The 55,827-nt window shown below is 61.6% G+C and carries 54 protein-coding genes and 1 tRNA gene (1 of these 55 only partly in view); 25 read left to right on the top strand and 30 right to left on the bottom strand.

The genetic code is table 11. The annotated features are described in order from the left end of the window. Positions 1–370, top strand: partial view of an NAD(P)H-binding protein gene (locus tag FSY59_RS12445; protein ID WP_148729047.1) — the 3' portion only. 302 nt of this gene lie to the left of the window's left edge; 370 of the gene's 672 nt are visible here — the last part of the coding sequence; the start codon falls outside the window, past its left edge; its stop codon occupies positions 368–370. Between the two features lie 636 nt (positions 371–1,006). Continuing rightward, on the top strand, positions 1,007–1,510 hold the full coding sequence (locus FSY59_RS12440) for a macro domain-containing protein (RefSeq protein ID WP_003051602.1): 504 nt from the start codon (positions 1,007–1,009) through the stop codon (positions 1,508–1,510). Positions 1,511–2,075: 565 nt separating this feature from the next. Here the strand turns inward: FSY59_RS12440 and FSY59_RS12435 are convergent. From FSY59_RS12435 to dmeF, 3 genes are all read right to left on the bottom strand, one after another. Continuing rightward, complete coding sequence (locus FSY59_RS12435; protein WP_148729046.1) at positions 2,076–2,915, bottom strand: AlpA family phage regulatory protein; 840 nt, start codon at positions 2,913–2,915, stop codon at positions 2,076–2,078. A gap of 573 nt (positions 2,916–3,488) precedes the next feature. Beyond that, positions 3,489–3,563 (bottom strand) — tRNA-Arg (locus FSY59_RS12430). 51 nt (positions 3,564–3,614) lie between these two features. Further along, the gene (gene dmeF, locus FSY59_RS12425; protein WP_148729045.1) at positions 3,615–4,574 is read right to left on the bottom strand and encodes a CDF family Co(II)/Ni(II) efflux transporter DmeF; all 960 of its coding nucleotides are present in this window, start codon (positions 4,572–4,574) and stop codon (positions 3,615–3,617) included. Positions 4,575–4,645: 71 nt separating this feature from the next. On the opposite strand from dmeF, the gene FSY59_RS12420 reads away from it, so the two are divergent. Then, on the top strand, positions 4,646–4,921 hold the full coding sequence (locus FSY59_RS12420) for a metal/formaldehyde-sensitive transcriptional repressor (RefSeq protein WP_148729044.1): 276 nt from the start codon (positions 4,646–4,648) through the stop codon (positions 4,919–4,921). 45 nt (positions 4,922–4,966) lie between these two features. Here the strand turns inward: FSY59_RS12420 and FSY59_RS12415 are convergent, their stop codons facing one another. From FSY59_RS12415 to FSY59_RS12385, 7 genes are all read right to left on the bottom strand, one after another. Next, a complete protein-coding gene (locus FSY59_RS12415; RefSeq protein WP_019044201.1) occupies positions 4,967–5,242 on the bottom strand; it encodes a hypothetical protein in 276 nt (91 codons plus the stop codon). A gap of 57 nt (positions 5,243–5,299) precedes the next feature. Continuing rightward, entirely contained in the window at positions 5,300–9,535 is a 4,236-nt protein-coding gene (locus FSY59_RS12410) for a translocation/assembly module TamB domain-containing protein (protein WP_148729043.1), read from the bottom strand. Between the two features lie 2 nt (positions 9,536–9,537). Next, positions 9,538–11,328: an autotransporter assembly complex family protein gene (locus FSY59_RS12405; RefSeq protein WP_029158809.1), complete on the bottom strand. Its 1,791-nt coding sequence runs from the start codon at positions 11,326–11,328 to the stop codon at positions 9,538–9,540. A gap of 121 nt (positions 11,329–11,449) precedes the next feature. Continuing rightward, complete coding sequence (locus FSY59_RS12400) at positions 11,450–12,637, bottom strand: VWA domain-containing protein (protein ID WP_003051754.1); 1,188 nt, start codon at positions 12,635–12,637, stop codon at positions 11,450–11,452. Between the two features lie 18 nt (positions 12,638–12,655). After that, positions 12,656–13,258: a GNAT family N-acetyltransferase gene (locus FSY59_RS12395; RefSeq protein WP_003051756.1), complete on the bottom strand. Its 603-nt coding sequence runs from the start codon at positions 13,256–13,258 to the stop codon at positions 12,656–12,658. 11 nt (positions 13,259–13,269) lie between these two features. Next, positions 13,270–13,491, bottom strand: a complete 222-nt coding sequence (locus tag FSY59_RS12390) for a hypothetical protein (RefSeq protein ID WP_003051758.1) — start codon at positions 13,489–13,491, stop codon at positions 13,270–13,272. Between the two features lie 31 nt (positions 13,492–13,522). After that, a complete protein-coding gene (locus FSY59_RS12385; RefSeq protein WP_003051760.1) occupies positions 13,523–14,365 on the bottom strand; it encodes a MoxR family ATPase in 843 nt (280 codons plus the stop codon). 116 nt (positions 14,366–14,481) lie between these two features. Between FSY59_RS12385 and FSY59_RS12380 the strand changes: the two genes are divergently transcribed. After that, on the top strand, positions 14,482–15,144 hold the full coding sequence (locus FSY59_RS12380; protein ID WP_003051762.1) for a cytochrome c: 663 nt from the start codon (positions 14,482–14,484) through the stop codon (positions 15,142–15,144). A 59-nt stretch (positions 15,145–15,203) separates the two neighbouring features. On the opposite strand, the gene FSY59_RS12375 is transcribed toward FSY59_RS12380, so the two are convergent. Together FSY59_RS12375 and kefC are read right to left on the bottom strand one after the other, a co-directional pair. After that, positions 15,204–15,656: a DUF1841 family protein gene (locus FSY59_RS12375; protein WP_029158808.1), complete on the bottom strand. Its 453-nt coding sequence runs from the start codon at positions 15,654–15,656 to the stop codon at positions 15,204–15,206. Positions 15,657–15,672: 16 nt separating this feature from the next. Continuing rightward, positions 15,673–17,565 (bottom strand): glutathione-regulated potassium-efflux system protein KefC, encoded by a 1,893-nt coding sequence (kefC, locus tag FSY59_RS12370; RefSeq protein WP_148729042.1) that lies wholly within the window; start codon positions 17,563–17,565, stop codon positions 15,673–15,675. Positions 17,566–17,769: 204 nt separating this feature from the next. Here kefC and FSY59_RS12365 point away from each other — a divergent pair, with 204 nt between their 5' ends. Continuing rightward, positions 17,770–18,402 (top strand): LysE family transporter, encoded by a 633-nt coding sequence (locus tag FSY59_RS12365; protein WP_003051771.1) that lies wholly within the window; start codon positions 17,770–17,772, stop codon positions 18,400–18,402. 132 nt (positions 18,403–18,534) lie between these two features. Next, positions 18,535–18,999, top strand: coding sequence for a MaoC family dehydratase (locus tag FSY59_RS12360; RefSeq protein ID WP_034366233.1), 465 nt, complete (start codon positions 18,535–18,537; stop codon positions 18,997–18,999). A 103-nt stretch (positions 19,000–19,102) separates the two neighbouring features. Here the strand turns inward: FSY59_RS12360 and FSY59_RS12355 are convergent, their stop codons facing one another. From FSY59_RS12355 to FSY59_RS12345, 3 genes are all read right to left on the bottom strand, one after another. After that, the gene (locus FSY59_RS12355; protein ID WP_148729041.1) at positions 19,103–19,411 is read right to left on the bottom strand and encodes a DUF4148 domain-containing protein; all 309 of its coding nucleotides are present in this window, start codon (positions 19,409–19,411) and stop codon (positions 19,103–19,105) included. Positions 19,412–19,563: 152 nt separating this feature from the next. Beyond that, entirely contained in the window at positions 19,564–20,058 is a 495-nt protein-coding gene (gene trmL, locus FSY59_RS12350; protein WP_148729040.1) for a tRNA (uridine(34)/cytosine(34)/5-carboxymethylaminomethyluridine(34)-2'-O)-methyltransferase TrmL, read from the bottom strand. 70 nt (positions 20,059–20,128) lie between these two features. Then, complete coding sequence (locus FSY59_RS12345) at positions 20,129–20,869, bottom strand: ComF family protein (protein WP_034400239.1); 741 nt, start codon at positions 20,867–20,869, stop codon at positions 20,129–20,131. 144 nt (positions 20,870–21,013) lie between these two features. Between FSY59_RS12345 and FSY59_RS12340 the strand changes: the two genes are divergently transcribed. The 7 genes from FSY59_RS12340 to FSY59_RS12315 all read left to right on the top strand — a co-directional run bounded on the left by FSY59_RS12340 (position 21,014) and on the right by FSY59_RS12315 (position 27,637). After that, on the top strand, positions 21,014–21,868 hold the full coding sequence (locus FSY59_RS12340; protein ID WP_255439376.1) for a class I SAM-dependent methyltransferase: 855 nt from the start codon (positions 21,014–21,016) through the stop codon (positions 21,866–21,868). A 580-nt stretch (positions 21,869–22,448) separates the two neighbouring features. Further along, a complete protein-coding gene (coxB, locus tag FSY59_RS12335; protein WP_003051783.1) occupies positions 22,449–24,023 on the top strand; it encodes a cytochrome c oxidase subunit II in 1,575 nt (524 codons plus the stop codon). A 33-nt stretch (positions 24,024–24,056) separates the two neighbouring features. Further along, positions 24,057–25,700, top strand: coding sequence for a cytochrome c oxidase subunit I (ctaD, locus tag FSY59_RS12330; RefSeq protein WP_003051784.1), 1,644 nt, complete (start codon positions 24,057–24,059; stop codon positions 25,698–25,700). Between the two features lie 10 nt (positions 25,701–25,710). Then, on the top strand, positions 25,711–25,821 hold the full coding sequence (locus FSY59_RS27530) for a cytochrome oxidase small assembly protein (protein WP_003051786.1): 111 nt from the start codon (positions 25,711–25,713) through the stop codon (positions 25,819–25,821). Between the two features lie 35 nt (positions 25,822–25,856). Beyond that, entirely contained in the window at positions 25,857–26,471 is a 615-nt protein-coding gene (locus FSY59_RS12325) for a cytochrome c oxidase assembly protein (RefSeq protein WP_003051788.1), read from the top strand. After that, the gene (locus tag FSY59_RS12320; RefSeq protein ID WP_003051791.1) at positions 26,468–26,665 is read left to right on the top strand and encodes a DUF2970 domain-containing protein; all 198 of its coding nucleotides are present in this window, start codon (positions 26,468–26,470) and stop codon (positions 26,663–26,665) included. Before FSY59_RS12325 ends, FSY59_RS12320 begins: the two co-directional genes overlap by 4 nt. A 90-nt stretch (positions 26,666–26,755) precedes the next feature. Then, complete coding sequence (locus tag FSY59_RS12315; RefSeq protein ID WP_003051795.1) at positions 26,756–27,637, top strand: cytochrome c oxidase subunit 3; 882 nt, start codon at positions 26,756–26,758, stop codon at positions 27,635–27,637. Positions 27,638–27,768: 131 nt separating this feature from the next. On the opposite strand, the gene FSY59_RS12310 is transcribed toward FSY59_RS12315, so the two are convergent. Beyond that, positions 27,769–28,011: a twin transmembrane helix small protein gene (locus FSY59_RS12310; RefSeq protein ID WP_003051797.1), complete on the bottom strand. Its 243-nt coding sequence runs from the start codon at positions 28,009–28,011 to the stop codon at positions 27,769–27,771. A 14-nt stretch (positions 28,012–28,025) separates the two neighbouring features. On the opposite strand from FSY59_RS12310, the gene FSY59_RS12305 reads away from it, so the two are divergent. From FSY59_RS12305 to FSY59_RS12285, 5 genes are all read left to right on the top strand, one after another. Beyond that, positions 28,026–28,838, top strand: coding sequence for an SURF1 family protein (locus FSY59_RS12305; protein ID WP_043374949.1), 813 nt, complete (start codon positions 28,026–28,028; stop codon positions 28,836–28,838). Then, entirely contained in the window at positions 28,774–29,520 is a 747-nt protein-coding gene (locus FSY59_RS12300; protein WP_148729038.1) for a hypothetical protein, read from the top strand. Before FSY59_RS12305 ends, FSY59_RS12300 begins: the two co-directional genes overlap by 65 nt. A 75-nt stretch (positions 29,521–29,595) precedes the next feature. Further along, positions 29,596–30,519: a heme o synthase gene (gene cyoE, locus FSY59_RS12295; protein WP_187427913.1), complete on the top strand. Its 924-nt coding sequence runs from the start codon at positions 29,596–29,598 to the stop codon at positions 30,517–30,519. Positions 30,520–30,525: 6 nt separating this feature from the next. Beyond that, positions 30,526–31,131, top strand: a complete 606-nt coding sequence (locus tag FSY59_RS12290) for an SCO family protein (protein ID WP_019044193.1) — start codon at positions 30,526–30,528, stop codon at positions 31,129–31,131. A gap of 236 nt (positions 31,132–31,367) precedes the next feature. After that, positions 31,368–33,140: a bifunctional diguanylate cyclase/phosphodiesterase gene (locus FSY59_RS12285; RefSeq protein ID WP_029158805.1), complete on the top strand. Its 1,773-nt coding sequence runs from the start codon at positions 31,368–31,370 to the stop codon at positions 33,138–33,140. 14 nt (positions 33,141–33,154) lie between these two features. Here the strand turns inward: FSY59_RS12285 and FSY59_RS12280 are convergent, their stop codons facing one another. The 11 genes from FSY59_RS12280 to FSY59_RS12225 all read right to left on the bottom strand — a co-directional run bounded on the left by FSY59_RS12280 (position 33,155) and on the right by FSY59_RS12225 (position 44,654). Then, the gene (locus FSY59_RS12280; RefSeq protein ID WP_019044191.1) at positions 33,155–34,309 is read right to left on the bottom strand and encodes a hypothetical protein; all 1,155 of its coding nucleotides are present in this window, start codon (positions 34,307–34,309) and stop codon (positions 33,155–33,157) included. Positions 34,310–34,338: 29 nt separating this feature from the next. Beyond that, complete coding sequence (locus FSY59_RS12275) at positions 34,339–34,929, bottom strand: immunity 22 family protein (RefSeq protein WP_003051812.1); 591 nt, start codon at positions 34,927–34,929, stop codon at positions 34,339–34,341. Next, entirely contained in the window at positions 34,926–35,567 is a 642-nt protein-coding gene (locus FSY59_RS12270) for a DUF4375 domain-containing protein (RefSeq protein ID WP_050872350.1), read from the bottom strand. Before FSY59_RS12270 ends, FSY59_RS12275 begins: the two co-directional genes overlap by 4 nt. 3 nt (positions 35,568–35,570) lie before the next feature. Beyond that, the gene (locus FSY59_RS12265) at positions 35,571–36,509 is read right to left on the bottom strand and encodes a hypothetical protein (protein ID WP_003051817.1); all 939 of its coding nucleotides are present in this window, start codon (positions 36,507–36,509) and stop codon (positions 35,571–35,573) included. Positions 36,510–36,540: 31 nt separating this feature from the next. Then, positions 36,541–38,475 (bottom strand): iron-containing redox enzyme family protein, encoded by a 1,935-nt coding sequence (locus FSY59_RS12260; RefSeq protein ID WP_148729037.1) that lies wholly within the window; start codon positions 38,473–38,475, stop codon positions 36,541–36,543. Between the two features lie 17 nt (positions 38,476–38,492). After that, positions 38,493–39,413 (bottom strand): fatty acid desaturase, encoded by a 921-nt coding sequence (locus tag FSY59_RS12255; RefSeq protein ID WP_019044187.1) that lies wholly within the window; start codon positions 39,411–39,413, stop codon positions 38,493–38,495. Beyond that, positions 39,414–40,157, bottom strand: a complete 744-nt coding sequence (locus FSY59_RS12250) for a sterol desaturase family protein (RefSeq protein WP_003051822.1) — start codon at positions 40,155–40,157, stop codon at positions 39,414–39,416. Positions 40,158–40,406: 249 nt separating this feature from the next. Beyond that, positions 40,407–41,405 (bottom strand): tripartite tricarboxylate transporter substrate binding protein, encoded by a 999-nt coding sequence (locus FSY59_RS12240; protein ID WP_019044186.1) that lies wholly within the window; start codon positions 41,403–41,405, stop codon positions 40,407–40,409. Between the two features lie 142 nt (positions 41,406–41,547). Further along, positions 41,548–42,492 (bottom strand): RNA polymerase sigma factor RpoH, encoded by a 945-nt coding sequence (rpoH, locus tag FSY59_RS12235; RefSeq protein ID WP_029158804.1) that lies wholly within the window; start codon positions 42,490–42,492, stop codon positions 41,548–41,550. Positions 42,493–42,669: 177 nt separating this feature from the next. Continuing rightward, on the bottom strand, positions 42,670–43,590 hold the full coding sequence (locus FSY59_RS12230) for a LysR family transcriptional regulator (protein WP_148729036.1): 921 nt from the start codon (positions 43,588–43,590) through the stop codon (positions 42,670–42,672). A gap of 50 nt (positions 43,591–43,640) precedes the next feature. Then, positions 43,641–44,654, bottom strand: a complete 1,014-nt coding sequence (locus FSY59_RS12225) for a tripartite tricarboxylate transporter substrate binding protein (RefSeq protein WP_003051830.1) — start codon at positions 44,652–44,654, stop codon at positions 43,641–43,643. Positions 44,655–44,764: 110 nt separating this feature from the next. Between FSY59_RS12225 and FSY59_RS12220 the strand changes: the two genes are divergently transcribed. Continuing rightward, the gene (locus tag FSY59_RS12220) at positions 44,765–46,522 is read left to right on the top strand and encodes an IlvD/Edd family dehydratase (protein WP_019044185.1); all 1,758 of its coding nucleotides are present in this window, start codon (positions 44,765–44,767) and stop codon (positions 46,520–46,522) included. A gap of 60 nt (positions 46,523–46,582) precedes the next feature. After that, positions 46,583–47,215: a GntR family transcriptional regulator gene (locus tag FSY59_RS12215; protein WP_255439372.1), complete on the top strand. Its 633-nt coding sequence runs from the start codon at positions 46,583–46,585 to the stop codon at positions 47,213–47,215. An 8-nt stretch (positions 47,216–47,223) separates the two neighbouring features. Here FSY59_RS12215 and FSY59_RS12210 read toward each other — a convergent pair whose 3' ends face one another. From FSY59_RS12210 to FSY59_RS12200, 3 genes are all read right to left on the bottom strand, one after another. Then, on the bottom strand, positions 47,224–48,039 hold the full coding sequence (locus FSY59_RS12210) for a 3-keto-5-aminohexanoate cleavage protein (RefSeq protein ID WP_148729249.1): 816 nt from the start codon (positions 48,037–48,039) through the stop codon (positions 47,224–47,226). Continuing rightward, positions 48,039–48,956, bottom strand: coding sequence for a 3-hydroxyacyl-CoA dehydrogenase family protein (locus tag FSY59_RS12205; RefSeq protein WP_255439488.1), 918 nt, complete (start codon positions 48,954–48,956; stop codon positions 48,039–48,041). The genes FSY59_RS12210 and FSY59_RS12205 overlap by 1 nt, the downstream gene beginning before the upstream one ends. A gap of 649 nt (positions 48,957–49,605) precedes the next feature. Further along, positions 49,606–50,550, bottom strand: a complete 945-nt coding sequence (locus FSY59_RS12200) for a LysR family transcriptional regulator (RefSeq protein WP_148729034.1) — start codon at positions 50,548–50,550, stop codon at positions 49,606–49,608. 115 nt (positions 50,551–50,665) lie between these two features. Between FSY59_RS12200 and FSY59_RS12195 the strand changes: the two genes are divergently transcribed. The 5 genes from FSY59_RS12195 to FSY59_RS12175 form a co-directional block, all read left to right on the top strand. Further along, complete coding sequence (locus tag FSY59_RS12195; RefSeq protein WP_043374928.1) at positions 50,666–51,643, top strand: tripartite tricarboxylate transporter substrate binding protein; 978 nt, start codon at positions 50,666–50,668, stop codon at positions 51,641–51,643. Between the two features lie 2 nt (positions 51,644–51,645). Next, on the top strand, positions 51,646–52,695 hold the full coding sequence (locus tag FSY59_RS12190; protein WP_148729033.1) for a 4-hydroxythreonine-4-phosphate dehydrogenase PdxA: 1,050 nt from the start codon (positions 51,646–51,648) through the stop codon (positions 52,693–52,695). 60 nt (positions 52,696–52,755) lie between these two features. After that, a complete protein-coding gene (locus FSY59_RS12185; RefSeq protein ID WP_003051848.1) occupies positions 52,756–53,928 on the top strand; it encodes an L-rhamnonate dehydratase in 1,173 nt (390 codons plus the stop codon). Between the two features lie 11 nt (positions 53,929–53,939). Beyond that, the gene (locus FSY59_RS12180) at positions 53,940–54,869 is read left to right on the top strand and encodes a dihydrodipicolinate synthase family protein (protein WP_148729032.1); all 930 of its coding nucleotides are present in this window, start codon (positions 53,940–53,942) and stop codon (positions 54,867–54,869) included. A 114-nt stretch (positions 54,870–54,983) separates the two neighbouring features. Continuing rightward, positions 54,984–55,827, top strand: an 844-nt coding sequence (locus tag FSY59_RS12175) for an aldehyde dehydrogenase family protein (protein ID WP_148729031.1), incomplete at its 3' end; no start/stop codon positions are given.

The following is a 55,827-nucleotide window of genomic DNA, read 5'->3' as shown; positions in this document are numbered from 1 at the left end:
CGCGGTGGCTGCGGGAGCCCGGCGAGTGGGTCTGGTCAGTGCCGTGGGTGCCAGCGCACGCTCTTCGACGTTCTACAACCGCGTCAAGGGCGAGTTGGAGGATGCGTTGAAGACGCTGGATCTCCTGGTGCTGGTGATCGCCCAACCATCGCTGCTTCTCGATAAACGTGATGGGCTGCAGCAGCCGCCGCGCCTTGGCGAGCGGTTTGCAATTCCAATCGCCAGGCTGTTGGCTCCGCTGCTCCCCGGCAAGTACCGACCAGTCCATGCGCGGGCAGTCGCTTTGGCGCTGTTGCATACCGTACCGGTGGCACTGGGGCTGGTCGTTCTGGCTTCGGACGAGATGGCTCGCCTGGAGGCCGGCCGCTGAAGTCGACGGCATGATGGAAATAGAACTCTGACTGCTGATCCTTCGGTTCGGTAAAAAAGAGAACACGGCCAGGTTTTTTTCATGAATCGCAATGAAAGCCTTGGACGCATGTCCGCATTCGTCATTGTTGAAGCGATGAATGAAAGTGGCGTCAACACCCTAGCTTCAAAGCTGGTTCGCTATTTTCAGTCCTGATTGAATACCCGGCGATATTATTCGGCTGCATCTTCATCGGTATTTATGGGAGAGCAAGCTGCTCGGCAGTTTTATTTTCAGCATCAGCTTCTGGTGTGCAGCATGAACTGGCCGGCTCGGTTTCTGTTGCTCAGGTTTGCAGTGCCCATCTGCTGCGAGGCATCTGCAGTTGCAGCGTCACGTCTTGCGGCGCGAGCGGCAGACTGGATGAGCATTTGAGAAAGAGCTTTGTATTCGTATTTTCTTTGAGCTGATGCTGATTTAAATCAATGAAATCAAGTTAAGAGTTGTTTCCACTGGGAATGGTTAACTTTATTCTACAGTCGTTCATGACTATTTCATCGAATTGCCTGCAGTCCGTTTGTCATTTGGAGATTTCCATTTAAATATATTCAATAGTGAATGCAGATAAGTATTATTTCACCGATAAAGGAGTAATTGATGATCAAGGAAGTTAGCGGCGATATTCTCTTGAGCAATGCAGATTTGCTGGGACACGGTATCTCGGCGTTCGATCCCTTTGACAGCGGCCTGGCTCTGGCCTTGCGTGAGCGCTGGCCCTCTCTGGTGAAGGATTACCGTCACGACACGCGCAACAAGTCCATTGTTCCCGGCGATGTCTGGGGCTGGACGGGCGTGCAGGAAGGTGGTGGTGTGCGCAAGATCATCAATCTAGTCACACAGAACACGATGGGGCAGGGGCCTGGCGCCAAGCCCGGCAAAGCGAACGTGGAAAACGTGCGCCGCGCACTGCAGAACCTGTCGAGATATATCAAGGAAGAGAAGATCCGAAGCGTTGCATTGCCCCGTCTTGCAACCGGTGTGGGTGGCTTGGAATGGGAGGATGTGAAACCTCTGATTTCTCAGTACCTTGGTGAGGCAGGCATCCCGGTGATCATTTATTCGACTTATCGCAAGGGAGAGAAGGCCGACGAGGGTCTTTGATCGGCAATATCGACCTCGCAGTGCAAGGCAGCTTTTAAGCTGCCTTTTTGTGCCCGGCATTGCGCTGCTATTGCACGCCTGTGTCGCTTGCGCTGTCTGCGCCTTCTCTAGGCTAGGCGGGGGACGGAACGATTCGGCGAGCATACCGGCACACAATTTCTCAAGCCCTGGACCAGTCAGCCACCGACTGCTGTGGGGCATGAGGGTCGATGGAATGCATTGGAGTGGCTGATCATTGTCTTGGCGTATCGCCATGCCTTGAGCGGCAAACCGGACGGCTCAAGCGGATGTCCGTCTGCGAGCTTGCGGCACAAAACGAGATCAGTGCCCTCACTCCTGGCAATAGCCGGTAAGAGCAATCTGTTGTCGCGCATCGCTGCGGCAACGCCTGCCAGGCATTGGCGATGTCGGTCACGTTCTATGGGAGCGAAACCCTGCCGTTGCAGGAACGTTTGAGACCTTCAAGAACTCTGGCAGAGCATGAAGCATGCGAGGTTTCAAGCTCATCGGGCGGCCTATGCGGCACAGCTTTTTGTCTCTTGAAGATCGCTGGAAGAACAGGCGCTCAGGGGGCGTGGGCTATGGTGTTCGGATACCACTCCGAAATGGTCATTGCTGCATGTGCATGGGCCAATCGCCAGTGATCCTTTGGAGTGCTGTCGGGCCGATCGGGTAATTCAATATGCCGGTCGGCCGCCCTGATCGCAAACCAGAGCCCGCTGCCCCAGCCGTTGTTGAGCGGTGGCTTATGAAGTGCTGGTGAAGTAATCACAATCACCCTCTTGTTTGTCGCACGTGCGTAGCCGATCTCGACCATGGTGCCATAGGCTTCGAGGTCTTCGAGATAGGCCACAACGACATCGGCCCGTGAGATGCCTTGCAGAGCTCCACGGTATGCGGCATTCTGAGCTCTATCGGGCGAGGATGAGCTGACGCCATTCAGGTATCCGTGGTCGATGCCCTGGGCTTTCCACGGACCTGAATACATGAACCTCGTACGCGTTCCGTGAAAGACCATTTCTTGCGGCGGAGCAATCAGCACGTCGGTTTCCGAGCTTTCAGTTCCCAGATTTCCGCGAGCACTGGATCTGGAAACGTCGAAGATTCGCCAGCAAGAGAAATGGCTGTCTGGCTTTTGATTGTCTTCAGGCCCTCCCATTTTGCCTGCCATGTAGATGACGGGAAGCGCGAGGTTCGCTTGACGATTTGCTTTGCTGCCTTGCAGCCAGTTTTCGACATCAACCTCGAACCAGCCAATGCTTCTGTTGCTCATCGGCGTGGGATGAGGAAACTTGTCCTGCCGCAAAAGCTTGTAGAGCGTTGACTTGGAAAGCGCTGTCCGTGCCAGAACCTCATCCATGGGAATGACATGCTTGGTGGAACGTAACGTGCTTTTCCTTGGCATATGGTCTCTCTAGCTCGGACGTCGGGTGAATGAAGCGCAGTTGATCGATGCAATAAGTATTGATTTTCGATAGTCGTGTTCAATGTAGGTGAGACTCTAACATTGCTGTGAAATACGAACGATTTTTATTTCAAGAGTTTCGCTTGACCACCTCTCGTCCTTGACGTCCTTGCCACACCTGACGCTTCGTGCAGTACCAATTTCGACCCCATCGGTCGAGCTCGGGTTCCTCCGGCATGGACTGGAAGAGCACACCAGCCGAGTTGTCGGATTGTTTGGCGAGCTGCATGAGAGGGAGCCAAGTCAAATGTGCTTCCACCGAACAGCAGGGAGGGCGCTGGGTAGCGAGAGCCGGCGCAGGCAAACGCCAAAGATCGGGCGAATCTGGGCATGCGCGCCTATCGGCCCGTGATGACTGGAATGCATGGGCAAATGAAATATGCCCCGAGATGTGCCCTAGGAAGTCCTCGGATTGAGGTACTGTTCTACGGGCTTCGGCGTACTTTCAATTGAAGTCTGCGGAGGGAAAAAAGAAAAAGGCCGGAAGGTTATGCACCTTCGCGGCCTTGAATTTGGTCCCCCCGACAGGAATCGAACCTGTATCTGTCGCTTAGGAGGCGACCGTTCTATCCATTGAACTACGGGGAGGGACGCTGGATTCTACCTGCGTTACCAGCTTGCTGATTTCAACCGACGTATTTATGCCGGCTCTGTGCGGTTGACTTCGACAGAGACGTGGGTGAGTTCTTCGTGTACCGACAGCAGCTGGCGAATGTAGTCGGGGGTGACGGTGGCAGCGCCCTCGACTGCGATGATGCAGGCATAGTGATTCTTGCCCACGCGCCAGACATGAAGGTCAGTGATGTTGACGGGCTGCGGGCCTTGCGCGATGGCATCACGTACCTCTTGCACGACGGGGGCATCCATTTCGGCATCGAGCAGTACGCGGCTGCTATCGCGCAGCAGACTGAAGGCCCACGCAGCGACCATCACGGAGCCGACCAGGCCCATGACCGAATCCAGCCAGGCCAGCCCCAGCATCATGCCGCCCAGCAGGGCTGCGATAGCCATGACTGATGTGGCCGCGTCGGCAATCACATGCAGATAGGCCGAGCGCAGGTTCAGGTCGCCATGCGCATGGTCGTGTTCATGGTGATGATCGTGGTGGGACTCATGGCTGTGGCCGTGGTGATGGTGATGGCCATCCTTGAGCAGCCAGGCACAAGCCAGATTGACCAGCAGGCCAAGAGTTGCCACGCCTATGGCCTGCTGGTATTGAATGGCGGCCGGAGACAGCAGGCGCTGTATGGATTCAAAAGCCATCAGGGCGGCAACCAGCAGCAGGCAGATGGCGCTGGTGTATCCCGCCAGGATTTCTATCTTCCAGGTGCCGAAACTGAAGCTCCTGTCATTGGCCAGCTTGCGCGCCGCGGCATAGGCGCTGACGGACAGGCCTAGTGCCAGAGCGTGTGAACTCATATGCCAGCCATCGGCCAGCAGGGCCATGGAGTTGAGGTAATAGCCGGCGGTGATTTCCAGCACCATCATGGCCAGCGTCAGCAGCATCGCCAGCTTGGCATTTTTTTCGCCCAGCGGATTGCCCTGGTCAAAGCTGTGGGAGTGTTGCCGGGATAAGGGGGAGTCGGTGCATGAGGTCATGATTGGCTTGTTTTCATATACTCTACCCCAGTATATTTTCCATGCCGGCATGAGAACTACAATTCCTGCATATGTCGCATACCGTTTCGAATCAAAAACCGTTGCTCGCGCGCATCCGCCGCATCAAGGGGCAGACGCAGGCTCTGGAGCGGGCTCTGGAAGAGGGGCAGGACTGTGCCGTGGTGCTGCAGCAGTTGGCAGCCGTGCGCGGGGCCGTCAACGGCTTGATGCTGGAGTTGCTCGAAGGCCATGTGCGCGAGCATCTGGGCGCCGAGGCCGCGATGCCCGAGCAGCGTGAACAGGACCTGGAACTGGTCGTGAAGGTGCTGCGTTCCTACGTCAAATAGGGCCGGGCTGCAGGCGTGGGCGGCCTGCATGGATGAAGCGGTGGATCAGGATTGCACCAGCGCCGCCAGATCATTGACGAATGGCTGCACGCCAGGATGGCCGTGCAGCCATTGCCTGCCCAGAAATTCTTCAATCGACTGCTGCTGCAGCCCGAGGCCGGGCCGGCGGGCCGATGCGGCCTGCAGCAGGTCATGAGCACGGTTCATGACCTGCTCGCTGTCTGCGGCCGCGGGCTCGCCCAGTTCCTGCATCCATTCCTGCTGGATGCGAAGTATGAGCTTGCCAGCGGCTTGCTCCAGCGCGGTGCGGCTGCTTGGCACTTCAGAATTGATAGCTTCTATCGCTTACCAGTAAAGAGTTGGAGGCATATTTCACGCTTAATCCTTGCGAACGGTATAGACGATGTCCATGGCGCTGGTCATGCCGGTCTGAGCGCGCAAGGTGACGCTGCGAGACAGGTCGTAGAAGATGTAGATGATGCCCATGGCTCCCGACAGGCTTTGCTCATAGGTCAGATAGAGCTTGTCCGAGATGCGCTTGCCCATGGTCAGCGCAGCGCCCGCTGCATCAGTGCCATCCCCGCCGCCTTTGAAGCCGACTTCATCGAGCCCCAGGCTGCCCGCAATCTTGCCGCTGGAGCTGTTGCCGCCAGCCAGCAAGGCCATGGCGGCCTGCTGAAGCAGGGCGCTGCTGGCCCCGCCGGAGGCAGGGTCACGGCCCATGACTACCCAGGAGAGTTTTTCCGCGTCGGGCAGGGCCGGGTCCGAGTACAGCAGCACGCGTGGCGCGCTGGCTGTGCCCAGCACCTGCACACCGGCCTTGACGGCAATATTCGGGCGCAGCGCCAGTATGTCCAGCGAGGGGTTGTTGTAGGGGCCGTTGAAGCGGATCAGCCCGGTTTCCACATTCAGCGACTGTCCCCAGGCGCGGTAGCGGCCTTCCTCGGTACGGATTTCTCCGGTCACGCTGGGCGGGCCGCCGATGTAGCTGGCACCTCGCACTTCAAGCTGGCCCAGCAGTCGCGTGGTGATGCCAAAGCCCTGCAGTGCAAAGTCACGTCCCATGTCGAGCTTGACGAGAATGTCTGGCACCTTGCGCGGCGTGGCGCGGGCCTGCTCCTTGCGGGCCTGTTGTTCGCTACGCCGGCGATCCTCCTCTTCGGCCTTGCGCGATGCCGCCGAGCGCACCACCACATCCTTGTCCAGCGATGGCGCGGATTCTTCGGGCAGGATGATGGAGGCTCTGTCGACCGTCAGGTCGCCACGCAGCGTGAACTGGCCTTGCTCCAGCCGGGCCTGCAGATCGCCGGAGACGCTGACCTGACGGTCGGCGCGCACCAGGACTTGCAGCTTGCTGGCCTTGGCCTGCAGATTCATGCTCAGGCCCGATTCGGCCCCCGTACCCGGTGGTGTGAACTGGACATAGCCCGAGCCGTTCAGCTGGCCGCCGTCTTCGGGAGCTCGGGTCAGATTGCCGCTATAGCCCAAAATGCGCGCCTGGCTGCCCTTGCCGCCCTTGAGGCGCAGTTCGGTGATGTCCAGTCTGGTGCCTTGCAGCTTGGCGCGCAGAATGCCGTCGCGCAGGTCCACGCCATCGAGCAAGGACACGATGTTGAGCCCATCGGCCTTGATATCGCCCTGCCACTTGGGGTCCTGCAAGGTGCCGCTGATGCTGGCATCCGCAGCCAAGCTGCCCTGAATGCGCCAGCCTGGTGGCGCAAACAAGGACCACAGCCCCATGTCGGGCATGTTGGCGTGCAGCTGACCGGACAGAGGCGCTGTGGCGGGTAGCGTCCAGCCGTCTTGCTGGTAGCTGAGCTGGGTGCGCAGGTCGGCACTGAGCTTGCCTGCGCGCTCGCTGTCCCAAAGCAGTTTGGCGTTGACCTGGCTGCCCTGGGCCTGCACGTTGAGGCGCATGTCCTTGATGCGCGAGCGCATGCCTGCGCCGCCGATCTGGCGCGTGCGCGTGCCGCCGGCGCGTGTGGCAGTGGGGCCGGTGGTCTGGATGACGGTGGTGCTGGAGCCATCGTCCACCGCCAGCCGCAGATCGCCTGTGGCGCGCTCGACCGTGAGATCGGCCTTGAGATCCTTGCCCAGGGTGTCCAGGTTCCAGCGCGCGTTGAAGCTCAGGTCGCCGGAAATCCCAGCGGCTTCCAGTGGCGGATCGTCATCGCCCAGGCTGAAGGCATCGACCCAGGCCAGTGGAATTCCAAGTGCCTGCCCTGCGCTGCGCACACCCCATTGGCCGCTGCCGCTACGGGTGACGGAGCTCGCCTCCCATGTCAGCTGGGCGGGAGGCAGTGGCTCGCTGCTGGTACGCCTGAGGTCCAGTTTCGGAGGCGTGATCTGCAGCTTGCCGGCGCTGAGTTGGTAGACGGTGCTGAGTACCGTGCTGCCGCTGGTGCGCTGCTGGATCTGGACGGGGGCACCGGGCTGAAGCTGCACGACCCAGGGGCCGGGCTTGCTCTTGTCGGGGGTGAGCTGGGCCTGCAGCTTTTCCAGGCTGGCCTGCCAGTCCAGCGGGGCCATGCCCTTGCCGCTGGCCAGGCCGGCCTGCAAAGCGGTGTCGAGCTGAATGCTCTTGCCGGCTTGCTGGGCCTGCGCGGTCAGGCCGACCTTGGCATTTTCGGGGCTGCCGTCAATGCTCAGTGCCAGCGCAGGCAGGACGGTGCTCTGCTCGGCTGCGGTGCCGACGGGCAGATAGCGGATTTTCTCGGCGCGCAGCTTGGCCTGAATCTGCAAGTCGCTGGCGGGAGTGGCCGCACCATGGGCGGCGCTCAGGCGCTTGAGCAGATTTTCCCAACCGCCCTTCAGGGCCAGTTGCAAATCTGCGCTGCCATCAAGCTGCGCACCGCCCAGCGGGTCCTTGACGCCCGGCAGCTTGCGCAGCCATTGCGTGAGCGTGCTCATGGAGCCGAGCTGCAGCTGGCTTTGGACAGCGCCGCTGGCCGGGCCCATCTGCCCTTCGATGCTCAGTTGCGCACCGGGAGCGACGACCTTGAGCCTGGCCTTGGCCTGCTGGGTTTCGGTATTGAACTCCACGGACCTGGCATCGACGCTGGCCTGCAGGGCTTGCAGCTGCAGCTTTTCCAGCTGCAACTGCGGGGCCTGCCACTGGCCGCTGGCAGCCAGGGTCTGAATGCGCAGCGCCCGGCTGTCGCGCTTGCTGCCTGCCGCCTGCAGGTTGGCGTCAAACACTATCTTGCTGGCTGCTGGATCGCTGCTGTCGACATCGGCCTGCACGGCCCTGGCACTGATCCGGCCCTGCAAGGGCGAGGCTTCCAGAGTGCTGTAGAGATCGGCCGGGTTGAGCTGTTCCACCGTGGCCAGGCCTTCGAACAACCGGGTGCTCGGAGTGAACTGACCGCCGAGTGCGATATGGCCCTTGCCAATCTGGATACGGGAGTCGCCAACCTGCCATTGCTGACCATCGAAATCGATTCGGGCTGTCAGCTCGGTCACGGGCAGGCGCTGCCTGTCCCAGGGGCCGGGCAGTGCGTTGCTGAAACGGGTGTTGAGCAGCCAGGGCTGCGCTTCCAGGTTCGCAGCTGTGGGAACGGTCTCGTCTGGGCCAGCCTGCAACTGGCCGGTCAACAGGGTGCGTGGCCCTTGAGGCCAGAAAGCCGAGACATCTAGATTCTGGAGCCGGACCTTGGCTGCCAGTAGCGGCTGGCTGCGCCAGGGCATGATGCTGGCCTCCACATCGGCCTGCATGGGGCTTGCCGCTGCCGTTGCTGCTTCGGGCGCCCCCCCGCTCCTGTCTTGCTTCGGCTTGGTTGCCTGCGGGTCTTGAGCTCCCGGGTCGGGGGCCGATGCTTCAGCGCTGGCATTGGCCTTGATCGCTAGTCTGGCCGCGTCGGTGGCCAGCGTGCCTTCGACCATCACCTTGGCCTGCACGGCAATGGTGCTGAGAGCGTCAGCGCTTTTGTCCAGCGGATTGGGCACTTGCACATCGCCTGTTGCTTCGGCCTGCAAGGCCATGGGGGCCGCCCCTTGCAGCTTCAGCTGGGCCTGGTAGGCGCCCTGGGCAAAACGCAGGCTGCTGACCTTGAGTTCATGGTCTGTGCCCGTGTATTCATAGCGACCGCGGAGGTCCTGAACCACGGCTTCAGGCGGGCCTTGCCAGATGATCTGATCGATCCTGAAGGGCAGCTCTATCTTCACCGGCAGGGTCAGCGACTGCAGTGGTTCGCTGGCGGGTTTGTCGGGGTCGGGGGTGCTGGCAATGCGCAACTCGGCGATATGGACTTCGCCCAGCTTGAGCGTACGGGACAGCAGCAAAGGTCTGAACTGCCAGCCGATCTGTGCTTCATTGACCTCGACCTGCATGGTCGGGCTTTGCCATTTCAGCCAGCCGATACGGCCGCCGTTCTTGACGCTGCCCGTGACCTCCTTGGCCACCAGGCTCTGGTCGGCGGGCAGCCAGCCCGCCACGCGCTGCAGCGTCTGGTTGAGGGAGTCATCCCTGCCAATCCACCACAGCAGGCTGCCAAGTGCCAGTGCCAGCGTGAGCAGGACAGCCGCAACCGCCCAGCCCAGTGCTCGCAACCAGCGGCGCCGTCTGGGGGTTGGGGAGGAGGTCTTGCCACTGGGGGTTGTGTCTTGTTCTGCCATGCTTAAAACGTGAAGCCCAGGCGCAGGTGCAGGCGCAGTTGCTGCTCCTGAGCGCCCCAGGCGAGATCTGCTTGAATCGGACCGACCGGGCTTTTCCAGCGGATGCCGGTGCCAAAGCCGACGCGGGTGTAGAGCCGGTTGATATCGTCGCCGACCGTACCTGCATCGATAAAGACGGCGTGCTCGAAGTCCTGCGTATTGCCCTTGATGGTGATGGGCCGCTGCCACTCCACACTGCCCATGGCCAGATAGCGGCCGGCAATCACGCGGCCGTTGTCGGTGCGTGCGCCAATCGATTGATAGCCATAGCCGCGCACCGTGTTGTCGCCACCAGTGAGGAACATGATGGTGGTGGGCAGATCCACATCTTTCTTGGCCATGACGGCGCCCACTCCGGCCTTGATCTGCAGACGGCTGCGGCGCCTGGTTTCCTCGTCTCGCTCGCCCAGCGGTATCAGGCTGAGCCAGCGGCCCGTGAGGCGCCCGAACGGCGAGCGCTGCGGCGTCAGCGTGGTGCCTGCACCGGCTTCCAGGGCCAGACCAAAGCCCGAGGTCGGCAGCAGATTGTTGTCGAAATAGCGGGCCGTCCAGCCATAGTTGGCCAGCAACGAGGAGGCACCGGGCGGAGCGCCTGCACCCTGGGTCTTGGCATAGTCGTACTGCAGGTACATATTGCGTTCTATGCGGTCTTCGGCCTTGGAGCGGCCAAAGCGCATCTGCGCACTGTTGGTGTAGAAGTCGCCCGCAGGTGCGCGCTCGAGCTTGCCGCTGGCAAACCAGCGCCAGAGATCCTCGCCGGGAAGGCCGACCAGCTGGGTGGAGATCAGCGGGTTCTTCCTGTCCAGCTGCAGCTTGCTGACGGCACGCCAGTTCAGACCGGGCACCTTGTTGTAAGTGTGGTCGATGGACAGGCGCGGTCCGGTATCCGTGCTCAGGCCCACACCGAACACCCATTTCTGCAGCTTGGCTTCGCGCACCTTGGCAATCACGGGCGAGGTGATGGCTGCGCCCTGGCTCTTGCGCTGCTCGTCACGTTCAGCCTCGGTGGTGGCCTGTTGCGGGGAGTCGGCCAGAGAAAGAAATACCGAATCGTAATAGCCGCTGCTGACCAGGCGCTGCTGGGCATCGAGCATGCTTTGCAGATCGTATTCCTGGCCCTCGGGCAGGCGCGCGATGCGGGCCGTGCGCACCGGGTCGTAGCGCTCGGCGCCATCAATCTGCAGCGGACCGAAGGTATAGGCAGGGCCGGGGGCATAACTCACGCTGACCTGTGCCTTGTTGGTGTCGGCATCCACATCGGCCAGACTGGTATCTATGCGTGCCAGCGGGTAGCGGCGCTTTTGCAGCTCCTTGAGACCACCGCTCTTGGCGCTGCTCCAGGCCGATTGCGAGAATTGCTCGCCAGCCTGCAGCGGCCAGGTTTCCTCGATCTGCAGGCGCTGCGAGGTTCCCAGCTCGTCGCTGGCATTGACGCCGGTAAAACGCACCTCGGATTTTTCAATGATGGTGGGCGGGCCTGGGTCGACCTTGACCACCACTTTGCGTGGTGCCTCTTCCTCGGGGGTATCGGTCAGCTCGACAGTCACTGTGGGGCTGAAATAGCCCAGGGTGCCGATCAGCTCGCGCACATTGGCATCGGTTGCACCCAGCAAGCGTGTCAGCTCGCGGCGCTGCAGATCGGGCTGGTGGCGAAAACGCTTGAGTTCCAGATGCTGCTCCAGCAGCGTGCGGATCTGCTTGGGGGCATCGACTTCCAGTGTGAAGGCCGGCGGGCCGCTGGTATCGATACCCATGGCTTCGGCTTCTTTGTCTTTGGGGGCAAGCAGGCTGCAGCCGCTGAGGAGCAAGGCGGCTCCCAAAAGCAAAGCCGGCCTCAAGGCCGGCTTTTTCAAGGGCAAGGTCTGGGGCATGGCCCTATTTTGACAGCATGCGCATGGCGTCTTCCAAGCCTTTGAGCGACAAAGGGTACATGCGGTCACCCATCAACTGCTGGATGATGCTGATGCTCTGGCGGTACTGCCATACGCCCTGGGGCTCCGGATTGATCCAGGCAAAGTGCGGGAAGGCATTCGTCAGGCGCTGCAGCCATTCGGCACCGGGCTCCTCGTTCATGTACTCGACCGAGCCGCCGGGCTGAAGGATTTCGTAGGGGCTCATGGTCGCATCGCCGACAAAGATCAGCTTGTAGTCCTTGTTGTACTTGCGAATGATGTCCCAGGTCGGAAACTTCTCGGCAAAGCGGCGGCGGTTGTTTTTCCACATGAAGTCGTAGACACAGTTGTGGAAGTAATAGAACTCCAGATGCTTGAGTTCGCTCTTCACGGCCGAGAAAAGCTCCTCCACACGCTGGATATGCTCGTCCATGGTGCCGCCCACGTCCATGAGCAGCAGCACTTTCACATTGTTGTGCCGCTCGGGAATCATCTTGATGTCGAGATAGCCCGCATTGGCTGCCGTGGAACGGATGGTGTCCGGCAGATCCAGCTCCAGCTCGCTGCCCTGGCGCGCAAACTTGCGCAGACGGCGTAGCGCGACCTTGATATTGCGCGTGCCCAGTTCCTGGGTGTCGTCATAGTCGCGGTAGGCGCGCTGCTCCCAGACCTTGACGGCACTCTTGTTGCGGCCCGGCCCGCCAATGCGTATGCCTGCCGGGTTGTAGCCGCCATGGCCGAAGGGGCTGGTACCGCCTGTCCCGATCCATTTGTTGCCGCCCTCGTGGCGCTCCTTCTGCTCTTCCAGGCGCTTCTTGAGCGTTTCCATCAGCTCGTCCCAGCCCATGGCTTCGATCTTGGCCTTGTCCTCGGGGCTGAGTTCGCGCTCCAGCAGCTTTTGCAGCCAGTCCTGCGGAATTTCCTTGGTCAGGTCGGCCAGCATCTCCACGCCCTTGAAATAGGCGGAAAAAGCGCGGTCGTACTTGTCGTAGTGCTTCTCGTCCTTGACCAGAATGGTTCGGCCCAGGTGGTAGAAGTCGTCCAGGCTCCAGCGATCCTCGCTCTTGGGGCCGATCAGGCCTGCGTCCAGCGCTTCCAGCAGGGCCAGAAACTCCTTGACCGACACAGGCAGCTTGGCTGCACGCAGGGTATAGAAAAAATCGATCAGCATGAAAAATGCCTCCAGCGCTTATGCAGCGGGTGCATGTTGCTCCAGAAGATACAGCAGTTGTGCACGGGCTTCAGGCCACTCGCCACTGCGCATGCTGTACATCACGGTGTCGCGAATCGTGCCGTCGCGGCGCAGCGCATGGCCGCGGATCACACCATCTTTCTTGGCACCCAGGCGCTCGATGGCGCGCTGGCTGGCGAAGTTGAAATTGTCCGTGCGCCAGCCCACCACATGGCACCCCAGCGTACCGAAGGCATGGGCCAGCAGCAGCAGCTTGGCCGAGGTGTTCACGTGAGTGCGCTGCACGCTTTTGGCATACCAGGTGTAGCCAATCTCCACGCGGCGAATGGCGGGAACAATGTCGTGATAGCTGGTCGTGCCCAGCACCTTGCCGCTGGCATCGTCGAGAACGGCGAATGCAAAGCGGTGGCCCTGGTCACGGCCCAGCAGCGCGGCCTCGATATAGCTGCGCACCTCGCCAGGCTCGGGCACGGAAGTCACGCGAATCTTCCACAGCTCTCCATCGGCAGCGGCTGCGGCCAGACCCGCCTCATGGCTCAGGGCCAGCGGCTCCAGCCGCACGCCGCGGTCGCGCAGGGTCACGGTTTCTACAAAAGTCATGGCTTGCTCACTCAAAGAGATTTGCGCTTGCTGCGCCAGAATCGGGCCAACTTGAGACCGAGGCCGCCGCCGAGGCCCACCATGGCGATGGCGGCAATGCTGCCGGCGCCATAACCCTGGGCGAACAGATCAAGGCCCAGTACATGGGACAGGCCCCAGCCCAGCAGGGCGCCGCCCACAAAGCCGACGGCGTCGGAGCCGCCTTCCAGTAGCAGTTGTTGTGCGGTGCTCATGGGCTGTGTCTCCTCGGCTTTTGATGTCGGCTCAGCGATTGCGCTGGTTCATGAAGACCAGCTTTTCGAACAGGCTCATGTCCTGTTCGTTCTTGAGCAGTGCACCCACCAGGGGTGGCACGCTGACCTTGCCTTCCTCGGACTGCAGGGCCGATGCGGGAATCTCCTCGGCGACCAGCAGCTTGAGCCAGTCGATCAGCTCGCTGGTCGAAGGCTTTTTCTTGAGGCCGGGCAGATTGCGCACATCGTAGAAGACCTTCATCGCGGCACTCAGCAGCTCACCCTGCAGCTTGGGGAAATGCACGGCCACGATCTGGCGCATGGTGTCGGCATCGGGGAACTTGATGTAGTGGAAAAAGCAGCGGCGCAAGAACGCGTCGGGCAGTTCCTTTTCGTTGTTCGAGGTGATAAAGACCAGCGGGCGGTGCTTGGCGCGGATCATCTCGTGGGTCTCGTAGCAATAGAACTCCATGCGATCGATTTCGCGCAGCAAGTCGTTGGGGAACTCGATGTCGGCCTTGTCTATTTCGTCGATCAGCAGGGCCACGGGGCGCTCCGCCGTGAAAGCCTGCCAGAGCACGCCCTTGACGATGTAGTTGTGAATGTCCTTGACGCGCTCGTCACCCAGTTGCGAATCGCGCAGGCGGCTCACGGCGTCGTACTCATACAGGCCTTGCTGGGCCTTGGTGGTGGACTTGATGTGCCACTGCAGCAGCGGCATGTCCAGCGCCTGCGCGACCTCCTCGGCCAGCATGGTCTTGCCCGTGCCGGGCTCGCCCTTGATGAGCAGAGGGCGCTGCAGGGTAGCGGCAGCGTTGACGGCCAGCATCAGATCTTGCGTGGCCACGTATTTGTCGGAACCTTGAAACTTCATGGGCGGTATCAGCGTAAGTATTGATAAGCGTGCGAAATTCTCACTGCCATAATCGTTTGCACTGCAGCAAGGCATTTGAGCACCCGTCTGAACTCTTGAAGGATTGTGCGCGCAAAATGATAAAAACTTGGACCACGGTATTGGCAGTAGTTGTCGCATCAGTGACCGGCGCGGCAAGCGCCCAGGCTGTCAAGGGCGATGCAAAGGCTGGCGCAGGCAAGATCGCCATGTGCATAGGCTGTCATGGCATCACCGGTTATCAGGCCAGCTTCCCTGAGGTATACAAAGTACCCATGATCGGTGGGCAGAACGAGGCCTATATCGTCTCGGCCCTGAACGCCTATAAGAAAGGCGAACGCAAACACCCCACCATGCGCGGCATTGCCGACTCGCTGAGCGAGCAGGACATGGCTGATGTGGCTGCCTACTATGCGGGGCATGCCAAGGCCAAGGACGGCAAGCCCAAGGAAGCGAACCCGGCCGTCACGGCGCTGCTGCAAAAAGGCGCCTGCTTCTCCTGCCATGGCGAAGGCTTTTCCAAGCCCATCGATCCGTCCTATCCCAAGGTGGCAGGGCAGTATTCGGACTATGTGTTCCGGGCCCTGCAGGCCTACAGGACCGAGGGCAATCCCATCATCGGGCGCAGCAATGGCGTGATGGCCGGCATTGCCAAACAGTTCAAGAACGACGAGTTGCAGCAGCTGGCCCGATACATAGGCAGTCTGGATAGCGAGATGCAGGTGGTGGTGCAGCCGCATTTCCGTCTGGGCCAGAAATAAACCAGCTTCGGCAAACACAAAGCCCGCCAAGGCGGGCTTTGTGTTTTTCAGAGGGCGCCTCAGAGGTTGCTTTTGAAACTGCCGTCGGTGGTGGCCAGACGCTGCACTCCGGCAACATAGGCCTCGCCATCGGGCGGGCGTCCCGAGCGCTGGCTTTCCCAGAGCATCTGGCCCAGGCATTCCATGGCGGCGTGATGGGCGTCATGCAGGTCACGCTTTCTGGTTAGCAGTTCCACGGCCTGGCGTATGCCGCGGGGCGAGTCGACGCTGCACTGCTCGCTGATGGACAGATGCATGGACAGGTGCAGAAACGGGTTGGTGCGCTCAGTCTCCGCATCGTAGTTGCGCGCCACGGCAACATCCACGTCGGAGAGCTCGTCGAAGTACTCGGGGTGCTCGTCTATCCACAGGCTGGCCAGCGTTTCGATGGCCTCCATGGGCGCGCCGCTGATCATCTTGGCGCGCACACCGCAAAAAAATCGCCGTACGTCGGCTTGGCTGGGGTTGAACATGATGGCGCGCAGCGTATCACGGCTGCCGGGCATCAGTTGGACTGTGGTCTTGCTCGCTGGCCAGGGGCGTATCGGGTACATCTGCGTTGTCGGCCAGCAGATCGGCACGCTCCTTGGCCATCTGCTCCACCAGTTGCTGGCGGCCCTGCTTGGCCACTGCAATCAGCTGGTTCTTGTCCTTGTAGTGTGGGTACATGCGCTCGGCCAGCGCCAGATTGTGCTCCCTGAATCGTGCCGTGATGCGTTTGGCTTCGGCCGGACTCTGACCCAGCAGCTCCAGCACCGACTGGGCCGAGATAAGGCTGGATTCGAAGACTTCGCGCTGGGCATGCTCGACTCCGAGATCGCGCAGGCGGAACCAGTGATCCAGGTCTCGGGTACGGGCCACGATCTCGAGGTTGGGGAAATGCTTGCGCACCTGACTGGCTATCTTGAGGGACTGCTCGGTGGTGTCGACGGCAATCACCAGTACATGGGCCTGGGCCGCACCGGCGATGCGCAGCAGGTCCATGCGTGTGGCATCGCCGTAGAACACGCGGTGGCCGTAGATCTGCGCAGCCTCCAGCATTTCCACGCTATGGTCCAGGATGGTCGGGCGTATGCCCTGGGCCAGCAACACGCGGGCCACGATCTGGCCGTAGCGGCCGAAGCCGGCGATGATGATGGGCGATTCCTGAGGCTCGGAGATCTCTTTGGCCTTGTCGGAGCCGCATTCTTCATCCTTGATGGTGGAAAAGCGGCGCAGCAGCAGTTTGTCCAGCAGCACCAGCAGCAGCGGGCCCAGCAGCATCGACAGAGCCACGGCCGCGACCAGCATGGAAGAGACGCTGTGGCGGAATACCTTGTACTGCGCGGCTGTCTGGAACACCACAAAGGCGAATTCCCCGCCTTGCGCCAGCATCAGCGTGAACACCGGGCGTTCGCGCCAGGGAATCTGCATGAATCTGGCCAGACCGAAGATCATCACTGCCTTCAGCGCAATAAAGCCTGTCACCATGGCGGCCATGGTCCAGGGGGACTGGAGGATGACGCCAAAGTCGATGCTCATGCCCACAGCCATGAAAAACAGGCCCAGCAGCAGGCCTTTGAACGGCTCGATATTGGTTTCCAGCTCGCTGCGGTATTCGCTGTCGGCCAGCAGCACGCCGGCCAGGAAGGCGCCCAGCGCCATGGACAGGCCCACCTGCGTCATCAGCATGGCAATGCCCACGACCAGCAGCAGGGAGGTGGCGGTGAAGATCTCGGGGGTCTTGCTGCGCGCAATCCAGCGCAGCAGCGGTTGCAGCAGCAATCGGCCACCGATGATGACGGCGCCAATCGTGCCCACGGTCTTCAGAATGGCCAGCCAGACCTGGCTGTCGCCGTGGCTGGCATGGGCGGCCTTGTAAGCGCCCAGAATCGGAATCAGCGCCAGGATGGGGATGGCCGCCACGTCCTGGAACAGTAGGATGGAGAAGGCGGCCTGTCCGCTGGGAGTGCGCATCAGATTGCGCTCGGCCATGATCTGCAGGCAGACGGCAGTGGATGACAGTGCCAGGCCCATGCCTGCGATCAGGCTGACGCGCCAGGACAGACCGAAGGCCCAGGCGGCCAGGAACAGAATGCCGGTGCAGACCACCATCTGGGCCATGCCCCAGCCGAAGATGGGGCGCCGCAGCTCCCAAAGGCGCTTGGGCTGCAGCTCAAGTCCGATCACGAACAGCATCAGCACCACGCCAAACTCGGCAAAGTGCAGGATGTCGTCCACATTGCGGACCAGGCCAAAGCCCCAGGGTCCCATGGCAATGCCGGCGCCCAGGTAGCCAATGATGGCTCCCAGGCCCAGGGCTCTGGCGATGGGGACGGCCAGAACTGCTGCCGTAAGATAAATGAAGCCGTAAGTCAGCCAGATGGGAGAGCCGTGTTCCATGGGAATGTTATGTGGTGTTAACCCTAGAGAGATTCCATTTTGGCACCCGCAGCCAAGCGTCAGATTTTTGACAGAAAGAAAAAGCAGATGAATGCGTACCTGGTGCTTATAGCGCCTGGTCAACCTTGCGTCTGCAAGTTGACAGCGCAACTTTTAAGATAGGCGCTTTGTGACTGGCGCTTTAGATCGGCGTTTGGAGTGAGTATGGATCTGCACACCTGGTTTGCTTTTTTTGTGGCCTCCTGGATCATCGCGGTCTCGCCGGGCTCGGGGGCTGTGCTGTCCATGAGTCATGGCCTGTCCTATGGCGTGCGCAAGACCAGCGCCACCATCATGGGTCTGCAGCTCGGGCTGCTGCTCATCTTGTTGATAGCAGGTGCCGGCGTGGGCTCGCTGCTCATGGCGTCCGAGTGGGCCTTCAATGCCGTCAAGATCGTGGGCGCGGGCTATCTCATCTATCTGGGCATCAGCCAGTGGCGTTCGGGCGGCTCTCCGCTGGCAGCGCAAGAGGCCGCGCCCGAGGCCAGTCTCAGAAAGCGCGTGCTGACGGGCTTTCTGACCAATGCCACCAATCCCAAGGGCATCATCTTCATGGTTGCCGTGCTGCCCCAGTTCATGACCACCAGCCGTCCCCTGGCTCCGCAGTTGGCGATTCTGGCCGTGACCATGCTGGCCGTGGACACCACGGTGATGCACAGCTATGCAGCAGGTGCCAGCGCCTTGCGCGGCCTGATGCGCAGCGCACGCGCCATGCGCAATCAGAACCGCGTGTTCGGCGGCCTGCTGATGGCCGTGGGCACAGGCCTGTTCTTTGTTCAGCGCTCCAGTGAAGCCTGAGCTGCTTCAAAAAGCATAGCTTTAGGCGCATTCCCATATTGGGCTGTCGGCATATTTGATCAAATAATCTAGGGTAAGCCCCTTGTCCCGCGTCAGACATGACATAGGGCAGGGGGCTTCTACATTGGGGGCATGAAAACCTTTCGCTCCTACTCCGAAGTGCTGGCCTCGATTGGGCAGGAAGTCGCCGTCAGCGACTGGATCACCATCACCCAGGCCCAGATTCAAATGTTTGCCGACGCCACGGGCGATCAGCAGTGGATTCATACTGATCCCGAGCGAGCTGCCCAGGGCCCGTTCGGCGCGCCGATTGCCCATGGCTTTCTCACGCTGTCCCTGCTGCCGAAGTTCTTCGAAGGCACTTTCAAGATCGAAGGCGCCAAGATGGGGGTGAACTACGGGCTCAACCGTGTGCGCTTCATGGCTCCCGTGCCTGTCAACAGCCGCTTGCGGGCGCGCATGACCTTGCAGGCGGCGGAACGCATCGAGCCTGAGGGGATTCAGATGACCTGGCTGGTGACGGTGGAGCGCGAAGGCAGCGACAAGCCTGTATGCGTGGCCGAGTCGCTGGCGCGCAGCTTTGGTGCGGCGGCCTGATTCGCGGCGTGATTTTCAAACCATGAAAAAAGCCCCTCGGCTTGCGCCTTGGGGCTTTGTTATTGAGCCGCACCTCGCAAAGCAGGGTGCTGCGCAGAGTCCGTCATTCGCCATAGTTGTCCAGCAAACCGGCCTTGCCTGCGGCAATGGTTTCCTGGCGCACTTGCTCACGGCTGAGGTTGCTGGGTTGCTGTTGCTGGGACAGGGGCAGATAGGCATCGCCAACGAGCTGCAGCTGGCCCTTGGCCATAGCGTCCTGCACCTGGGCATTGACTTGAGCACGGGTCAGGGTGGATTGACCTGCAACTTCGGGAGGGTAGTGATCGCCGGTGAAGTCAAAGCTTGCAGCCTGTGCAGCGGCGGCGGACATGGCCAGGGCGGCAACGATGGCAAAGCGGTTGGCGTATTTCATGATTCGTCCTTTGGTACGTCGGGCCTGCAGTCCTGGCGGATATCGTCGGTCGGCTGCAAGTCCATGAGTCGTACTTTAGGACGATCTAATCAGGAGAAAAACCCCCTGTTGCGCAACTTATTGTTCCGAAATTAGAGACAATAAGCGGGAACTTAAAGCCCAGTCTTGGGCTCTGCAAGGGCAGCACCCGCGAAACCCTGCTGGCGCCAGGCTTCAAACACCGTCACGGCCACGGCATTGGACAGGTTCAGGCTGCGTTGAGAGGCGAGCATGGGCAGGCGCAGTCGCTGCTCGTTGGGGAACTGGGCGCGTACCTCGGGCGGCAGACCCTTGCTTTCAGAGCCAAAGACCAGCCAGTCGCCCGCCTTGAATTCCATGGCATGGGCCGGACTGCTGCTGTGCGTGGTCATGGCAAACATGCGCTCGCGCCGGGGCTGGCAGCTGTCGATGAAGGCGTCCCAGCTGGCGTGGCGGGCCACATTGGCGTACTCGTGATAGTCCAGTCCGGCACGGCGCATATGCCGGTCTTCCATGGAAAAACCCAGTGGCTCGATCAGATGCAGGCTGCAACCCGTGTTGGCAGCCAGACGGATGACATTGCCCGTGTTGGGGGGAATCTCGGGCGCCACAAGAACGATATGAAACATGGGGCGCTATTGTGCCGCCCGGCTGTTAGCTGCGCTGCCGGCCCCGCAGTTCCAGACTGGCAGATATGGGTCAAGGCGTGCGCGCCAGCACGACGGCACTGACCGAGGCGGCACCCGCCGAAAGCAGGCAGCGGGCCAGTGCATCCAGCGTGGCGCCGGTAGTCATCACGTCGTCCAGCAGCAAGATCGCTTGCCCTTCAATCAGGGCCTTCCGGGCAGGGTCGAGGCTGAAGACATTGCGCAGCTGGCGCAGCCGCTGCTCCCGGCTGGAGGCATGCTGGGGCAGCTCCAGATGTCTGCGCTGCACGACCCCGCTCAGCAAGGGCAAGCAGGTGTCGTACTGCTCGCTGAGGGCGCGTGCCAGCAGCAGGCAGTGGTCAAAGCCACGCTCGCGCACGCGCTCATCGGAGGCCGGCATGGGCAGCAAGGCAGCGCAGGCCCGCAACTGCTCTCTGACTTCGGGGTGGCTGGCCATCAGCCTGCCCAGACTGCGCGCCAACCCCAGGTCGGCCTGAAATTTGTAGCGCGTGATGAGGTCCTGCCAGGGATAGGCATAGTCCAGCACGGAGGTACAGCGTTTGAGCCGGGGCGGCTGCTTGAGGCAGCTGCCGCAGAGGCTGACCAGGGAGGGCAGCGGCAGGGCGCAGCTATGGCAGCGGTGCTTTTGCCGGGCCCAGCGCGCCTGGCAGTCGTGGCAGATGCGTGGTCCGGGCCAGCGTCCGCAGACTGCGCACTGGCTGGGCAGCGCATCCAGCCAGCGCTGCTGCTGGCGGTGCAGGCGCGAAAGCCATGTCGCATGAAGGTCGGGCATGGAATCAATATACTCGCGCCGCATTGATCTTCTTTCCGGCAGCTGGTGAGCGGAGCGCTTCTTCAACCATCTGCCCGCTCCTGTCTGCCCATGTCCCACGCCCTGCCACCCACAATTGACTCCATCGCTGCAAACCATTGGCAAATGGCCGCTCCGGCCGAATCTCCCTGGTTGCACGAGGAGGTGGCCAGCCGCATGCAGCAGCGCCTGGACTGGATCGTGAAGCCGCCAGAGACCTGGTGCCACTGGGAGCCGGTGCGGGGTGGCATGCAGGCACACCATCTGCTGCGCGAGCGCTATCCGCAGGCCGAATGCACGATCCATGAACCCGTGGCCCGCCGCGAGGCCGTGGCGCAGGACAAGCTCGGCAGCCGCTGGTGGCAGCTCTCGCGCTGGAAGGGGGCGGCAGTGCACGTGGCCGAGCCGGTTGACGGCAGCATGGACATGCTCTGGGCCAATATGCTGCTGCATACCGCAGCCGACCCGCAGACCCTGATCGAGCGCTGGCACAAGGCGCTCAAGGTCGATGGCTATGTCATGTTCTCCTGCCTCGGGCCGGATACCGTGCAGCAGCTGCACAGGCTCTACGCCAAACTCGGCTGGGGGCCGGCAGGTCATACGTTTACCGATATGCATGACTGGGGCGATATGCTGGTGCACTCCGGCTTTGCCGAACCGGTGATGGACATGGAGCGCATCACCCTGACCTTTGCCACGCCGCAGCGTCTGCTGCAGGAGCTGCGCGAACTGGGCCGCAATTTCCACCCCGGTCGTTTTGCCGGCCTGCGCGGTCGCGGCTGGAAGGCCGGGCTGCTGCAGAAAATAGAGCAGCACTGGGCCGACAAGCAACCCGATGGACAGCTCTCGCTGACCTTCGAGATCGTCTATGGTCACGCCTACAAACCGCAGCCCAAGCTGCGTCTGGAAGCCAATAGCGCCGTGTCGCTGGAAGACATGAAGGCCATGCTCAAGCAGCCGCGCAACACGGGTTTGCGATAGCACATCTGTCGTTTTCCGGTCATTGATTCGACACAAAGCTGCCTACAATTTCTCCTAGTTACTTCATGGATAGCAGCAATCCTTCGGGCTTCTCTCCTGCCTGAAGGAAAACAGACAGTGCGGCCCAAGCCGCCAGGGGGGGATATCGGGTGTTTCGCTTTGCCAAGGGGACTGGCCAGCGGGTTCGACAGCGGCCGGTTTTCGCATTTCATCATCACCACAAGCCAGCCTCCTGCTGCGCTGATGCATCCCTGTGCCCGGCGGTGGCCGCGGTACAGCAGCGTCCCATCTCCCTTCTTCCTGTCCTGGCTGCCAGGCCAGTTTCAGCCATGTCCGGCGTTTGCCGTGAGGTGCGCTTGCCAGTACGAGTTTCAAGTCCGGTCAGGCTTGCCTGTGCAAGCCCGGTTGGCATGGGTTTCCGGTACATGCATTAGTGAATGCGCGCAGACAGTGCTATCAAATTCTGGGGCATGCTGCGTTGAAGTTCGCGAGGTAGTGTGAGTGTCACAGCCTATCGGCCGGCAGCGGCGGAAGCGGTGTGAGCGAGTGGACAACTGAGGCTTTGAGGTAAGTGAAAACGATGAAAAACATTTCCACCAAGCTGGTTCCCTGGAGTTTGGCCTTGGCGGCGTGGGGCAGTTCCATGGCCTTTGCGGCGCAGGATCTGCCGGGAGGCCCTGCCGTCAACCAACTCAATCTGCATCCGCCTGTGACACGCATTGCCGTGGAGCAGCACTGGCTGCACTGGATGATGCTCATCATCTGCACGCTGATCTTCATCGCGGTGTTCGGGGTGATGTTCTATTCCATCTGGAAGCACCGCAAATCCCAGGGAGCCAAGGCCGCGAACTTCCATGAATCGGTCAAGGTGGAAGTGGCCTGGACGGTGGCTCCCTTCATCATCGTGATCCTGATGGCGCTGCCTGCCACCAAGGTGCTGGTGGCACAGAAAGACACGACCAACGCCGACCTCACGATCAAGGCCACCGGCTACCAGTGGAAATGGGGCTATGACTATCTGAGCGGCGAGGGCGAAGGCCTGGGCTTTGTGTCCACGCTGGATAACGCCCAGCGCCAGATGTCCAACAGCGGCGATGTGAGCAACGCGCCCAGCGACTACCTGCTGAGAGTCGACAACCCGCTGGTCGTGCCCGTGGGCAAGAAGGTGCGCATCATCACCACGGCCAACGATGTGATCCACTCCTTCATGGTGCCGGCCTTTGGCATCAAGCAGGACGCGATTCCCGGCTTTGTGCGCGACACCTGGTTCAAGGCCGAGAAGACCGGCGACTACTACGGTCAGTGTGCCGAGCTGTGCGGCAAGGAACATGCCTACATGCCCATCCATGTGAAGGTGCTGTCTGCCGAGGCTTACAGCGCCTGGGTGGGCGAAGAAAAGAAGAAGCTGGCTGCCAAGGCCGATGATCCGAACAAGGTCTGGGTACTGGCCGATCTGGTGGCACGTGGCGAAAAAGTCTATGCCGCCAACTGCGCAGCCTGCCACCAGGCCAATGGCAAGGGAGCCGGTCCCATCAAGCCGCTGGACGGCAGTCCCGTGGTGCTGGGCCCCACAGCCGACATGATGCATGCGGTGCTCGAAGGCCGCGCCAACGGTGCCATGCCGGCCTGGAAGCAGCTGAGCGACACCGAGCTGGCCGCAGTGGTGACCTTTGCCAAGAACCACTGGAGCAACCAGACCGGCCAGCTGGTGCAGCCGGCACAGTTTGTGGCTGCGCGCGGCGGCAAATTCCCTGAAGGCGGCGGAAGTGCGGCACCCGCAGCTGCGGCTGCCGACTCTGCCGCTCCTGCGCAAGGTGCAGCCGCTGCCGCCAGTGATGCAGGCCCTTATCAGGTCTTTTTCGAGACCGGCAAGAGCGCGCTCGACGATCAGGCTCAGGCTGCGGTGAAGAAGGCGGCCGAGTACTGGAAGGCCCACAAGGACGGCAAGATTGCCCTGTCGGGCTTTGTGGACTCCACCGGCAACGCCGACAAGAACGCGGAGCTGGCCAAGGAGCGAGCCAAGGCCGTGGCCAAGCTGCTGGAGGACAGCGGCATTGCGGGTGACCGCATCGAGCTGCGCAAGCCCGAGACCATCACGGCTGCGGCAGGCGCGGACCAGCAGGCACGCCGTGTTGACATCACGGCCGCGAAGTAAGCCCGGGTATAGAGACCGATTGGAGAAAAGAATATGAGCGCCGTAGTTCCTCCCGTCCACACCCATGAGGGCCATGGTCACGACCATGGGCACGACGACCATCACCACGCCATGCCCTCGGGCTGGCGTCGCTGGCTGTTTGCCACCAATCACAAGGACATCGGCACGATGTACCTGCTGTTCTCCTTCACCATGCTGATGGTGGGAGGCATTCTGGCCATGCTGATCCGTGCCGAGCTGTTCGAGCCCGGCCTGCAGATCGTCAACCCCGAGCTGTTCAACCAGCTGACCACCATGCACGGACTGATCATGGTGTTCGGTGCCATCATGCCGGCCTTCGTGGGCTTCGCGAACTGGATGCTGCCGCTGCAGATCGGTGCTTCAGACATGGCGTTTGCACGCATGAACAACTTCAGCTTCTGGCTGCTGATTCCTGCCGGCATCATGCTGGTGGGCTCGTTCTTCATGCCCGGCGGTGCGCCCGCGGCCGGCTGGACGCTGTATGCCCCGCTGACGCTGCAGATGGGTCCGTCCATGGACACCAGCATCTTTGCCATGCACATCATGGGCGCCAGCTCCATCATGGGCGCGATCAACATCATCGTCACCATCCTGAACATGCGCGCGCCCGGCATGACGCTGATGAAGATGCCGCTGTTTGCCTGGACCTGGCTGATCACCGCCTATCTGCTGATCGCCGTGATGCCGGTGCTGGCCGGCGCCATCACCATGACGCTGACCGACCGCCACTTCGGCACCAGCTTCTTCAACCCTGCAGGCGGTGGCGATCCGGTGATGTACCAGCACATCTTCTGGTTCTTCGGCCACCCCGAGGTCTACATCATGATCTTGCCGGCCTTCGGCATCGTCAGCCAGATCGTGCCAGCCTTCAGCCGCAAGAGGCTGTTTGGCTACACCTCCATGGTCTATGCCGTGGCGGCGATTGCCATCCTGTCCTTCATCGTCTGGGCGCACCACATGTTCACCACCGGCATGCCGGTCACGGGTCAGCTGTTCTTCATGTACGCGACCATGCTGATCTCCGTGCCAACGGCCGTGAAGGTGTTCAACTGGACGGCCACCATGTGGCGCGGCTCCATGAGCTTTGAAACCCCGATGCTGTTCGCCGTGGGCTTCATCTTCGTGTTCACCATGGGCGGCTTCACGGGACTGATCCTGTCCATGGCGCCCATCGACATCCAGTTGCAGGACACCTATTACGTGGTGGCCCACTTCCACTATGTGCTGGTAGCCGGTTCGCTGTTCTCCATGTTCGCCGGCTATTACTACTGGTCGCCCAAGTGGACGGGCGTGATGTATTCCGAAACGCGCGGCCGCATCCACTTCTGGGGCTCGCTGATCTTCTTCAACATCACCTTTTTCCCCATGCACTTCCTGGGTCTGGCCGGCATGCCGCGTCGCTATGCCGACTACCCCATGCAGTTCGCCGACTTCAACATGATTGCCTCCCTGGGCGGCTTTGGCTTCGGTCTGATGCAGGTGTATTTCTTCCTGTTCGTCGTCTGGCCCGCGATGCGCGGTCATGGCGAGAAGGCGCCGCAAAAGCCCTGGGAAGCGGCCGAAGGCCTGGAGTGGGAAGTGCCTTCTCCAGCTCCGTTCCACACCTTCGAGACGCCTCCCAAGCTCGATGAAACCGCCACCAAGGTGATCGGCTGAGGAGGCACGCATGACGACACAGGCACAACGCAAGGCGAACCGGAGGCTGGGGCTGATCCTGGCCTCCACGGCTGCCGTGTTCTTTATCGGCTTTGTGGTGAAGATGGCCTGGCTGCATTGAGGCAGGCCGATGGCAACCGAGTGAAGGAGCTTGAGGTGAGCATAGCCAAGGAAAACGCGAAGATGGTGGGCAAGCTGGCGATCGTTGCCCTGGGCATGTTTGCGTTCGGCTATGTGCTCATTCCCATCTACAAGCATATCTGTGAGTTGACGGGCATCAACATCCTGTCGCTGTCCGAAAAGCAGGTACCCGGTGCCGGCGTGGCGGGCCGCGACGTGAAGCTTCCGCCCAACAGCCAGATCGACACCAGCCGTACCATCACCGTGGAGTTCGATGCCAATGCACGCGGGCCCTGGGACTTCAAGCCGGCCAAGCGTTCGGTGCAGGTCCATCCCGGCGAGCTGGCCACGGTGATGTACGAATTCCAGAACGTGCAGAACCGGCGCATGGCCGCCCAGGCCATCCCCAGCTATGCGCCGCGCCAGGCCACGGCCTTCTTCAACAAGATGGAGTGCTTCTGCTTTTCGCAGTACACGCTGGAGCCCGGCGAGAAGCGTGAGTGGCCGGTGGCCTTTGTCATCGATCCGCGCATCTCCAAGGATGTGAAGACCATCACGCTGTCCTACACCTTCTTCGAGGTGGGCGGCAAGACCCCCGCAGCGCCTGAAGGCAGCACGGCTGCAGTCATCACGCCCGGAGGCAGCTCATGACGCAGGACGCCAAGAAGACCGGTTTCTGGCGCAGCATCGTGGCCGTCGCCTGGGCCATGCTGGGCGTGCGCAAGGGCAAGGAGTACGAGAAGGATTTCGCCAGCATCACGCCGCTGCATGTGATTGCCGTGGGGCTGGTGGCGATTTTTGCCTTGGTATTAGCGTTGATATGGATCGTCAACCTGGTCGTTTAGCCTCTGGCTGAGGGCAGGTGTGGCGAATGCAGTGCCAGTGTTAGTGGAGCGTCGGTCAGAACAACGATCAACAGAGTCAGGAGCCGAGTGATGAGTGCAATCCCGCAGGGCGCAACCCCTTACTACTATGTGCCAGCCGAATCCAGCCACCCAGTGATGGCGGCCATCGGCCTGTTCTTCGTGATTCTGGGTGCCGGCACCTGGATCAACGGCCACGAATGGGGAATGTATTCCCTGTTCTTCGGCCTGGTCTGGTGGCTGGCCGTGCTGTTCGTCTGGTTCCGCGATGCGGCGCGCGAGAGCGAGGCCGGGCTCAACAGCCGCAAGATCGACCTGTCCTACCGCTGGAGCATGAGCTGGTTCATCTTCTCGGAGGTGATGTTCTTCGGCGCCTTCTTCACCGCGCTGTGGTGGGCACGCGCGCACTCGGTGCCGGCACTGGGCAGTCTCGCCAACGAGCTGCTGTGGCCCAATTTCCAGGCAGTGTGGCCCAGTGTGGCACCCGGTGCCACGGCGTCGCCCGCGAATATCGTCGAGCCGTTCAAGACCGTGGGGCCGTTCTGGCTGCCCACCATCAACACGGCGCTGCTGCTGACCTCGGGCGTGACGCTGACCATCGCCCACCATGCGCTGCAGGTCAACAACCGCGCGCGCTGCATCAGCTTCATGTGGATGACGGTGATTCTGGGCTTCGTCTTCCTCTGCGTGCAGGGCTACGAATACCACCATCTCTACAACGACTACAACCTCAAGCTCAACTCGGGCGTTTTCGGCTCCACCTTCTACATGCTGACGGGCTTTCACGGTTTCCACGTGCTGGTCGGCATGCTGATGCTGTTCTTCATCACCATCCGCCTGATGAAGGGGGACTTTACCGACAAGCACCATTTCGGCTTTGAAGGTGCGGCCTGGTACTGGCACTTTGTGGACGTGGTCTGGGTCTTCCTCTACATCCTGGTGTACTGGATGTAGGACTATCAAAAATAGAAGCGCCTTACGCAAGTCCAGTATTGATTTCAGCATCAAATAGCACTGAAATCAATGAATGGAAAGCGCAAGGTGCTTTTATTTTGATAGTGCCAAAAGGCGCTGCGTGCAACCGGCTATTGCCCAGGCTGCCAGCCCGTGGGCTGTATCCAGCCCAGCTTGGCTGCCATCAGAACGCAGAGAAACAGCGCAACCGACAAAGCCACACGCAGGGCCAGGGCGCGAAACATCTTGCGGCTGCGCTCGGCATCGTCGGCCTCCGAGCTTTCGCCGCCGTCGCCCCGGCGCATCATGAAGAACAGCGCACTGCCAAGGCTCGCCAAGATGGCGAGAAAGGCGAGAATGATCACGAATTTCATGAACGGATTATCTGGTGCGCATTTCCCGATTTCCAGACCTCTGGCGGTTTCTACTGATTTCTGCGGCGGCCCTGGCCTGCGTGGCCGTCACTGCATCGCTGGGATTTTGGCAACTGAGCCGGGCAGCGCACAAGCAGGCTGTTTTCGATGCCATCGAGCGTCAGCAGGCGCTGGAGCCCTGGCACAACGCAGAGCTGGCCGCCGAGGTGGCTTTGGCAGCCGAATCCACCGGCGAGGCACAGAAGGCGACGCTGCTGCATAGACCCGTGCAACTGCAGGGCCAGTGGCTGGCCGAGCAGACCCTCTTTCTGGACAACCGGCAGATGCAGGGCCGGGCCGGCTTCTATGTGCTCACGCCGTTCAGGCTGAGTGCGCCTCACGCGAACAGGGTTGTCGTCGTGCAGCGCGGCTGGGCACCGCGCAACTTCATGGACCGCTCGGTCCTGCCAGAGGTGCAGACGCCTGCAGGCACGGTCAGCATCGAGGGCCGGCTGGAGGCGCCACCGTCCAGGCTGATGGAGCTGGAAACGGCTAATGGCGGGGCAGACCCTGATGAGCAACAGTCGCGCATCCGACAGAATGCAGACATTGCCCTGTGGGCGCAGCAAGGCGGCTTGCCGCTGCTGGCCCTGAGCGTGGTGCAAAGCGGCAGCGCCAGCGAAGGCTTGCTGCGCGACTGGCCGCAGATCAATGCCGGTGTGCAAAAGCACTACGGCTATGCTTTTCAGTGGTTCGGACTCAGTGTCTTGGTGGTGTTGCTCTATGTCTGGTTTCAACTCGTCCGACGCTTTTACCCCCGCCGCCGCGCAGCGCAGCCCGGGGGATGAGCCGCTGAGCTTTGCGGTCCACAGCCTGCCCGATCCCTCGCAGAGCCAGGCACGGCAGATGCAGGCGCGCAGCGGTCGCTGGAAGATGCTGGCCGTGCTGCTGGTCTGTGCGGCGCCGGTGCTGGCCTCCTACTTCACCTACTACGTGTTGCGTCCCTCGCAGCAGCGCAGCTATGGCGAGCTGATTGCCGAGCAGCCCGGCCTGCCCGATGTGCAGGCGCAGACGCTGGACGGGAGCAGCGTGAATCTGGGCAGCCTCAAGGGTCAGTGGTTGCTGATCAGCACCAGTGCCGGGGACTGTGGGCAACGCTGTCAGGATCATCTCTATCTGCAGCGCCAGCTGCGTGAAACCCTGGGCCGTGAAAAGGACCGGCTGGACTGGGTCTGGCTCATTGATGACCAGCAGCCCGTGCCCGAGGCCATCCTGCCCGCGGCCGAGCAGGCGACAACGCTGCGCGTGCCGGCTGCGGTCATCGGCAACTGGCTCAAGCCCGAGGCCGGCCATGCGCTGGACGAGCATCTGTATGTGGTCGATCCCCAGGGCCACTGGATGATGCGCTTTCCTGCCGATATGGGCAAAGCCACGGCCGGCAAGGCCAAGCGCGATCTGGAGCGGCTGCTGCGCGCCTCTGCCTCCTGGGATGAGGCCGGGCGATCCACGGCCGACACGGCGCAGAAATAGCTGTTGAAACCCGCGATAGCCGGCTTTCGCAAAGCGCTATCAGCGATCTGAATCATGGTCAGCGAGGAGGGCCGCATGCAGGCAGACATCTCGGAGTTGAAAGTGGTTGTTCCAGACGCCATGGCGGCTTCCTCGCGCTGGGCGCAGTACCACGCGCTGACCAAGCCCAAGGTGGTGCAGCTCATCGTCTTCTGCGCCTTCATCGGCATGGTGCTGGCTGTGCCTGGCGTTCCCAGCTGGCAGGACTGGGGCCGCATGCTGGCGGCCTGCACAGGCATCTGGCTGGTGGCCGCGGCGGCAGCGGCGTTCAACTGCCTGGTCGAGCGCAGTATCGATGCGCGCATGAAGCGCACGGCCTGGCGGCCCACGGCGCGTGGCGAGCTCTCGCATTCCCAGGCCCTGCTGTTTTCGGCCTTGCTGTGCGCCGCAGGTTCCGCCATCTTGCTGCTGGCGGTGAATGCGCTCACGTTGTGGCTGACGCTGGCCACCTTCATCGGCTACGCCGTGATCTACACCCTGGTGCTCAAGCCCCTGACGCCGCAGAACATCGTCATCGGCGGGGCATCGGGCGCCATGCCGCCCGTGCTGGGCTGGGCGGCGATGACCGGACAGGTCGGCCATGAGGCCTTGCTGCTGTTTCTCATCATCTTCCTCTGGACGCCGCCGCATTTCTGGGCGCTGGCGCTGTACCGCGTGGAGGACTACCGCCGCGCAGGTCTGCCCATGCTGCCGGTCACGCATGGCAATGCCTTCACGCGGCTGCAAGTGTTTCTCTATACCCTGGTGCTGTTTGCCGGCTGTCTGCTGCCTTTTGTGGTGGGCATGAGCGGCTATCTCTACCTTTTTGCCGCAGTGATTCTGGGGTTGGGCTTTTGCGGTTATGGTTGGGCACTGCTGCGCAACTACTCGGATGCGCTGGCACGCAAGACCTTCCGCTTTTCACTGATCCACCTGAGCCTGCTGTTTGCCGCGCTGCTGGTGGATCACTACCTAGCCTGACCGACCATGGATAAACGAGCTGCGCTGCGCGCGATGGGCGCCGCAACACTGGCCTGCACGGCCGCATTCGCACTGACCGCCTGCAAGGACGATAGCAAGCCCAAATTTCAGGGCGTGGATGTGACGGGCGCAGACTACGCCAAGGACATTCCGCTGACCGATGTCGACGGAAAGAAGCGCAGCCTCAAGGACTTCTCGGGCAAGGTGGTGGCCGTGTTCTTCGGCTACACCCAGTGCCCCGATGTCTGCCCCACCACGCTGCAGGAACTGCTTGAGGTCAAGCAGGCGCTGGGCGCCGATGGCGACAAGCTGCAGGCCGTGTTTGTCTCGCTGGACCCCGAGCGTGACACACCGGAGGTGCTCAAGGCCTATCTGGCCAACTTCGACGAGAGCTTTGTGGGGCTGAGCGGTACGGCCGACGAAATTGCAGCCGTGGCCAAGGACTTCAAGATCTTCTTCAAGAAGGTGCCAGGCAAGGTCGAAGGCACCTACACCCTGGACCATTCGGCTGGCACCTATCTTTTCGATCCCCAGGGCCGCTTGCGCGTGTACGAGCGCTATGGCGCGGGACCGCAGCTGCTGACCCAGGACGTCAAGGCACTGCTGGGCTGAAGCAAAGCACCCAGGGCCGCATGGGCCACGGGTGCCGGAGTTTCTTGAAATCTGTTGTTACATGTTGGTGTTTGATATAGCGCAAAGGGAGCCCGTGATGCCGCGCGCATAGTGGGCGCCTTCAAACACTTGGCAAGGCTCGATCCGGCTTCCGGAAGCCGGGCATGCAGGCCGTGGATGCGGCATGGAGAGTGGCTGCACGCAGGAACGCCAGAGTGGATGTCTGGAGCTTGCGTATGGCCGAGTGCCCTTTTTCCTCGATGCTCAAACCCGTGTCTGAACTGGCGCTGGCGGATTGCCAGCGCCGTTTGGGACTAGCCATGTCGGCCCGGCAGGAGGGGGTGAGTCTTTCCGTCATGTTGAGCCGGCGCGAGCGCCAGGCGCTGGACGCCGCGCCCGACGGCATTTTGCTGGTGGAACGTGACGGGAAGATGGTGACGGCCAACGCCGCCATGCTGGCCATCTCCGGCTATGAGCGCGACGAGCTCGAAGGCCGGATGCTGGACATGCTGCTGCCGCCCGAGTTTCAGGCAGGGCATGGCCAGTATCTGAACAGCTATTTTTCCCGGCCATCGCGCCGGCCCATGGGTCTGGGCGGCGTGCTGTGGCTGCAGCGCAAGCAGGGCAATGCCGTGCCGGTGGACATTGCCCTGGGCTATTTCGGGGATGACGACAAAGGCCTGGCGATTGCCTTTGTGCGCGATGTGACCGAGCTGCATCAGATGCAGCAGCGCCTGAAGTTCCAGGCCACCAAGGACACCTTGACCGGACTCAACAATCGCTGGCAGTTCGGCCAGGAGCTGCAGGAGCAGCTCAAGCTGGCGCAGGCCGGGGGCGAGGCCCTGGCCCTGCTGCAGCTGGATCTCGACAATTTCAAGGCCATCAACGACGGCTACGGACATGCCGCTGGTGATCAACTGCTGAGAGAGGTCGCCAGGCGGCTGAAGTCCCAGTTGCGCAGCGAAGGCACTCTGGCGCGCCTGGGGGGCGACGAATTCATGGTGCTGCTGGTGGGCGAGAACGCGACCCGAGCCCGGTTCTGGAGCGAGCAGATACTGGCGGCGCTCTCCATCCCCTTCAGGCACGACGGGTTGGCACTGGATTTCGGTGCCAGCGTGGGCATTGCCCTCTATCCCGACAATGCGCAGACCGGCGACGACCTGATGCGCTTCGCCGATATGGCCATGTACAGCGCCAAGGCCCAGGGACGCGGCCACGCGGTGTTTTTCGAACCCGGCATGGGCAAGGAAATGGCCGAGCGTGTGCAACTGGCCGAGCGCTTGCGCATGGCGCTCAGCTATGGTGGCCTGCAGCTGCATTACCAACCCCAGGTCAAGGTCGAGGGCGCCACGGTGGTGGCGGTGGAGGCCTTGCTGCGCTGGCATGATCCGCTGCTGGGCAATGTCAGTCCGGCGCGCTTTATTCCGGTGGCCGAGGCTTCGGGCCAGATCGTGGCTCTGGGCAACTATGTGCTGGACGCCGCCTGCAAGCAGATCGCCCTGTGGCTCAAGGCTGGTACGCCGTTGCGGGTGGCGGTCAATCTCTCTGCCTATCAGCTGCGGCAGGTGAATCTGGTCGAGCAGGTCAGAAGCTGTCTGCAGCGCTATCAGGTGCCGCCGCAATGGCTGGAGCTGGAGGTGACCGAGTCCCAGGCCATGATCAATCCCGATCAGGGGTGTGAGGTGCTGCAGGGGCTGGCGCGGCTGGGGGTGACGATTGCACTGGATGATTTCGGCACCGGCCATTCTTCACTGGCCTATCTGCAGTATTTGCCGCTGCAGCGCGTCAAGCTGGGGCGGGAATTCCTGTTTCCCTCGCCCAGCCGTGACAGGTTGATGGGTGGCATTGTGCATATGGCCCATGCACTGGATCTGGAGGTGGTGGCCGAAGGCGTCGAAGAGGCCGATCAACTGCAGCTGCTGCGCGATATCGGCTGCGAGTTTTTCCAGGGTTGGCTGCATTCACGCGCCATGCCTGCCGAGCAGGTGCGGGACTGGCTGGCGGCGTGACGCAAAGAGTGTGGCTACTGCTTCCAGTCAGGCTCGGGAAAATGCTCGTTGGATGCGGTGACGATCAGGTCCAGTACCGGCTTGCCCTGCTTGTCGAGACGCACACCGGGGCCCCAGCGTGCCTGCTGCCGCTGACCCGAAAACCAGAACAGCTTGCGCTCCCAGCTGCCGGGCTTGGGCGGCTTGCGGTTGGCCTGACTCAGATGCTCCTGGATGCGCTGCAGCCCGGCTGTGAGACGCCATGGTGCCAGTTGCAGAAGCGCCGCTTGCAGCTCTTGCACCCAAGGCTCTGGCACGGGCGAGAAGCGCTGGAATGACTGGCCTGCGGACAGTCTTCGCACGCGCTCGTGCAGCTCGACGCCATACAGTGCGCAGGCCTCGCTGATCCTGCCCTGCGCCATCAGCTGGCGTGCCTTGCGCTCCAGCGCGGCGTCCTTGGGGGCGTCTGCTGACGACCATAGCCAGCGGGCATCGCTCCATTGATGGCGGCAGTTGTAGAGAAATTCGGACGATAGAAGCAATTGCCAGCCGGGCATTTTTGACTGCATCACCGATCGAGCCAGCAGGCAGGGCTGGCGCTTGCGGCTGGCGGGGCCATAGGCCGCGAGCACGGCGGTGGTGCGTGCCGCCAGTCGCCCGCGATCATCGCGCGGCCAGGATTGAAGCAGGCGCATGAGGTCGACAGCGGATACATCGGCCTTGAGCCGTTCAAGCGCCTGCTGGGAATCCGCGAGCTGGTCCAGCAGGCCGAGGTTCAGATCCTGACCCATTGACGGGGCACGGGCTGCAGTCTCCGCAAGAGATGGAGTGAAGGCCGTGGTCCGGATGGTGACTTGCGCCGGTGCCGCATCAGGTGCAGTGCGCCATTCGTGCAGCAGCTGTGCAAAGCGCCCGGGGTTGCAGCTGACTTCATGGTGGATGACCTCTGTGGCAGCATCGCGCAGCGTGATCCAGGCATGCAGCCTGTGCTCGGCGCCAAGCTGCATGGCCTCCTCATAGCGGGTGGCCGAGAAGGCACCGTTGCCATTGCGGTGCACAAAAAACTCGACTTCCATGCAGCCGGCTACCACGCCGCTGGTAATGCGTGTTCTGGCCACGTCCTGGTGTTCGGCCCGGCAATCCGGCAGCTGCAGCCATTGCTGCGAAATCTCGGCAATAAAGTCGTGCATGCAGAAGATGAAAAAACGTCGAAACTGCGTCAGTCGTCAAAAAGGCCTATGTAGCGCAATCCGTTGTAGAGCTTGTCCGGCTCGGTGATTGGCTCGGTGGGGTCGGCATAGACAAACATGGCGTTGGCAGTCTCAATGCCCCGTGCCTCGCAGGCCTGCACGATGAGCGCGAGGGATGCGTCGGAGTCCAGAGTGCTGTGGCGCACCAAGGCGGCGACAGGAACAGGCTCGGGCAGCCAGATCATCAGCAGCAGGTCTTCGTCGAACAGAAACTTCCTGCCCAGATCCCGGCAGAAGCCGCAGCCCGTGACATCTTCGCGGCTGCTTTCGATACCTTCGACTTCCAGCTCCCAGTAGCTGTCTGCATAGTCGAAGTAGCGGCCAAACTCCGCCTCGCCCAGCGGCGTGTTGCCGATCCAGAAATGCAGTGCGGAAAAAGGCGCGGGCGGCGGTGTCGGACCCAGCTCCTCGACCCAGCCGAACAGGGTTCCGGGCTTGAGGCGGTGGCGCTTTTCCAGTTCCGGAAAGCCGCCGCCGGGTGTGCGGTTCAGCGCTTCGTCCACCAGAGCCTTGCGAAACGCCAGCGAATAGGTCTCGCCGGATTTGTTTTCAGATTTCATTGGGCGGGTCCGTAGTGCATGACCACCAGCTTGTTCAGGGGCTCCGGGTAGTCCCAGAAGGCTTCTTCCAGCTCCTGCAACTGCTCATGCTCGGCATCCGTCAGCAGTGCAGGCAGATCGGAGTAGTCCACATTTTCTGGCTCCTCCTCGAAGCGCTTGAGCACCGCAAACATGTCCTGCAGACACTGGCGCGTGATGGGCGCGCCTATGGCCTGAAGAGCCTCCAGGCTGAGCCGATGGTTGGCCAGCCCCCAGTTGCCCAGAAACTGCAGAAAGCCGCCGTTGTTGATATCGGCTTCCATGCGCCACAGAGCCACCAGCTCATGCTGGAGACGGGATATCCGGGTGATGTCCCATTGGGCGGCGAGCAGCGCGCCCATAGCCTGGTTGTAGAGACTGTCCTGATCCAGGTCCCAGACGCTGACCATGCCCGCTGCAGAGGGCTGCCACAGTGCCGGCCAGTTCAGACCGTGATCCTCATCGGTCAGAACCCAGTGCAGCCTTTGCTCGGGCGCGGCGCTTTTCAGGCGGATATGCCGTTTGATGGGCTCGGCCAGTTCACGTCCATCCGCGAGTGCAAGCCAGATGGTCTGCTCGTCGATGCGAACGCCTGTGATGCGGTTGCTTCGTGGGTCCATGGTTCAGCTTTGTGCGGCAGTCTGATCCATCACCGTCTCGGCGGCCCGGTGCATCTTGGCCAGCTCGCGCGCGGGAATGGGGTGCTCGCCGTTGGCCATGCGTGTCAGCAGCGAGTGCAGCATCTCGGTGGAGAGGCCGTGCAGCACCAGACGGTAGGCTGCATACAGGGTGGAAAGCGGCACCATGGGATGCTTGTTGTTGAGCAGCACCAGATGCTCGGGCGAGGCCAGGATCTTGGCGCAGTAGATGGCAACGGTTTCGTCGAGCTGCAGCGAGTTGCTGGCGCGCCAGAAGTCGTTGTCGGTCAGCAGCAACTGGTAGATGGGCGTGTAGAGCTCGATGGCGCTTTGCAGATCGATGACGTTGAAGCGCCCGCGCGGCATGTCTTCGAGCCTGAGATCGGGCTCGCGGATCATGGAGAAGTCGGGCTCGGCCACGGGCACCAGCTCCTGCCCGTTCTCGCGCAGTGCCTTGTTCAGGCGGATCACGAAGTTGAAGAGGTTGAGGTCGTGCTTGAGAAACAGCTCGTCCTTCACATCGTCGATTTCCATGGGCATCAAGGGTGCGGTGCTGACCTTGGTCGGGGCATTGGCTGCGACGAAGGCCAGTACCTGGGAGCCCAGATGAAAGTGGCGCATGATGAGCCAGTTGGCCTCCGGAGAGAGAAATTTCTTCATGCCGAAGGCCAGCAGGCGGTGCAGCAGCATGGAGTGCGACCAGCGCTTGGGCAGAAAGATCTTCAGCGCCTGAATGATGATCATGGAAAGCCGCGCCAGCGGCCGCATGGCGGGCAGAAAGAACTGGCGCGAGCTGCTGCTGCAGTCGCGCAGCCAGGCGGCCTTGACGTCATCGGGCAGAGGCGTGCTCTGGTCGAGGTAGAGCGCCAGCCAGGGACTGGGGTCGCGCTCGTCCCAGACATGGTCGTTGAATTCGTTCTTCATGGCTCCTCGCGGTGCTTCTTGCTGTTTCTGTTTAGCGCTCTGTCAGCACATGCTGAAACTGCATCAGGTACATGGCTGCGGTGTTGCGTGCGGTCTGCAGTATGGCCTGCTGGGCCGTGCCTTCGCTGTCCAGCTCCAGTGCCATCTGCACGGCCAGCAGCCAGCGCTCCAGATGGTTCTCGTCGTTGGCGCCGTGGTACTCGAGAAAGCGGAAGGCATCGGGCGGCAGCGGCAGGCTCTGGCGCAGCAGGGGCAGCAGGCTCGGAACGATGCGCTGACCCGTGCCTTCGATGATGTAGATGGCGCCCAGCAGGCCGACCGGGTTGGGCGTGGCAGCCAGGCTGTGCAGATAGGCATTGAGCGCTTCGCCGCCGGGGTTGCGGCGTAGTCGGTTGATGTCGGTCTCGGTGCCGCCGGCCTTCAGATAGTCGCTGTGCAGAATCTTGAAGTCGTTCTGCTCCTCACCTGCATGCAGGTCGATCAGCGAGGCCAGCGTTGCGTAGTCTCCGGTCAGCGAGGCCGCGCCTTCTCGCATCCACAGACTGCCTTCGCGCACCTGGGGAATCCAGTGGCTCATCCAGCGCAGATAGTCGGTGATCTGCAACCGGCGCGTGCGCATGCGCTGCAGCAGGGGAGTGCGCCAGACATTGCTGCGGTAGTCCTGCCAGATGCTGGCCAGCTCGGTCAGCAGCGGCGCCAACTGCGCTGGAGCGGTGGCCGGGTCATGCGGTGCGGCGATGCCCGAAACATCTGGAAGCGCATCATCGGCTTGCGCCGGAGTCTGCACGGATTCTTGAGGGAAATTGACCTCAATCGCTTTCTGCGTATGCGTATCAAGCTCTACTTCCCATAGCATGTAGCCTGCGGTGAAGCGGCCCGACTCGGGGATGAAGCACAGTACGGTGTCGCCGGCTTTCAGGTGCTGGCCCTGTTTTTGCAGAAACTCCGACAGCATGATGAAGATGGAGGCGGCACCCGTGTTGCCGCGCCAGGCCAGATTGCTCCACCAGCGCTCGCGTGGAATGCTGAGCTGGGCCTTGCCCAGCAACTCGTCGACCACGGGAATGAAGCGCTCCGACGAGTAGTGGCAGAGAAAGTGGTCGATGCCGCGTTCGGGCACCCAGCCCTGGTGGGCCAGGGCTGCATATTCGTGAATGCAGACATCGAACAGATGCGGCAGCAGGCGAATGTCCTGGCGCAGTGCCAGAGCGCCTGCGGCCTCGGCATCGCTCCAGGCAGGGAAGTCCAGATGGCTTTTGCCGCGATCGGCCGTCATGCCCAGCTGCATGCACACGGGGTAGTCGCCGGCAAAGCTGCGCTGGTGCGTCCACCTGAGCTTGAGGCGCAGCCCGTTGGCCTGAGGCAGGGCCTTGGGGCCGCCCAGCAACACGGCGCCTGCGCCGTCGGACAGCATCCAGCGCAGAAAGTGGGCGTCAAAGTCGGTGTCATAGCCCTGGGCCGCAAAGCGTGAACGCTTGAACAGACGCGAAGGCATTTCGCTGGCCACCGACAGGGCCAGCGCATGGGCGCCGCTTTCCACGGCCATGGCTGCAGCTTGCATGGCACCCACACTGGCGGCGCAAACTCCATGCACGGACAGCGTTTCCATGGGCGGGGCGGCCATCTCGCCCTGAATCATGCTGGCAAAGCCGGGCATCAGTGCATCGCCCCCCGAGGAGCCACTGGACAGAAAGCCGATGTCGGAGAGCTTTTTGCCAGCCAGGGCCAGGGTCTCCTCGATCGCGCGGGCCGCCATGCGGGCGTTGCTGAAGACAGTCTGGCCTTCACCATCAATGGCGTAGTGGCGGGTCTGGATGCCGTTCTCGGCCAGGATGCGGCGCTTGATGCGCTCGGAGATGCGGTTCAGCGGTGCGACAAACGCATCCATGCCAGCGTTGTCCACCGGGGCGCCAGGCAGAAACATGCCGGCAGATTGCAGATAGACCTTGGAATAGGCGACGGGCATAGATCCTCAACAGGTTTTTACTTCACAGCGTCGGGCGGCATCTGCGGCTCGGTTCTTGCCGCGGGCCAGACCAGACCCAATACAAACACGCGTCCCATATAAGGCAGCAGGCCACCTTCGTTCAATGCGGGAGTGACCCGTTGGCGGTAAATGCGCTCATGCAGTCCGCTGAGCTCGGACCAATGGGCATGCGGGCATTCATGGTGCGCGGTGTGCAGGCCAATATTAAAAAGCAGGGGGTTGACCAGGCCTTCAAAGTTGCGCGCGTAGTTCAGCTCGATACCCGGAGTATTGCGCTGTGCTCTGGTCAGCGGCCTTCCATCGGCGTGGGCATGTTGAAGATAGTTGGTGGCCAGCAGCCAGTGCAGGCCGTGCAACTGGGGAACGATGATGAAAATCAGGGCCTTCTGCCAGTCCAGCCAGAGAAAAAAGCCCCAACTGCCCAGCCACAGCAGGTATTGCCCCATGCAGTAGCGAAAGGCTCCGGGCCAGTGAAGACGCAGATTGTTCAGCCACCGAAAGAACAGCGGATACAGCACGAAAGCCGCCTGCACCGGGTGAATCAGGTAGCCCCACAGATGGTTGGTATCGCCACCCCATTCGGGCCGGTAGGTGCGCGCCAGATCGCGCGGTCCGTGGCGAAAGCGGTGGTGGTTGGCCACATGAGCGGGCCAGAACACAAAGGTGGGATGGCCTTGCAGCAGGGTCAGCCAGTAATCGGTCAGGCGGTTGGTCCGGCGCCCCCGCCACATGCGCGCATGGGTGTGGTTGTGGTGGATCACGCCCACACCCAGGGTCAGAAACAGCTCGACGCCGTAGAGAATGAAGCTGAAGCCCTGCGTCCATTGCCACCATACCAGCAGCGGCAGCAGCAGCATGTAGAGGACGGATTGCCAGTCGCGCCAATGACGCAGGGCGGGATAGCGGCGCCTGTTCATTCAGCGACGAGGGCCTTGGGGAGCGCTGTCCGTGACCCGCGTTCCCATGATCTGGTCCATGAAGGCCAGAGCAAAGCCATAGTTGCCGGCGGGGCGTGCGTGGTGCAGATGGTGACGGCGGCTGGCAGCCAGCGGGTGCGTGTCGGAGACCTCGGGGAAAAAATCATAGTTGGAATGGCCGATCAGATTCAGGATCAGACTCAGCACTGGTACCGAGGCCAGCGACCAGAAGTAGAAGTCATGCACCAGCATGGGCAGCAAGATGATGTTGCCCAGCATCAGAGCTTCGATGGGGTGGAAGCTGTAGGTGGACCAGGGCGTGGTCACCACGGAGCGATGATGGTCGCCGTGATAGCGCACCAGGCGGCGCGTGTGCAGCAGGCGGTGGTTGATCCAGAAGTGCACATCGTTCCAGATCAGCAAGGCAAAGATCTCCAGCGCAATGCGTCCGGCGCTGGCCGTGGGCGAGAGCTGGGCCCAGCCCAGCTGCAGCAGACCCCAGGGAACGATCATGCCGATGCCGAAGATCAGTATGGAATGAAAGGACTGGCGCCATTCACGCTTTAGCTGCTCGGGCTTGAGCGGGCGCGTATCGAGCGGTCTGCCTGTGCCCGCGCGCGCGAGGGCCGCTGTCAGTGCCGCCATGAGCAGGCCGCCCAGCAGATAAATACCCCCGAAAAAAACCAGACCCAAGGCCATGACTTGCCAGGCATTGAGCTGCGTGAACCAGGTACCAGCGTCCATGAAGGCTCCAAAAGCGGTGGCGCTGCTCCAGAAACAACAATGCGCCCGACGGCATAGCGTAAACCCATGCCTGTCGGGCGCATGATAAAGGACGCTGCGGTAGCTCTCGTTGATACCCGGAGTAGCTTCAGCGTGTGGGATGGAGCAAAACTGGCGCACGTCATCTGCGTGACAGCGAGCAAGCGCCGCCGCGCAGCGAGGCTGTCGTCCCCCTCGGGGGAAGCCGCAAAGCGGCTCAGGGGGGCGTGTTTACTGTGCCGTGATGCCCTGCTCGCGAATGATGGTGCCAAGGGCCTTCACATCCTGCTGGATGCGGTTGCTCAGGCCTTCGGGCGAACTGCCCACGGCTTGCCAGCCTTGCATGGACAGCTTCTGGCGCATTTCTGGCGTGCGCACGATCTCGCTGACGGCTGCCGCCAGCTTGTCCACATGGGCCTTGGGCATGGACTTGGGCGCTGCCACTGCGTTCCAGATTTCCAGGTCGAAGTTGTTGACGCCGAGTTCCTTGAGGCTGGGCAGGCCGGGAGCCAGCGGACTGCGTGCGGCAGAAGTCACGCCAATGCCATGCAGCTTGCCGGCCTGAATCTGCGCCATGGCCAGTGCCGGAGGCAGCATGGACAGCTTCAAATCGCCGCCCTGAATGCCGTTGAACACCTGTGGGTAGCCGGTATAGGGCACATGTACGGCCTTGATGGCCGATCGGCTCTTGAGCAATTCCATGCCCAGGTGGCCCACGGTGCCGACGCCGGGAGAGCCATAGCTCCATTTGTCGCCAGCCTTGGCGGCCGCTTCCATGAAGGCCTTGCCTTGCGGGGCCGATGACGGGGCCACCAGCACCAGCGGCGCCACGCCGATCAGGCTCACGGGCTGCAGATCCTTGATGGGGTCATAGCGCACAGCGGGGTTGAGCATCTTGGCAATGGTCATATTGCCGTTGATCATCACGCTGAAGGTGTAGCCGTCGGCCTTGGCCACGTATTCACCGGCGATATTGCCGCCTGCACCCACACGGTTTTCCACAATGATGGTCTGGCCCAGCTTTTTTTCCAGAGGCTCGGCCAGTGCGCGCGCGCTCAGATCGGGCGAGGAGCCGGCGGGGAATCCCACGATCAGGTGCAGGGGCTTGTCGGGCCAGTTGTCAGCCGCCATGGCGGCTGGAGCCATGGCAGTCGCCATCATGGTGACGCCTGCAGCAATCAGGCTGCGGCGGGACAGATTCTTCAGAATTTGCGAAGTGCGAATAGGCATGGCAGGTCTCTTTTGAATTTTTGATGGGTGATCGCTGTGCATGAAAACATGCATCGATTCCGAAAAATAAAAAACCCGGAAATTATCCGGGTTTGAGGTTCAACATTTCAGCCTTTTAAGGCCCTGGTGCGCAAGTTGGCGTTTACGCAAACTCGGCCAGCGCTTTTTTCATCTTTTTCATGGCGGCTACTTCAATCTGGCGAATGCGCTCGGCGCTCACGCCATATTCGGCAGCCAGCTCATGCAGCGTCATGCCGCCGGAGCCGTCGTCATTGACCTTGAGCCAGCGCTCTTCAACGATGCGGCGGCTGCGGTCATCCAGGCCCTCCAGGGCCATGACCAGACCATCGGTCGCCAGATGATCGCGCTGACGCGATTCAAGCATGGCGGTAGGCTCGTGGCTGGCGTCGGCCAGGTAGGCGATGGGGCCGAAGGCCTGCTCTCCGTCGTCGCTGGGAGAAGGATCCAGCAGCACATCGCCGCCGGCCAGACGGGTTTCCATCTCGATGACTTCCTCGCGCTTGACGTTGAGCTTGGCAGCGACAGCGTCAATTTCGTTTGAGGTCAGGGTTTCGCGCAGGGCCAGTTCATCGTCGGCCATGGCGGCATCGGACTTCAGCTCATGCTTCATCGAGCGCAGATTGAAGAACAGCTTGCGCTGGGCCTTGGTCGTGGCGACCTTGACCATGCGCCAGTTCTTCAGAATGTATTCGTGGATTTCCGCCTTGATCCAGTGCATGGCGTAGCTGACCAGACGCACACCCTGATCAGGGTCGAAGCGTTTGACAGCCTTCATCAGGCCCACATTGCCTTCCTGAATCAGGTCGCCGTGAGGCAGGCCATAGCCCAGGTACTGGCGTGAGATGGAGACGACCAGACGCAGGTGAGACATCACCAGACGCCCGGCGGCGTCCAGATCATTGTGTTCTTTGAGCTTGCGAGCGTAGTCCTGCTCTTCCTCAAGGGTGAGCATTGGCATACGATTGACCGCCGAGATATAGGCATCCAGGTTGCCCAGCGGAGGTACCAGCGCCCAGGGGTTCGCGGGCGCCAGGGCAGTAGCAATGGAGCCGGAGGCAGTTTTCATTGCAGGTTTCCTTTCTTCCATGATCTTCATATTAGCACTCCGTTAGAGAGAGTGCTAAAGACAAAGTTCCCACAGCTTTTGTTGGTTTTCTGATGGCGCAGGCGGTTTGTAGCGATTCATGGAGAATTTCTTACATTCCCTTCGATCTCTGTCTTTTCCGGCCTCCGGAGCGGTGCTCTAGCTGGAATGAAAGGCCAGGTTTTGCAGGCTCGCTCTGATTAATGTCTCTAATTTCCTAGCAGCCGAGCTTCGAGGTGCGTGGCGGCGCATCACTATGCCCAAAGGACGTTGAATTCCAGGGGCCGACAAGGGAATCTGCGCGAGGCGGTCGGCCTGTAGCAGCGATATGGCTGTTTCGGGTAGCGCGCTGATGCCCAGGCCCGCACTGACCAGAGCTCCTATGGTTGCTATATGGTCAACTTCAAAGACAGGAGCGAAATAAAGCCCTTTTGAGAGCAGATCCGCATCAATGTACTGGCGCACGCTGGCAGAGCTTGGCATGGAGACATGCGGGTAGTCCAGGGTGGTCTCGATCGGGATGGGACCTGCCTGCCTGGATAGAGGATGGTCATCGGGACAGATGATAAAGAACTGGTCTTCCATCAGTTGTTCATAGGCGAGGTCTTCCTGCTTGGGATCGGCTGCAGTGAGTGCAAAGTCGACCTTGCCATCACGAACGAGATCAAACGCTGCTCCCGACAAGGTATCAAGCAAGGCAAGGCGCACCCCGGGGTGAATCCGCGTGAATTCGGCAAAGACCTTTGGCAGCAGCGAGGCGGCCAGAGAGGGAAGTGCAGCAACCGTCACCGAACCAGTTCTGAGCTGTACGGTGTCCGTCACGGCGCGCAAGGCACGCTGCGTATCGCGCAAGATCTCCTGGGCATGGGCGATAAAGACATGGCCCGCATCGGTCAGCTCGACGGCGCGAGTAGTGCGCTCAAACAGTCTTGCTCCGATCTGGGCTTCTACACGCGCAATCAGGGCCGACAGCGCAGACTGCGAGAGGTGAACCTGGAGCGCGGCTTGGCCAAAGCTCTTGGTCTGGCTCAGAGCGACCACCGCCCTCAGGTCTTTGGTTGATAGATTGGCTTCCACCACAGCAGTATAGGTAGCGGAGCTGCAGCTTTTTGCAGCTCCGCCATCTGCGCTTATTCAGCCTTGATGTCGCTGTCTTTGATCAATTTGGCCCACTTGGCGTACTCGGCATTGATGATCTTGGCCGACTCTTCAGGCGTGTTGTAGGTGGCAATGGCGCCCTGGGCAAGCATGGAGTCCTTGACATCCTGCTTGGACAGAATCACTTTCAGCGCCGAATTGATCTTCTGAATGACTGCAACTGGCGTTCCTGCAGGAGCCGTGAGCGCAAACATGGAGCTGACCTGCATGTCTGGAAATCCGGCTTCCACCACGGTAGCGATATCTGGAACCGAGGCGACGCGTTCTTTGGTGGTGGTGGCCAGGGCACGGAGCTTGCCTGCCTTGATCTGGCTTTGTGCGGCAGGAACGGTGTCAATCATGGCATTGATCTGACCGCCGAGCAGGTCGGAAAGAGCGGGGCCGCTGCCTTTGTAGGGTACATGCACGACTTCCACCTGCGTCTGGCGCTTGAACATCTCGATCGAGAGATGCTGGGGCGAGCCATTGCCTGCGGAAGCGAAGGTGACGCTGCCAGGGCTGGCCTTGGCGAGGGCGACCAGTTCCTTGACGGATTTCGCCTGAACATTGGGATTGACTACAAATACCAGCGGAACGCTGCCAACCACCGAGATGTGCGCGAAGCTCTTGTGGATGTCAAAAGGAGTCACCGCAGGCGTCAGTGCTGCATTGATGGTGTGGCTTGTGAAGGCGCCCATCAGCAAGGTGTAGCCATCGGCAGGTGATTTGGCAACTTGACCCGCCCCCAGACTGCCGCCAGCTCCGGCACGGTTATCGACGACGAACTGCTGCCCGAGCTGGTCTGAAAGCTGTTTGGCGAGAACGCGGCCAATGACATCGGTCGCTCCGCCCGGCGCATAGGGAACCACCAGCCTCACGGGTTTGTTGGGGTAGTCGGTCTGCGCACTGGCTGCTCCCGATGCGCCGGCTGCAACGAGGGCGGTTGCAAGCAGGTTAACGAGCTTGCGGCGGTACATGCCCGGATTGACGGGGTCTGTGGGTTTCATGAAGTCTCCTTAGGGTTTTCAGGTATGCGCTTTCTGGTTCGAGCGCTCGATTTTTCTTTTAATCAATAATATTATTAATAATCAGTGCATCAACAATGGTTAACCCTTCCATGACGAACAAGCCAGACCAGCAAGCCACGATTCATCCGGAAGCCGCTTCGAGCGGCATCTCCAAAGGACTCACCAACTACGGTGATCGCGGCTTTTCTCTTTTTTTGCGCAAGGCCTTCATCAAAGGAGCGGGCTATACCGACAAGGCGCTGGACAGGCCTGTGATCGGTATCACGAACACCGGCAGCTCCTACAACCCTTGTCACGGAAACATGCCGCAACTGATTGAGGCGGTGAAGCGCGGCATCCTGATGGCCGGCGGGCTGCCCATGGACTTCCCGACCATCTCCTTGCACGAGAGCTTTTCCCAGCCGACCAGCATGTATCTGCGCAACCTCATGTCCATGGACACAGAGGAGATGCTGCGAGCGCAGCCCATGGATGCGGTCGTGCTGATCGGGGGGTGTGACAAAACGGTGCCGGCCCAGCTGATGGGTGCGGCTTCGGTCGGACTGCCGGCGATTCAGCTGGTGACCGGCTCCATGCTCACCGGATCGCATCGAAGCGAAAGAGTGGGGGCCTGCACCGATTGCCGACGCTACTGGGGCAAATTTCGTGCCGAAGAAATTGATGCGGAGGAAATTTCCGACGTCAACAATCAGCTCGTCGCCAGTGTGGGCACCTGCTCGGTGGCGGGCACTGCCAGCACGATGGCTTGTATCGCAGAAGCTCTGGGAATTGGCCTTCCTGGCAGCGCGACCCCTCCAGCGGTCACTGCCGACCGCATCCGGGTTGCAGAGCGATCCGGTGAGGTGGCTGTGCACATGGCGCGTGCAGGATTGAGCATTGACAAGATTCTCACACCAGCTGCCTTCGAAAACGCCATGCGCGTGCTGCTGGCCATGGGGGGCTCGACCAATGCCATCGTGCATATGGCAGCGATCGCAGGTCGTTTGGGATACGAGCTGGATCTCAAGGCCTTGGACGTCATGAGCCGCAATACTCCGGTGTTGCTCGACCTCAAGCCGTCCGGCGACCACTACATGGAGGACTTTCATGCCGCGGGCGGCATGCATACCCTGCTTCGAGAGCTCAAGCCCCTGCTGCACCTCGATGCTCTGACCGTGACGGGGCGCACCCTGGGCGAGGAGCTGGAGGCGGCAGGTCCCGGCTTCAAGCAGCATGTGGTGAAGACTCTGGATGCTCCCTTGTATCCACAGGGCGGCATTGCCGTGCTGCACGGCAATCTTGCCCCGGCAGGAGCCATCATCAAGCAGTCCGCAGCCAACCCCGAGCTGATGGAGCATGAGGGCCGTGCCGTTGTCTTCGAGAATGCGGAGGATTTGGCCGCGCGTATCGACTCGCCCGAGCTGGATGTCCGGGCCGAGGATGTGCTGGTGCTCAAGAACATCGGCCCCAAAGGAGCGGCGATGCCGGAAGCGGGTTACCTGCCCATTCCCCAGAAACTCGCTGCCCAAGGCGTGAAAGACATGGTGCGTGTCTCCGATGGGCGTATGAGTGGCACCGCTTTCGGCACCATCGTCCTGCATGTGACGCCCGAGGCGGCAATTGGCGGGCCCTTGGCCTGGGTGCAAACCGGGGACAGAATTCGCCTGTCGGTGCGCGAGCGCTGTATTGAATGGCTGGTCAGTGAGGAAGAGCTGGCTATGCGTCAGAATGCCAAGCCTGTTCAAGTTCCTGCCGCAGAGCGTGGCTACGCGCATCTGTTCAAGAAAACTGTTTTGCAGGCTGATCGTGGCGCAGACTTTGATTTCTTGACTGCGACGCAGCGCAAGGGTTCGATTCCAAGGAGTTAAGTTCATATGCCGACGGGCGCTTTTGCCAGGGAGCGCCGTCCATCCGAGGACGGTGCATCCGTGATTGCCGCGACATTGGAGGAAGACATCGTTCTGGGCCTCTTGGCTCCCAGAGTGCGTCTTGTTGAAGACGAGCTGATGGAACGGTTCGCAGCCAAACGCCATGTGGTGCGAGACGCGCTGGCTCGGCTCGAAAGCGCTGGTCTGCTTGAGCGCAGGCGCAATATTGGCTCCATGGTGAAGGCCTTCAGCAGAGACGAGGTCATTCATCTCTACGAAATGAGAGAGCTGCTCGAGCTGGAGGCGATGCGCAGAATTGCGCTGCCTCTGGACCGTGATGCCCTGGAGCAGCTCAGGCGCATTCAGGCCGGGCACGACGCAGCGATCCAGCAACAGGAGCCGCGCGGCATTTTTCGGACCAACCAGGAGTTTCATCGGCTGTTGTTTGCGCAATGCGGCAATGTTTTCCTGTCGCAATCCATCGAAGACTTCGCCCGCCAAACGCATGCGATTCGATTTGGAACGCTGATGTCCAGAGAGCGTCAGTTGCAATCCCAACAGGAGCATCACGAGCTGCTGGCGGTACTGGCGCAGGGGGAGGGCTCGCGGGAGCGCCTGATCCGTCTGACCGCAGAGCATCTTGTGCCTCCAAGAGACCATTACCTGAAGACACAAGAGGCGCTGCTGCCTTGAAGTGCTGATCAGTTTAGGAACAGGCTTCGAATATCGTCAGCCGTGGCCAGCGGACGGCCCAGCGCTGCGGCCCCCTGGCAGACCTGGGCGACCAGGGCGGCATTGCTTGCAGCCGGCTCACCACTCTTCAGGAACAGGTTGTTCTCGAAGCCGACGCGTGCATGCCCTCCCAGGCTGGCTGCAGCCATCGCGCACGCGTTTTCCTGAGGGCCGAAGGCGCACATTGCCCATGGATAGACATCGTCATGGGCATTCAGGAACGGCAGCAGATCGATGGGCGAAGAGGTCTGACCGGCAGAGTAACGGCCCAGTACAAAAAGCAGAAACCATTTGTTTTCCGGGATGACGCCGCTTGCACGCAGGCGTTGCCAGGCCTGCACGTCCGCCACGTCATACAGGATGATCTGGGTCATCACATTGCTCTGCTTGAGCCATGTGAAGAAGGAGTGGATATCCGCTTCGGGAACTTCAGGTTTGAGTATCTCGCGCAAGCCGACGGAGATCGCTTCCGGCGCCGTTTCTCGTGCGACCCGCATCTGCTCGTGTGGCTGGTAGACCTGAGCCGCTTCGGTGGTGACCTGAACCACCAGTTCCTGGCCCACCGCTTTGCGCACTGCGGCAGTGGCTTCAAGGTAGGCGTGGGCATCGAGCAAATGCCTGCCGTCAGGCTTGCGCACATGCATATGAATCATGGACGCACCGCAGTCCAGGCATTCCTTGGCGGTCTGTGCCAGATCGGCGGCAGTCAATGGAACCTCGGGGTGCTGTTCCCTGGTCTTGTAGGCTCCGTTGGGAGCAACGGTGATGATCAGCGGTGTATTCATCATGCGCTTTCTTCTTGCTCGGCGGCATCGCCCACGGCAGGCAGTTCGCTTTTGAGAAGTTCGAGACCTGCCAGCAGTGTCCTCTGGTAGCGCTGTTTCTCTTGGGCGATGCTCTCCGGAGTCCACTTGAAAAAACCTTCTCCGGACTTCATGCCGAACTTGCCTTCAGCCACTCTTTGCGACAGGCATGGGCTAGGCTCCTTGTTGGCCGCCAGAGACGGGTACATCGTTGCTCCAGCGGCGCAGTGGACTTCCAGACCCGCATGGTCGCGCTGAAGCACGGGACCTGCTGCGAGAAAGCGGAATCCGAAGCCAAAGCGCACGGCTGCATCCACATCCTCGGCCGATGCAATGCCCGCTTCAATCAGTGCAAAAGCCTCGCGAGCCAGCGCGTGCTGAAGGCGGTTCGCCAGAAAGCCTGGCAAATCCTTCCTGACCAGCACCGGAACCATGCCGCACTGGCGCATGAAGGCATGAAGGTTCTCTGCGCATTCCATGCGGGACGCCTCGCCACACACCACTTCAACGAGAGGCGTCAGGTGCGCAGGCATGAAGAAATGCAGACCCAGCATGCGTTCCTGTGTTGGCAGGCCTTGTGCAATTGCGGTGATGGGAAAGCTCGAGCTGTTGCTGGCCAGCAATGCATCCTTGCGGGCGCGCTGCTCGAGTTGCCTGAAAAGCGCTTGCTTGATGTCCAAACGCTCCGGGATGCATTCGATCACCAGGTCCACAGAGTTCCAGTCAAGATCGTCCAAGGACGATACGACGGACAGCCGGGCAAGGTGCTGAGCCGCGCCCAGCTGGATCAATCCCTCACGGACTTGCTCAGGGACTTTGGCGGCCCGGTCGGCGTCGGGTTCGATCACCGTCGTTCTGCAAGCTCCGCGGCAAAGGACGACCGCGACATCGGCTCCCATTGTTCCGCCGCCAATAACCACAGCGTGTGAACGCGAGGGGCGGAAAAAATGCCCAGGCGCACTGAAAATCGTTTGCTTCAACGGGTGTCTCCAGGTTTCGTATGTCTTGAAGACAGTTTGGATGGCGGCAATAAATTTGATAAGCAAATTTATTGGGATGACTATCCTGTTTCTTGAATGTATTGCTGTGCTTCCGCCGGCGTGACTAGGCAAGGCCACGGCGCAGTGCGAGCGCGCCAGGGCCGTGCTGACGCAGCAGCCGAAAGCCCTGGCCTTCGTTTGTCAGCATGTAACTGATGTGCGGTGGTCTGCGAGTCTTCTGGCCATCCGTGCACGCATTGCCGAGGCCCTTTGCCATGAGGAGCAGACGCCATAAGCCCCTGGCCTAATCGCCGGTGCTGGACGGCCCCAGAGCAGCTCCGAGGCCTTGATGTGTTCAACGTCCATGACGGTTTTGCATACCGCAAGCGTTGTATCTAACAGGCACAGCACTCATTCATCGATGCTTCGGGGTTGATGTGGCATGTGCCGGGAGCCGGGCCCTGGCGGCCAGTGCTTCCAGAGGACCGGGGTCTTTCACCGAACCTCAGCGGCCTTGGTCTGACGGTCTTGAAAAAGGGCCGCTTGTCACGACCGGCCACGCCACGCTTCAGGCTGCTGCATCGTGACGGTGCAGCAGATCCAGGAACATCTGTGCCGAGCGGCTGATGGGCCTGTCCTTGCGTACCAGGCTGCCGTAGGCCTCCAGACTGTGCTTGGTCCGATACGGCAGGATATGCAGCATGCCGTGGGCAGCATGAAGGTCCGCCACCGTGCGCGGAATCACGCCCACCATATTCGAGCTTCGCACCAGATTGATGGTGGTGAGTATGGAGCCGGTTTCGATCAGGCCGCGCGGCAGCGGCAGACTGTGCTCGCGGAACTCCTGCTCGATCAAGCTGCGCATGGGGCTGCCAGGCGGCTGCATCACCCAGCCATGCCCCTGCAAGGCCTGCAGACCGGGCCGCTGCAGCGACAGCAGAGGATGCTCCTTGCGCACGATGAAGGCCAGTTGCTCGTCGTCGATCGGGCAAAAGCGGCAATCGCTGCCCGCTTCATTGGTCATGCGCCCGACGACTACCTCCAGCACTCCTTCACGCAGCTGGGCCAGCAGGCGATCACTGGTGTCCACGGCCACTTCCAGCTCCAGCAGGGGCAACTGCTGCTTCAGCTCCAGCAGGGCCTGGGTGAGGCGCCCGGGTGAGGCGGCCATGATGCTGCCCACGGCCAGCCGTCCGGAGCTTCCCTGGCGCAGCTCGCCCAGTTCGCGATTCAGGGCCTCGATATTGCCGCGCAGCGAACGGAAATATTCCAGCACCCGCTCTCCTGCCGCATTGCGCTGCAGCCGGCGGCCCACGCGCTCGAACAGCCGCTGACCCAGGGCGTCTTCGAGCTCCTGCAGCATCTTGGTGGCTGCCGGCTGGGTCAGACCGAGCTCGGCCGCTGCTGCACGCAAGGTCTGGCGCTCGTCGATGGCCAGTATCAAGGCCACCTGGCGCATGCGCAGCCGGTTCAGCAGCTGTGGCGTGTTGTCGCTTTTGTCGATTGATCCCATGGCATGGTTTCTTATTGCTTCAGGTTATCGATTAATCAATAACTTTCAGTTTACGCATATCAGCGGCTTCCCTAGGATCGGGCTGCGATGAAATAAAAAAGCCAAGGAGACAAATGTGCAAAGACGTCATCTACTTTCCATAGCCGCCCTGTGCGGCGCCGCCGCGCTGCCCTGGCAGGTCCAGGCACAGGACTCTGCGAACTGGCCCGTCAAGCCCGTGCGCATGCTGGTGGGTTCTGCGCCCGGAGGCGGCACCGATGCCATGGCCCGCGCCGTGGCCGACCGACTGGGGCCGCTGCTCAAGCAGCCGGTGATCGTGGAGAACCGGCCCGGCGTCTCCAATACGCTGGCCGTGGACATGACGGCCAAGGCCACGGATGGGCACACCATGGTCATGGGCGTGGTCACGGCCCATGCCATCGCACCGCATCTGCTCAAGCTGGGGTATGACAACAACCGGGATCTGGTTCCCGTGGCCTTTGTCGGCTCGGTGCCCAATGTGCTGGTGGTGGGCAACTCCGTTGCCGCCAACACGGTGGCGGAGCTGGTGGCCATGGCCAGGAAGAATCCCGGTCAGATCAATTTCGCCAGCAGCGGTACGGGCAGCACCCAGCATATCGCTGCCGAGGTGTTCAAGGATGCCGCAGGCATTCAGATCACCCACGTGCCCTACAAGGGCAGTGCCGCGGCCCTGGTCGATCTGGTCAGCGGCCAGGTGCAGATGAGCTTCGACACCATGCCCTCGGTCATAGGCCAGATCAAGGCCGGCAAGCTGCGCGCTCTGGCGGTCACTTCTCCCCAGCGCAACCCTCAGCTGCCCCAGGTGCCGACCATGGCCGAAGCGGGCCTGCGCGACGTGGAGATCAGCGCCTGGTACGGCATCTACATGCCCGCCTCCACGCCCAAGGCTGTGCAGCAGAAAGTGCATGACGAGGTCAACAAGGTCATCGCCATGCCCGAGACCAAGACCCGTCTCGAAGCCGTGGGTGCCGAGCTGCGGCCCATGGCCCAGGCCGACTTCGGCAGTTTTCACCTCGCCGAGTACAAACGCTTCGGCGACATCATTCGCAAGAACAACATCAAGCTGGACTGAGCATGAGCAAGGCTTCTTTTCCCGTTGTCGCCCTGACCCTGGGCGATCCTTCCGGCATCGGCGCCGAACTGATTGCACGTTTGCTGGCCAGGCCGCAAGCCACCGAGCAGGCGAACCTGGTGTTGATAGGCGATCCCTGGCTCTGGGAGCAGGGCCAGCGTATCGCCGGACTGCAGGTGGCAACCGCGGCGCTGGCCGGCCTGTCTGCCGCGCGCGAGCGTGCCGACACGCGGCTGCCGGCCTTTGTGGCCGTGGACACCATCGCCCAGGCCGATGTGGTGCAGGGGCAGGTGGGGGCGGCAGGCGGCCGCTCGGTACTGCAGGTGCTAGACCAATGCATGGATGCGGCCCTGGCCGGCGATATCGACGCCATCTGCTTTGCGCCCTTGAACAAGCAGGCCATGAAGCTGGGCGGCCTGCACCACGAGGACGAGCTGCACCACTTTGCCGAGTACCTGGGCGTGACCGGCTACTTCTGCGAGTTCAACACGCTGGGCGATCTCTGGACCTCGCGCATTTCCTCCCACGTGCCGCTCAAGGATGTGGCCGGCTATCTGAGCCAGGAGCGCATCAGCCAGGCGGCCGAGCTGATCTACAACGCCTTGCGCGCCAGCGGCCTGGCTGCTCCCAAGGTGGCGATTGCCGGCTTCAACCCGCACAACGGCGATGGCGGAACCTGCGGTCGCGAGGAAATCGACATCATCGCGCCCGCCGTCCAGGCCCTGCAGGCGCGCGACTGGCCCAGCGATGCGCCGTTCCACGGCCCGTTCCCGGCCGACACCATCTTTCTCAAGGCCCAGGCCGGCGAGTACCAGGCCATCGTGACCATGTACCACGACCAGGGCCAGATCGCCATCAAGCTGCTGGGCTTCTCGCGCGGGGTGACGGTGCAGGGCGGCCTGCCGATTCCCATCACCACGCCGGCCCACGGCACGGCCTACGACATCGCGGGCCAGGGCAAGGCCAATGTGGAAGCCACCTGGCAGGCGCTGCAGATCGCCGCGCGCATGGGGGCCGCCCACCGTGATCGCCAGGTCGCCCCAACTGTCTGAGCCCATTTTCCGGGCGGCCTGGGCCGCCTGTCCTACCCACTCTTTGCTTCCGAGGTCTGTATGAAGATCAAGTCCGTCCGCGCCCGTGTCTATGAATGGAAGGGCAAGACCGTTCCGCCCCAGGGCAACTTCTGCTCCAACGCCATGGATCTGGTGTACTCCAACACCGAGTCCATGAGCACCTTCCGCTTCCATTCGTGGACCGTGGTCGAGATCGAAACCGATGACGGCATCATCGGTCTGGGCAACGTGGCCCTGGCGCCAAGAATAGCCAAGGCCATCATCGACGAGTACCTGGCGCCCCTGGTCATCGGCCAGGACCCCTGGGACTACGAATACCTGTGGCAGCGCATGTACCGCGCCACCCATGCCTGGGGCCGCAAGGGCGTGACGATGGCCGCCATCTCGGCTGTGGACCTGGCCATCTGGGACATCCTGGGCAAGAGCGTGAACAAGCCCGTGTTCAAGCTGCTGGGCGGGCGCACCAAGGAAAAGATTCCCTGCTACTACAGCAAGCTCTACCGCACCGACCTGAAAGAGATGCAGGACGAAGCACAGAAATTCCTGGATCAGGGCTTCAAGGCCTTCAAGATGCGCTTCGGCTACGGGCCCGCCCATTTGCAGGACGGTGTGAAGGAGAATCTCAAGTCCGTCGAAGCCATCCGTGAAGTGATCGGCTACGACACCGACCTGATGCTGGAGTGCTACATGGGCTGGAACCTGGAGTATGCCAAGCGCATGCTGCCCAAGCTGGCCAGGTTCGAGCCGCGCTGGCTGGAAGAGCCTGTGATCGCCGACGACATCGACGGCTACGCCGAGCTCAACGCCATGAACATCGTTCCCATCTCGGGCGGCGAGCACGAGTTTTCGCTCTACGGCTTCAAGCAGCTGCTGGACAGGAAGGCCGTCTCCGTCGTGCAGTACGACACCAACCGCGTGGGCGGCATCACGGCGGCGCACAAGATCAATGCCCTGTGCGAAGCCTATTCAGTGCCCGTGATCCCGCATGCCGGCCAGATGCACAACTACCACCTGACCATGAGCACGCTGGCTTCGCCCATGGCCGAGTACTTCCCCATCTTCGACGTGGAAGTCGGCAACGAGCTGTTCTGGTACATCTTCGACGGCGAACCGGTTGCCGACAACGGCTTCCTGCAACTGCGCGACGACGTGCCTGGCCTGGGCCTCACGCTCAAGACCGAGTATCTGGACCAGTTCCACATCATCGATTGAGGAGACGCAGCATGCCAGCACCCTCCAATCCCCGTTACCGGGGCATCTTCCCCGTCGTGCCCACCACCTTCCACGAGGACGGCACGCTGGACCTGACCAGCCAGAAGCGCTGCCTGGAGTTCATGATCGACTCGGGCGTGGACGGCCTGTGCATCCTTGCCAACTTCTCCGAGCAGTTCCTGGTTTCGGATGAGGAGCGCGAAATCCTCACGCGCACGGCCCTGGAGCATGTGGGCGGCCGTGTGCCGGTGATCGTGACCACCACGCACACCAGTACCAAAATCTGCGCCGAGCGCAGCCGCCGTGCCCAGGACATGGGCGCCGCCATGGTCATGGTCATGCCGCCCTACCACGGCGCCACCTTCCGCTTCGGCGAAGCCCAGGTGCAGGCCTTCTACCAGGGCGTGTCCGACGCCATCGACATCCCCATCATGGTCCAGGACGCACCGGCCGCGGGCACGCCGCTGTCGCCGGCCTTTCTGGCCCGCATGGCCAGGGAGATAGCGCAGGTCAGCTACTTCAAGATGGAAACCGCCGGTGCGGCGGGCAAGCTGCGCGAACTGATCACCCTGGGCGGCGAAGCGATAGAAGGCCCCTGGGACGGCGAGGAAGCCATCACGCTGCTGGCCGACCTGGAGGCCGGCGCCACGGGCGCCATGACGGGCGGCGGCTTTGCCGACGGCATACGCCCCATCATCGAGGCGCACCGCGCAGGCGACAAGGACAAGGCCTTCGAGCAGTACCAGCGCTGGCTGCCGCTGATCAACCACGAAAACCGCCAGGCCGGCTTCCTCGCCGCCAAGGCGCTGATGAAGGAGGGCGGCGTGATCGCCTGCGATGCGCCGCGCTCGCCCTGGCCGCCCATGCACCCCGAGGTGCGACGCCAGTTGCTGGACATCGCCCGCCGGCTGGACCCGCTGGTGCTGCGCTGGGCCCGTTGAGACGACTATGAATACAGGAGCTGGTTGCGCTTTTTCATTAAGGAGTTCAGGTGCTTTTTATACTGAAATCTATGAATAGCAAGTGCAGCAAGCTCCTCTATCAAGAGCATATCCATGACCCAACACCACAACCTCATCAACGGCCAATGGACGGCTGCTGACAGCTATTGCCCCAACACCAACCCCAGCGACCTGTCCGACGTGATCGGCGAGTACGCCCAGGGGGGTGCCGAGGACGTGCAGGCCGCCGTGGCCGCCGCCGCTGCCGCTTTCCCAGTCTGGTCCACCTCGGGCATCCAGGCGCGCTCCGACGCCCTGGACAAGATAGCCACGGAAATCCTGGCGCGCAAGGCGGAGCTGGGCGAGCTGCTGGCCCGCGAAGAAGGCAAGACCCTGCCCGAAGCCATTGGCGAAGTCGGCCGCGCCGGCCAGATCTTCAAGTTCTTTGCCGGTGAATGCCTGCGCCTCACTGGCGAGACCGTGCCTTCGGTGCGTCCCGGCATCGGTGTGGAAATCACGCGCGAGCCCATCGGTGTGGTCGGCCTGATCACGCCCTGGAACTTCCCCATCGCCATCCCCGCCTGGAAGATCGCTCCGGCCCTGGCCAACGGCTGCTGCGTGGTGCTCAAGCCCGCCGACCTGGTGCCCGGCAGTGCCTGGGCCCTGGCCGACATCATCCACCGCTCTGGCATCCCCGCCGGTGTCTTCAACCTGGTCATGGGCCGCGGCCGCGTGATCGGTGAAGCCCTGGTCAACCACGCCGACGTGGCGGCGATCAGCTTCACGGGCTCGACGGGCGTGGGCCGTGGCATTGCCGAAGCCTGCGTGAAAAGCGGCAAGAAGGTGCAGCTGGAAATGGGCGGCAAGAATCCCCAGATCGTGCTGGACGATGCCGACCTGAACCAGGCCGTGGAACTGTCGGCCCAGAGCGGCTTCTACTCCAGCGGCCAGCGCTGCA

It is taken from the genome of Comamonas sp. Z3 (assembly GCF_008121565.1).
Taxonomy (GTDB): Bacteria; Pseudomonadota; Gammaproteobacteria; order Burkholderiales; family Burkholderiaceae_C; genus Comamonas; species Comamonas brasiliensis.
The sequence above is the reverse complement of the archived record's forward strand: the minus strand, read 5'-3'. Positions and strand labels throughout refer to the sequence as shown.

Excerpts from the sequence above, each read along its gene's own strand:
- FSY59_RS12310 (WP_003051797.1), bottom strand. The coding sequence starts at position 28,011 with ATGAAATTCGTGATCATTCTCGCCTTTCTCGCCATCTTGGCGAGCCTT.
- dmeF (WP_148729045.1), bottom strand. The coding sequence starts at position 4,574 with ATGACCTCATGCACCGACTCCCCCTTATCCCGGCAACACTCCCACAGC.
- FSY59_RS12250 (WP_003051822.1), bottom strand. The coding sequence starts at position 40,157 with ATGGACGCTGGTACCTGGTTCACGCAGCTCAATGCCTGGCAAGTCATG.
- FSY59_RS12280 (WP_019044191.1), bottom strand. The coding sequence starts at position 34,309 with ATGCACGACTTTATTGCCGAGATTTCGCAGCAATGGCTGCAGCTGCCG.
- FSY59_RS12420 (WP_148729044.1), top strand. The coding sequence starts at position 4,646 with ATGTCGCATACCGTTTCGAATCAAAAACCGTTGCTCGCGCGCATCCGC.
- FSY59_RS12210 (WP_148729249.1), bottom strand. The coding sequence starts at position 48,039 with ATGAATACACCGCTGATCATCACCGTTGCTCCCAACGGAGCCTACAAG.
- rpoH (WP_029158804.1), bottom strand. The coding sequence starts at position 42,492 with ATGAAAACTGCCTCCGGCTCCATTGCTACTGCCCTGGCGCCCGCGAAC.
- FSY59_RS12300 (WP_148729038.1), top strand. The coding sequence starts at position 28,774 with ATGTCTGGTTTCAACTCGTCCGACGCTTTTACCCCCGCCGCCGCGCAG.
- FSY59_RS12200 (WP_148729034.1), bottom strand. The coding sequence starts at position 50,550 with ATGGGATCAATCGACAAAAGCGACAACACGCCACAGCTGCTGAACCGG.
- FSY59_RS12360 (WP_034366233.1), top strand. The coding sequence starts at position 18,535 with ATGAAAACCTTTCGCTCCTACTCCGAAGTGCTGGCCTCGATTGGGCAG.
- FSY59_RS12400 (WP_003051754.1), bottom strand. The coding sequence starts at position 12,637 with ATGCTGATCGATTTTTTCTATACCCTGCGTGCAGCCAAGCTGCCTGTG.
- FSY59_RS12190 (WP_148729033.1), top strand. The coding sequence starts at position 51,646 with ATGAGCAAGGCTTCTTTTCCCGTTGTCGCCCTGACCCTGGGCGATCCT.
- FSY59_RS12255 (WP_019044187.1), bottom strand. The coding sequence starts at position 39,413 with ATGAACAGGCGCCGCTATCCCGCCCTGCGTCATTGGCGCGACTGGCAA.
- FSY59_RS12365 (WP_003051771.1), top strand. The coding sequence starts at position 17,770 with ATGGATCTGCACACCTGGTTTGCTTTTTTTGTGGCCTCCTGGATCATC.
- FSY59_RS12185 (WP_003051848.1), top strand. The coding sequence starts at position 52,756 with ATGAAGATCAAGTCCGTCCGCGCCCGTGTCTATGAATGGAAGGGCAAG.
- FSY59_RS12395 (WP_003051756.1), bottom strand. The coding sequence starts at position 13,258 with ATGACTTTTGTAGAAACCGTGACCCTGCGCGACCGCGGCGTGCGGCTG.
- FSY59_RS12355 (WP_148729041.1), bottom strand. The coding sequence starts at position 19,411 with ATGAAATACGCCAACCGCTTTGCCATCGTTGCCGCCCTGGCCATGTCC.
- FSY59_RS12385 (WP_003051760.1), bottom strand. The coding sequence starts at position 14,365 with ATGAAGTTTCAAGGTTCCGACAAATACGTGGCCACGCAAGATCTGATG.
- FSY59_RS12410 (WP_148729043.1), bottom strand. The coding sequence starts at position 9,535 with ATGGCAGAACAAGACACAACCCCCAGTGGCAAGACCTCCTCCCCAACC.
- FSY59_RS12440 (WP_003051602.1), top strand. The coding sequence starts at position 1,007 with ATGATCAAGGAAGTTAGCGGCGATATTCTCTTGAGCAATGCAGATTTG.
- FSY59_RS12380 (WP_003051762.1), top strand. The coding sequence starts at position 14,482 with ATGATAAAAACTTGGACCACGGTATTGGCAGTAGTTGTCGCATCAGTG.
- cyoE (WP_187427913.1), top strand. The coding sequence starts at position 29,596 with ATGCAGGCAGACATCTCGGAGTTGAAAGTGGTTGTTCCAGACGCCATG.
- FSY59_RS12320 (WP_003051791.1), top strand. The coding sequence starts at position 26,468 with ATGACGCAGGACGCCAAGAAGACCGGTTTCTGGCGCAGCATCGTGGCC.
- FSY59_RS12405 (WP_029158809.1), bottom strand. The coding sequence starts at position 11,328 with ATGGGTATCGATACCAGCGGCCCGCCGGCCTTCACACTGGAAGTCGAT.
- kefC (WP_148729042.1), bottom strand. The coding sequence starts at position 17,565 with ATGGAACACGGCTCTCCCATCTGGCTGACTTACGGCTTCATTTATCTT.
- FSY59_RS12220 (WP_019044185.1), top strand. The coding sequence starts at position 44,765 with ATGACGAACAAGCCAGACCAGCAAGCCACGATTCATCCGGAAGCCGCT.
- FSY59_RS12225 (WP_003051830.1), bottom strand. The coding sequence starts at position 44,654 with ATGAAACCCACAGACCCCGTCAATCCGGGCATGTACCGCCGCAAGCTC.
- FSY59_RS12265 (WP_003051817.1), bottom strand. The coding sequence starts at position 36,509 with ATGAAGAACGAATTCAACGACCATGTCTGGGACGAGCGCGACCCCAGT.
- FSY59_RS12260 (WP_148729037.1), bottom strand. The coding sequence starts at position 38,475 with ATGCCCGTCGCCTATTCCAAGGTCTATCTGCAATCTGCCGGCATGTTT.
- coxB (WP_003051783.1), top strand. The coding sequence starts at position 22,449 with ATGAAAAACATTTCCACCAAGCTGGTTCCCTGGAGTTTGGCCTTGGCG.
- FSY59_RS27530 (WP_003051786.1), top strand. The coding sequence starts at position 25,711 with ATGACGACACAGGCACAACGCAAGGCGAACCGGAGGCTGGGGCTGATC.
- FSY59_RS12375 (WP_029158808.1), bottom strand. The coding sequence starts at position 15,656 with ATGTTCAACCCCAGCCAAGCCGACGTACGGCGATTTTTTTGCGGTGTG.
- FSY59_RS12345 (WP_034400239.1), bottom strand. The coding sequence starts at position 20,869 with ATGCCCGACCTTCATGCGACATGGCTTTCGCGCCTGCACCGCCAGCAG.
- FSY59_RS12205 (WP_255439488.1), bottom strand. The coding sequence starts at position 48,956 with ATGGGAGCCGATGTCGCGGTCGTCCTTTGCCGCGGAGCTTGCAGAACG.
- ctaD (WP_003051784.1), top strand. The coding sequence starts at position 24,057 with ATGAGCGCCGTAGTTCCTCCCGTCCACACCCATGAGGGCCATGGTCAC.
- FSY59_RS12240 (WP_019044186.1), bottom strand. The coding sequence starts at position 41,405 with ATGCCTATTCGCACTTCGCAAATTCTGAAGAATCTGTCCCGCCGCAGC.
- FSY59_RS12290 (WP_019044193.1), top strand. The coding sequence starts at position 30,526 with ATGGATAAACGAGCTGCGCTGCGCGCGATGGGCGCCGCAACACTGGCC.
- FSY59_RS12435 (WP_148729046.1), bottom strand. The coding sequence starts at position 2,915 with ATGCCAAGGAAAAGCACGTTACGTTCCACCAAGCATGTCATTCCCATG.
- FSY59_RS12340 (WP_255439376.1), top strand. The coding sequence starts at position 21,014 with ATGGCCGCTCCGGCCGAATCTCCCTGGTTGCACGAGGAGGTGGCCAGC.
- FSY59_RS12275 (WP_003051812.1), bottom strand. The coding sequence starts at position 34,929 with ATGAAATCTGAAAACAAATCCGGCGAGACCTATTCGCTGGCGTTTCGC.
- FSY59_RS12270 (WP_050872350.1), bottom strand. The coding sequence starts at position 35,567 with ATGGACCCACGAAGCAACCGCATCACAGGCGTTCGCATCGACGAGCAG.
- FSY59_RS12390 (WP_003051758.1), bottom strand. The coding sequence starts at position 13,491 with ATGAGCACCGCACAACAACTGCTACTGGAAGGCGGCTCCGACGCCGTC.
- FSY59_RS12180 (WP_148729032.1), top strand. The coding sequence starts at position 53,940 with ATGCCAGCACCCTCCAATCCCCGTTACCGGGGCATCTTCCCCGTCGTG.
- FSY59_RS12315 (WP_003051795.1), top strand. The coding sequence starts at position 26,756 with ATGAGTGCAATCCCGCAGGGCGCAACCCCTTACTACTATGTGCCAGCC.
- FSY59_RS12285 (WP_029158805.1), top strand. The coding sequence starts at position 31,368 with ATGGCCGAGTGCCCTTTTTCCTCGATGCTCAAACCCGTGTCTGAACTG.
- trmL (WP_148729040.1), bottom strand. The coding sequence starts at position 20,058 with ATGTTTCATATCGTTCTTGTGGCGCCCGAGATTCCCCCCAACACGGGC.